The organism is Leisingera sp. XS_AS12 (genome assembly GCF_041224635.1).
Classification (GTDB): Bacteria; Pseudomonadota; Alphaproteobacteria; order Rhodobacterales; family Rhodobacteraceae; genus Leisingera.
In genome coordinates this window covers 450,930-508,055 of record NZ_JBGFGM010000128.1, presented here as the reverse complement: position 1 = coordinate 508,055, position 57,126 = coordinate 450,930, and the positions used below count along the sequence as shown (strand labels likewise).

Here is a 57,126-nt window from a genome sequence, read left to right as displayed (position 1 = left end):
CCCCGGCCCGTGGCGCTGGGGCGCGGTCTTTGCGGGCTTCCTCGGGGTGCTGATCATCATGCGCCCCGGCACCAGCGCCTTTCAGGCGGCGGCCGTGCTGCCCCTGCTGGGGGCCTGCGGCTATGCCGCGCTGCATGTGCTGACCCGCCGCGCAGGCAATGCCGAGGCCGGTGCCACCATGGCGTTCTACCCGATGCTGGGCTTTCTGATCGTCAGCGCCCTCGCCGGGCTGCTGTTCGGCGACGGACGCTATGCCACCGGCAGCAGCCCGGCGCTCGACTTCATCCTGCGGGCCTGGATCTGGCCTGCCCCCGAGGACTGGCCCTATCTGATCGGCGTCGGCCTCGCAGGCTCCGTCGGCGGCTACCTGGTGACCCAGGCCTACCGTCTGAACGAGGCCACCCTGGCCGCCCCCTTCGAATATATCGCCATGCCGATGTCCGTGCTCTGGGGCGTGCTGATCTTCAACGAATGGCCCGACGCCCCGGTCTGGATCGGCAGCAGCCTGATCGTCGCCTCCGGGCTGGTCTCCCTCTGGCGCGAGACCCGCCGCAACCGCCCCGCAACCCGTCCCCGCCCACGTGCAGAAGGATAAGGACTCCATCATGACCCCGGACACCGCAGCCACCGCCGCCCCGATCGACGCCGTCGTCTTTGACATCGGCCGCGTGCTGATCGAATGGGAGCCCGAAGCCTTCTACGACAGCCGCATCGGCGAAGACCGCCGCCAGCAGCTCTTTGCCGACGTCCCGCTGCACGATGTCAACCTCGAGATCGACCGGGGCGCGCCCTTCCGGCAATCGATCGAGGATCTGGCCGCGGAACACCCCGTCTGGAGCGAGGAGATCCGCTGGTGGCACGATTGCTGGCTGGACATGGTCCCGCGCGAAATCGCCCATACGGTGCGGCTGAAACAGGCGCTGCGCGCACGCGGCATCCCGGTCTTTGCACTCAGCAATTTCGGGGCCGACACCTTTGACATCGCCTGCGAACGCTATCCGTTCCTGCAGGAGTTCGACCACGCCTTCGTCTCGGCGCATCTGAAATGCATCAAGCCCGATGCCGAGATCTATGCCATTCTGGAACGCGAAACCGGGGTTGCGCCGCAGCGCTTGCTGTTCACCGACGACCGCCCGGAAAACATCGCCGCCGCCGAAAGCCGCGGCTGGCAGACCCACCTGTTCACCACCCCCGCCCCCTTTGCGCAGCGGCTGGTGCAGCACGGGCTGCTGACAGCCGAACAAGCCGCCTGAGCCGCGGCGTCCGTCCGGTTGGGAATATGTCGGGGGCGGCTAGCAGCCGCCCCGGTTTCGCTGCTTCAGTCGGCCTCAGCCCGCCGCAACAGCCGCGTCGGCGCGCGGCAGCGGGCGTTCCTTCACCGGCAGATGCACGATGGCGCTGAACGCCCCGACGCCGACGCCGATCCACCACACCAGCGTGTAATCGCCATAGGCGTCATACATCCGCCCACCCAGCCAGACGCCCAGGAAGCTGCCCAGCTGGTGGCTGAAGAACACGATGCCATAAAGCGTACCCATGTAGCGCAGGCCGTAGATATGGGCGACCAGACCCGAGGTCAGCGGCACCGTCGCCAGCCACAAAGAGCCCATCGCCACCGAGAAGATGATGACGCTGAGCGGCGTGATCGGGAACAGGATGAAGGCTGCCGCCGCCAGCGTCCGCCCGGTATAGATCGCCGCCAGCAGGTATTTCTTGGAGTAGCGCTTGCCCAGGTAGCCCGCCAGCAGGGTGCCCCCCACATTGGCCGCCCCGATCAGCGAGATCGCAACCGCCCCCAGCGCCGAAGTCGAGGTGATGCCCATCGAATGCAGCATGCCGCCCGGCTGGATCGGCCCGCACATCTCGGTCACGAAGGCGGGGAAATGCGCGGTGACAAAGGCCAGCTGGTAGCCGCAGCTGAAAAAGCCGAGGAAGATCAGCGTGTAGGACGGATCCCTGAAGGCTTTCATCAGGATCGTGCCCATGCTCTCTTCCAGCTCGGCGCGGCTGGCGGGCTCGGGCGCGCGCATCAGCGGCAGCGTCAGGATCAGCGCCAGCACCACCCCGGCAAAGACCACGAAGATCGTCTGCCACGGCAGGAAGGTCAGCATCCACTCCGCCGTCGGCGCGCCGAAGATCTGCCCGGCAGAGCCCGCGGCGGTGACAATCGCCAGCGACATCGAGCGGTTCTCGTCAGAGCTGGCCCGGCCCACCACCGCCAGCACCACGCCAAAGCCGGTGCCGGCGATGCCAAAGCCCACCAGCCATTCATAGGCCTGCATCTCGAACGGTGTGGTCGAGACCGCGCTCAGCACCAGCCCGGCGGCATAGACCAGCGCCCCCAGCACGATCGCCTTGCGGTCGCCGATCTTCTCGGCCAGCGCGCCGAAAATCGGCTGGCCGATGCCCCAGGCAAGGTTCTGAATCGCAATCGCCAGCGAGAACTCGGCCCGCAGCCAGCCGAATTCCTCGGCGATCGGGATCTGGAAGACACCGAAGGAGGCGCGCACCGCAAAGCTCACCATGATGATGATGCAGCCGACGATCAGAACGGGGGTAAACAGCGGCGCCGGACGGTCCATGGGTCTCTCCTGAAGTTTGCGCAGACCTTAGGCAAAACCCCGCCGCCGTCAAATCAGGATTATTGCGCGGCCGGTTAAGGAGAATTGATGCGATGGACGCCACTCAGCCAGCGATTGCAAGCGCTTGCCTGCACGCACCCGCTTCCCATCCCCCGCGCCCCGCGCTATGGCTTGCCCCATGACCCATCTGACCACGCTCTACCGGCAGAAAATCGACGCAGGCGAGCTGCAGCCCGATCCGGCGCAGCAGGCCGTTCTGCCCCATTTCGACCGTATCGCCGAGGGGCTGATGGCCCCGCCGGTGAAACGCGGGCTGTTCCGCAAGGCGCAGTACCAGCCGGTCAAGGGGCTGTACCTCTGGGGCGGCGTCGGGCGCGGCAAGTCGATGCTGATGGACCTTTTCGTCGACAGCCTCGACGGGGTGCCCTCGCGGCGGGTGCATTTCCACGCCTTCATGCAGGAGATCCACGCCAAGATGCACGAAGCCCGCCAGCGCGGTGTCGAGGATGCGCTGGCGCCGGTGGCCGCCGAAGTGGCCGACTCGGTGCGGCTCCTGGCGTTCGACGAGATGCAGATCACCGACATCACCGACGCGATGATCGTGGGCCGCCTGTTCGAAGCGCTGTTTGCTGCCGGGGTCACCGTGGTCACCACCTCCAACCGGGTGCCGGATGATCTGTACAAGGACGGGCTGAACCGGCAGCTGTTCCTGCCCTTCATCGACCTGATCAAGGCGCAGATGGACGTGCATGAAATGGTCAGCCCGACCGACTACCGGCAGAACCGGCTGACTGGGGCGCAGGTCTATTTCACCCCTGCCGGGGCCGAGGCCCGCGCCCGCATCGATGCAATCTGGACCGACCTCACCGGCGGCCCGGCGCAGCCGCTGACGCTGGAGGTGAAGGGCCGCGAGGTGGTCCTGCCCGCCTTCCGCAACGGTGTTGCGCGCGCCAGCTTCTATGACCTCTGCGGCAAGATGCTGGGGCCGGGCGACTACCTTGCCATCGCCGAAGCGGTCAAGGTGCTGGTGCTCGAGGACATTCCCCGGCTCAGCCGCAACAACTTCAACGAGGCCAAGCGCTTCGTCACCCTGATCGACGCGCTTTATGAGGCCGAGGTGCGGCTGATCTGCTCCGCCGCGGCGGAGCCGGAGATGCTCTATGTCGAGGGCGAGGGCACGTTTGAATTCGAACGCACCGCCTCGCGCCTGCGCGAGATGCAGGACAAGGATTGGGGAGCCGCGGCGCGATGATCGTCCGCGACACGCCCAGCCGCTGGCAGCTGTTCCTGATCCTGAAGGGATCGGTGGTACCGCAGATTCTGCCCAACATCATCGGCGCCGCCCTCTGGGCCCTTCTGGTGCTGGTCCTGGACCGCTATGTCATGGCAATGCCGACCATCTCGATCGGCGCCATGGGGGTCTTCGGCCTGTCGCTCTCGCTGTTCCTGGGCTTTCGCAACAACGCCGCCTACGACCGCTGGTGGGAGGCGCGCAAGATCTGGGGCCGCATGGTCTCCGACGTGCGCAGCCTGGCGCAGGAATTGCGGATCTTCGCGGGCAAGGGCGAGGACGAAGAATTCATCCTGACCCGGATCCTCGCCTTTCACCACCTGCACCGTGCCCAGCTGCGCGGGGACGAGGTGGCGCAGATCGTTCGCCACTGGGTCGGCGCGGATGCGGCGGAGCAGCTGATGCGGCAGGAAAACGGCCCCAACGCCGCCCTGCGCGATATCGCCACCCGGCTGCGCGAAATGGCAGAGGACGGGCGCATAGACGGCTTCGGCCAACGCGCCCTGGCCGAGCGCCTGGCCGCCTTCCCGGCAGCCCAGGCCGGCAATGAACGGCTGCTGACCACGCCGCTGCCGTTCGTCTACTCGCTGCTGGTCTGGCGCACGACCTATCTCTATTGCCTGCTGCTTCCCTTTGCCCTGCTGGACAGCGCAGGCTGGTTCGAACCCTTGGTGGCCGCGGTGGTGGCCTACGTCTTTTTCGGCCTGGCGCAGGTCACCCATGAGCTGGAACACCCGTTTCGCAAACAGGCCAACGCAGTGCCGCTGAGTGCGCTGTGCCGGGTGATGGAAATCTCGGTCTGCAACGCCCTCGGGCGCGAGGTGCCGCCGCGGCTGACACCGGTGGACCACGTCCTGGACTAGCGGCCGGGCAGACAAGAGGGGCCAAAAGGGGGCGCTGCCCCCTCGGCCTTGCGGCCTCACCCCCGGAGTATTTCAGGGAAAGACGAAAGGCGGCAGGCCACGCCGCGCCAGCGGCGCCCGGCCCAACGGGTTGAGATCGGCAGATCGAAACCGGGCGGGAGCGCGCCGCCGCCCGCCGCGGACCGGAGCCTCAGCCGTTTTCGCGCAGAATATGGCCTGCGAGGTATAGCGAGCCGCAGATCAGCACCCGCGCCTGCGGGTCCTGCGCGACAATCGCCTGCAGCGCTGCAAGGGTACTGTCCGCCGTGCTGGCCTCGATCCCCACCGACTGCGCCGCGCCTTCAGTTTCCTCGGCGCTCAGCGTGTTCACTTCGTCGGGGATCGAAATTGCCGTCAGGCTTGCCACATGCGGGGCCAGCGGCGTCATGTAGCCGCTGACGTCCTTGGTGTTGAGCATGCCGCAGATCAGGTGGGTGGGGCGCGGCGGCAGCCCCGCCAGTACCTCTGCCAGCGCCACGCCCGCCGCGGCGTTGTGGCCACCGTCCAGCCACAGCTCGGCCTCCGGCGCCGCCTCGATCAGCGGTCCGGTCTTCAGCTTCTGCATCCGGGCGGGCCATTCGGCGTTGACCATCGCCGCCTCGCAGGCGGCCTCGTCGGCGCCGAGGTGGCGCAGCGCCGCCAAGGCGGCACCAGCGTTCTGCACCTGATGCGCGCCCAGCAGGGCCGGCAACGGCAGGTCCAACAGGCCACGTTCATCCTGGAACACCAGCCGACCGCGCTCCTGCGTGACGTGCCACTGCTGGCCGTGGGCGATCAGCGGCGCGCCGAGGCGGGCGGCGGTGGCCTCGATCACCTCCATCGCCTCCTCGGGCTGCGGACCGACCACCACCGGCACCCCGCGCTTGATGATGCCCGCCTTCTCGGCGGCGATCTTGGCCAGCGTGTTGCCGAGGAACTGTTCATGGTCGATCGAGATCGGGGTGATCACCGACAGTTCCGGGGTGATCACGTTGGTGGCATCCAGCCGCCCGCCCAGGCCGACTTCCAGCAGCGTGTAATCCGCGGGCGTGCGCGAGAACGCCAGCAGCCCCGCCACCGTGGTGATCTCGAAATAGGTGATGTTCTCGCCGCCGTTCTTCTCATAGCACTCGTCCAGCACCTCGGTCAGATGCTGCTCGGAGATCAGCTCACCCGCCAGCCGGATGCGCTCATGGAAGCGCGCCAGGTGCGGCGAGGTATAGGCGTGCACCGATTTGCCCCAGCCCTCCAGGCCTGCACGGATCATCGCCTGGGTCGAACCCTTGCCGTTGGTGCCCGCGATATGGATCACCGGCGGCAGCTTGTCCTGCGGGTTGCCCAGCGCCGCCAGCAGCCGCCAGACCCTATCCAGCGTCAGGTCGATGATCTTGGGGTGCAGTGCCATCATGCGGGCAAGGATCGCGTCGGAGGTCTGGGTCATGGCAAGCTCTGGTTACAGGCGGTTGTCGGGGTCTTGATGCAAAAACGTCCCGCCCGGTTGGGGGCGGGACGGGCGCTGCCCGGCAGCGGTGCCGGACATCCTCTTCTACGGGCGGTTACTGCGCCGCTTCTTCGCTGGCAGCGGCATCCGCCGATGTGTTCGCGGCCTCGGCGCTGTCCGCCTCGGCGTCCTGCGGCGAGGGCAGATCGCCCACCACCTGCGGCGGCAGTTTCATCAGCATGCGGATGATGGTGATCAGCTCCTCGCGCATCTCGGTGCGCGGGATCACCCGGTCGAGCATGCCGTGATCCAGCAGGTACTCGGCGCGCTGGAACCCCTCGGGCAGCTTTTCGCGGATCGTCTGTTCGATCACCCGCGGCCCGGCAAAGCAGATCAGCGCGTTGGGCTCGGAGATCTGCACGTCGCCCAGCATCGCGTAGGACGCGGTGACGCCGCCGGTGGTCGGATGGGTCAGCACCACGATATAGGGCAGCCCCGCCTCTTTCAGCATCTGCACGGCAACGGTGGTGCGCGGCATCTGCATCAGCGACAGGATGCCTTCCTGCATGCGCGCACCGCCTGCGGCGGAGAACAGCACCAGCGGGCGGCCCAGCTTCACGGCTTCCTCGGCGGCGGCGATGATAGCGTTGCCGACGTACATCCCCATCGAGCCGCCCATGTAGGAGAAGTCCTGCGCGGCCGCGACGATCGGCGTGCGGCCGATCTCGCCGGCGGCGACCAGCATCGCATCCTTTTCGCCGGTCTTCTTCTGCGCGGCCTTGATCCGGTCGGGGTATTTCTTCTGATCCTTGAACTTCAGCGGATCGGAGAGCGGTTCCGGCACCGCCACCTCAGTGAAGACACCGCCATCAAACAGCGCGGTGAAACGGTCGCGCGGGGTGATATGCATGTGATGACCGCAGCTGGTGCAGACGTTCTGATTGTCGCTCAGCTCGCGGTGAAACAGCATGGTGCCGCATTCATCGCATTTCTGCCAAAGGTTCTCGGGCACTTCACGGCGCGAAAAGATCGAGTTGATCTTGGGCCGGACGTAGTTTGTGATCCAGTTCATGTAGCTTGCCTCTCCGGGGGCGCGGTTTGCCCCCCAGATAAGGCCCATTGACGGCAATTGCAATCAGCGGCGTATGGCAAGCCGCGCCGCCAGCCAGCTGACCACCATCGTGGCGAAGTCAACCGCCATCCAGGGCCGCAGCCCCTGCACATCCGCCAGCTCGTAGGGTAGCAGGTACAGCGCCAGCCCGTTCAGGCTGCTGGGCGAGGCAAACAGCAACAGCGCCGCCACGTTGTTGAAGAAATGCACCGCCATCGCCGGCCCCAAGGTGCCCGCCCGCGCCGTCAGATCCGCCATCAGCACGCCAAAGACCCCGGCCCAGAGCGCGATCAGCAGCGCATTGTCGCCTGCCTCGGCGGGCAGGTAATGGCCCAGCGCGAACAAGCCCGAGGGCAGCAGGATCCACACCGCCGGATGCCGAAACCGCGCCGCCAGCGCCTGCTGGATGTAGCCGCGAAAGACGATCTCCTCCGACCCGGTCTGCACCAGCACGGCCAGCAGCGACAGCGGCAACAGCGCCAGCCAATGCCCGAACCGCAGGTTCGGCTCCATCGGCGCGCCCATGTCGTAGGGCGGCAGCAGCAGCAACAGCAGGCTCAGCCCCAGCAGGTAGAGGCTGACACGGCTGAACTGCCACACCAGCGGCGGCAGCGCGCCGATCACGCTGATGAGGCCCCGCCGGTGCAACAGCCGCGCCGCCAGCGCAACCCCGAGCACCAGAAAGCCAAAGCTGCCGAGCATGACCAGCATCGCGCCGGGGCTGCTGCCCTGCGACAGCTCCGCCAGCCAGGCTCCGGGCGCCACCGCCACCAGCAGCATCTGCAGGCCGACGGTTGCCGTCAGGCTGACCAGCGTCACCAGCGCCATCCCCAGCAGCAGGCGCCACAGTTGCGGCTGCAGTCGCGCCGGGCGCACCAGCGCCTCATGGGCGCGGTAGCTGCCCCCGGGGGGCGGACGGCGGTGCTGCTGCATGTGTCCTCCGTGGCGGATGCCAAAGCTGCCCGCACAGCATTTGCATTGCTGCAACGCCAAGGCAAGCGGCAAGCACCGCGATTTGCTTGGCGCTTGCCGATGGGCGGGTCAACGCCTATGCCAAGGCCCTGAAGGAACCGCGGCAGGACTGAAATTGCGCAAGACAAACAACCACAAACCCGCAAGCCCCCCGGCCGCACGACAGGTGAGGACCCTCATCGCGGCAGCGGCAACCGCCCTGCTGACCGGGTGCGGCCAGATGTCGAGCGAGCTGGGATTTGCCGCCCTGGCCCCCGGCGCGGCCAGCGCCCCCGATGCGCCCGAATCCCGAACCTCGAGGCGCAAGCGCCCGGACGCGGCGCGGGCGGTGATGCCCTTTGCCGGCGGTCGGCTGCACCTCGTCGCCCCGCAGGGATATTGCTTCGACACCGAAAGCAGCCGGATCGAAGGCCAGGGCGGCTTTGCCCTGATCGCCCACTGCAGCCGGGTGCGCGGTGCCGGGTGGTTCGGCGCCCGCCGGGCCGCGGTCATCACCGCCAGCATCGGTCCCGCCATCCCGAATGTCGCCGCTCCGCAGGCCAGCGACATCGCCGCGATGTTCCCCGGCGCCCGTATCCTGGAAACCCGCGAGGACCAGCTGCTGCCGCTGGTGCGCCTGCAGGCGCCGGGCCCGCTGGTCACCGGCTCCAGTGCCCAGCACTGGCGCGGGGCCTTCATCTTGGACGACCATTTGGTGGCGCTGGCGCTCTACGCGCCGGACGGCAGCCAGGCGCTTGGCCATCAGGGGGCGGCGCTGCTGAACGAGTTGACACACCGCAGCCTCGAAAGCTCCGTCCAGTCGCAACCGGTCGAAGCGGCGGCGCCGCGGTCGCGCGACACCGCGGAAGCCCCCCGCCCGCAGTCGCGGCCCGACCGCCCCGCGCGCACGACCGAGACCGCGAGCGCCGACACGGCCCGCGAAAAACGCGGCCTGGGGCAGCGGATTGCAGGTTTATTTCAATAGCCGCCAAAGGTTACACTGACACAGGCACCCCGGCCCGAGAACGCCGGGGGATGAAGACCCGGGTTTCGCAAGAGGGCGCGCAATGAGCAGGATACTGGACCGGCTGCTACACCTGCACAGCCTGCGCCGCTGGCGCAGCGCTGCCGAGGCCGCGCCCCGTGCGCCACTGGCTGACCTGCGCCTGCAACGCAACCAGGCGCGGCAATTGCGCACCCACCTGGACCGCCTGATCCACATCGCCGAGGGGCGCCTGGCGCTGCCGCAGATCGGCTCCAGCTTCTTTCCTCGCCCGCATGGCACCGACTGGTCCTGGCGGCCCGAGCTGTGGCGCGGCCCGCTGGCCGTGCAGGGTCTCTGTTCGGCCCCGGCCGAGGCCCGTCTCAGCGACGAGGTGAAGCTGTTTCACGATTGCGCTGCCGGAGAGGTGAGCCTGCGCCAGATCAGAAACACCCGCGAGGAAGACCTCGCACCGTTCGGCCTGCGGATGGATGTGTACCAGTTCGAAGGCTCTTTCCTGTCGCTGGTCGTGGACCTGCCGCCCGCCGCCCTGCAGGGGCTCACCCGCGAGCATCTCCTGCGCGTCGACAGCATCCTGCAGACCGAAGCGCCCATCGACATCTTTGCCCGGCTCAACATCCGGCACGGCCCCAACACCGAACAGATGGTGCGCCAGCTGCCCGCCGAGCGCGGCAATCTCCTGGTCGAGTTCGACCTGGCCTATTCGGACCTGAACGAAAAGCGGATGGAGAAGGCCTGGCTGGACCTGATCTTTGACGCCCCAGCCATGAATCAGGTCCTCCTGCGCGACCTGACGTTCTCGCGCCATCCACGCGCCGCGATCTGAGGAACCCTGCCGATGAGCGACCTGACACTGACCAAGATCCGCTTTCGCAATGGCATCTGGGAAGGGTTGATCAGCAACGCCCCGGGCACTGGGGGGCGGCCGGACATCTCGGTGATGTTCCGCGATCAGCCGGTGCCGGGGGTGGAGCTGCACGAGGGCGAAGCCGCCGGAGAATGGATCCTGCAGGTGCCGATCCCCGCGGAGGCAATTGCCGACGGGGTGCAATCCTTCGTGGTCTTCGACGCACCGAGTTCTACCCGACTGGGCGATTTCACCCTGATCGCGGGCGACGCGGCGAGCGACGATCTGCGCGCCGAGGTGGAGCTGCTGCGCGCCGAACTCGACATGTTGAAACGCGCCTTCCGCCGCCACTGCCAGGAAACCGGCTGACCCCGCCCACGGCCTGCTTCGGTCTACTCCAGGGCCTGGAAATGTTCCGCCAGCACCTGCATCAGCCGGGTATGCGGGATCGGCCCGTAGCTGGCGCGCGCCACCCCGGCCTGCCGCGCCTGCGCCAGCGTGACACCGCGCATGAAGGCATTGACCGGCAGCGCGCAGCCCTCGCAGACCCGCGCCAGCAGGTCCGGGTCCGACAGTCCCGGCACGAAGAAGCCATCAGCCCCGGCCTCGGCATAAGCGGCGGCGCGCTCCAGCGCTTCGGTCAGCAGGTCTGCATGTTTGCTGCTGTCCTTCTCCTTCAGAAACAGATCCGTGCGCGCGTTGACAAAAATGTCGGCATGGCCCGCGCGCACCGCAGCAACGCGCTCGGCCTGCTCCTCGAGGCAGTAGATCCGGTCGCTGCCGACCACCTGATCCTCGAAATTCAGCCCCACCGCGCCGGTTTCGGCCAATCGTCTCACATTGGCGGTCAGCTGCCGGGGCGCGCGGGCATAGCCGCCCTCGAAATCGATGGTCACCGGCAGGTCGATGCTGGCGATGATGCGGCGCGCATTGTCCAGCACATAGTCCAGCGGCACCTGCTCGCCATCCGCGAACCCCTGCGCCATCGCCACCGGATAGCTGCCGGTCGCCAGCGCACGCGCGCCTGCGCCGGCAATGGCGCGGGCACTGCCGACATCCCAGATATTGTAGAGCACCAGCGGATCGCCCGGCTGATGCAGGGCCGCAAAGGCCCTGGCGCGGTCGGAATATGTCATGCGGACACCCTCTGTCTGTAGCCTGTTTCAATCTCGATCAGCCGCTGCTTGCGCCACAGCCCACCGCCATAGCCGGTCAGCGACCCGTCCGCCGACAGCACCCGGTGGCAGGGCACCACCAGCGCCAGCTGGTTGCTGCCGTTGGCCCGCGCCACCGCCCGCGTCGCCGAGGCCCGCCCCAGATCGGAGGCAATCTGCGAATAGCTGCGCGTCTCGCCCGCCGGGATGGTCAGCAGATAGCGCCAGACCTCGCGCTCAAAGGCGGTGCCGTGCAGCGCCAGCGGGGTCTGGAACTCCGCGCTTTCCCCGGCAAAGAACCGGCGCAGCTCCGCGGCGATCTGCTGTGTCGGCGGCGGCCGACCAAAGCCCAGCCCCCCGGGCTGCGCCTTCTGCAGCCTGGCCACCTCGCGCGGCAGCGCCTTGCGGTCGGCAAATTCCAGCAGATGCAGCTGGTGCTTGCAGCTGATCGCGATCATTGCGCCCAGCGGCGTGTCGATCCAGTCCACCAGCAGCAGCGCATCGCGGCGAAAGGCGCCGGGCGCGATCCCCACCAGTTTCGCGAAGGCCGCGCGAAAGGCGCTGGCGCTTTCAAACCCGGCATCGATCTGCGCCGCGATCACCGGCTCGCCCGCGGTCAGCGCGGTGAAGCCTTCGCGCAGGCGGCGCTGACGCGCCATCTCGAGGAACGTCATCCCGAAATGCCGCTTGAAGGCCCGCCGCACGGTCGAAGGCTCTAGCCCCAGCCGTACCAGATCCCCCTCGCCCCAGCGGTAGGCGGGGCGCGACTCCAGCCGGGCCAGCAGATCCTGCACCATCGGATCATCCCCGGCCGCCGCCGCCAGCGGCTTGCAGCGTTTGCAGGCGCGAAAGCCTGCCTCGATGCAGGCGCGGGGCGTGGCGAAGAACTGGCAGTTCTCGTACTTGGGCTTGCGCGCCGGGCAGGTCAGCCGACAGAAGATGCCGGTGGAGGTCACGCCGACATAGGCGCGCCCCTCGTAGGCGTCGTCGCGGTCCAGCAGGGCGTGGTACAGGGTGTGGGAATCAGGCAGGTCAAACATCATACCCCCAGCATAGCCCCGCCTGCCCCACCTGTGCGCCGAAGATCGGGCGTTGATTGTCAAATTCCCGCCAGCTGCCCCCGCTCACGGGTCGGCGGCTGGGCTCCGCCCCCCCCCGTGTTGCGCCCCCGGCGTACGGCGGCTTCACGCAAACCTCATCCCCATGTGCCAGACTGTCTGCCGATCGATCACCCGCCATGGCCGAACGGCCGTGATACCAGGTGCAGGCATCTGTGGTGCTGCCTGCGCAACACACCCGGAGACCGGCCCCGATAAAAAGGGGGTCGCACAAGCCAGCTTGTCCGAGCAGCCCCCGCGGGGGCCTGTCCAACCTCCCCCGGCGGCGCCGCCACCTTCCTTACCGGCCCACCAGCGGAACGACCCGGACCCTTCGACCGCCCGAGGGCAGCCCCCTCGCCCAACATGAAAAAAGGCCGCCCTTGCGGACGGCCCCTTTGCTGCTGGCTGCATGCCGCCGGATTACTTGGTTTCCAGCGCCACCATCCCTTTCAGGATGTCGATGGCATAGGCCAGCTGGTAATCCTGCTCGCGCAGCTCCGCCGCCTTCTCGGCCTTTTCGCGCTCGGCCTCGATCTGGCGGATCTCGTCTTCGCTCAGCGAATCGTTGTTCAGGCTGCCGCGCAGATCTGCTTCGGACCGGGAGCGGCGGGGATTGTCCTCCTCCTCCTCATTCGCGGGAGAGCGACGTGGCTGCGCCACCACGATGTCCGGGCTCACGCCCAGCGCCTGGATCGACCGTCCCGACGGCGTGTAATACCGCGCCGTGGTCAGCCGCATCGCGCCTTCCCCCTTCAGCGGCATCACCGTCTGCACCGACCCCTTGCCGAAGGAGCGTGTCCCCACCACCACGGCGCGGCGATGGTCCTGCAGGGCGCCCGCCACGATCTCCGAGGCCGAGGCCGAACCGCCGTTGATCAGCACCACGATCGGCTTGCCCTCGACCAGGTCGCCCGGCGTGGCATTGAAACGCTCGCCGTCTTCCGGGTTGCGGCCACGGGTCGAGACGATCTCGCCGGAATCGAGGAAGGCATCCGCCACCTTGATCGCCTGGGTCAGCAGACCGCCGGGGTTGTTGCGCAGGTCCAGCACGATGCCGTTGACATTGTCCATGCCGCCGGCCTCTTCGATCTGCTTCTTCAGCCCGGCTTCCAGGTTCGGCGTGGTCTGATCGTTGAAGGTGGTGATCCGCATCACCACGGTGTCGCCCTCGGTGCGCGCCCGCACCGCGGTCAGCTTGATGGTGTCGCGGATGATCGACACGTCGAAGGGTTCCGGCTCGCCCTCGCGCACCACGGTGATGACGATCTCCGAGCCCACCGGCCCGCGCATCATGGTCACCGCCTCGTCCAGCGACAGGCCCAGCACGCTTTCGCCATCCACATGGGTGATGAAATCGCCGGCTTCCATGCCGGCCTCATCCGCCGGGGTGCCGTCGATGGGGGAGACGACCTTGACGAAGCCCTCTTCCTGGGTGACCTCGATGCCGAGACCGCCGAATTCGCCGCGGGTCTGCACCCGCATGCGGTCGGCGTCATCCGGCGACAGGTAGCTGGAGTGCGGGTCGAGCGAGGTCAGCATGCCGCCGATCGCCGCTTCGATCAGCTCCTTCTCGTCGACCTCTTCCACGTATTGCGCCCGGATGCGTTCAAAGATGTCGCCGAACAGGTCCAGCTGCTCATAGACATTAGCCTCGCGCGCGCCCTCCTGCGCCAGCAAGGGGCCTGCGACATAGGTTGTTGCAACGATCCCTGCCAGCGTGCCGCCAATGGCGGCCATCGCAAATTTTTTCATCAAGCCTTCATCCACCTTTTCCAGTGCGGAACCAAGTTTCCGGGTCCACCGGGCTGTTGTCCATTCTCACCTCTATATAGAGCGTTTCTGTCCGGTCAGTTCCACCCCCTTCACCGCTTAGTGAAAGAATTGCGTCCGGCTTGGGATTTTCTCCGCTCATCAGCCCGACGGGGGTGCCCTCCGGAATCACCTCCCCCGCCTCGCCAAAGACCTCGGCCAGACCGGAAAAGATGAACAGCGTGTCCGGCTGCGGTTCCAGAATCACCACGTTGCCCAGGTCCAGAAGCGGCCCGCGATAGCGGATGGTGGCCGCCGTCGGCGCGGTGACCAGCGCCCGTGGACGCGCCGCCACCAGCAACCCCGGACGGGCAATGCCGGCCGCATCCCGCTCACCATAGCCGCGCAGAACCAGCCCTTCGACCGGCAGCGGCAGGGTGCCGCGCAGGTCGCTGATGTCGGCGTTGCTGGCGGCAATCTCGCCCTCTGCGATATCGGCCAGCCCGTCGGCAAAGCCGGACAGCGTCTCGGTCGAGGAAATCAGGATCGCGGTCCGCACCGGGTCGGCGGTAAAGCGGCGCGGCAGGCTGGTGCGGTCGGCGATCGCCGTCGACAGCTGCACCCGCGCCGCCTGCACACCGCTCAGCCCTTCCTCCAGCGTGCGCGCCGCACTCTGTTGCAGCAGCCGCAGGCTCTGCACCTCTTCCAGATCCGCCTTCAGTTCCTGCGCGCGGGCATGCAGGGCCGGGGTCACCTCGGCCAGCATCATCGCCGAGCGCGCCGCCCCCAGGGGGCCGGACGGATGCACCATCAGCACGGGCGGCGGCGAGGTTTCGATCGTCTGGATGATCCCCAGCAACCCCGAGACCTCGTCCCGCCGCGCCGCCAGCTGCGCCGACAACTGCGCCTCGCGCCGCGCCACCCGGCGCAGCCCGTCACGCATCGCCGCCAGCCCCGCCTCGAAGGCCTGCACGGTGGAGGTCAGCGCCTTCACCCGATCGCGGGAGCTCTCTGCCTGTTGCAACTGCACCGACGCGGCTTCCAGCTGCGCCGCCGCCTCGCGCGCAGCCTCTGCCGGATCCGCCGCCAGGCGCAGCGGCGCGGCCAGCAGAACCAGCGACAGAAAAGCCGCGCGCATGCTCATGACAGCAGGCTCTGCCCGGTCATCTCTTCGGGCTGCTCCAGCCCCATCAGCTCCAGGATGGTCGGTGCCAAATCCGCCAGCCGCCCGTCCCGCAAGCGGGCCCCCTCCGGCCCGCCAACCAGCGCCACCGGCACCGGGTTCAGCGTGTGCGCGGTATGGGCACCGCCGGTTTCCGGGTCGACCATCACCTCGCAGTTGCCGTGGTCGGCGGTGACGATCATCGCGCCGCCCGCCTTCTCCAGCGCGGCGACGACCTGCGCCAGCCCCTGGTCCACCGCCTCGCAGGCCTTGATTGCCGCCGCCAGATCGCCGGTGTGGCCAACCATGTCGGGATTGGCGTAATTGGTCACGATCAGGTCATAGCCCGCCCCGATCGCCTCGACGAATTTCTCGGTCACCTCCGGCGCGCTCATCTCCGGCTGCAGATCATAGGTCGCCACCTTGGGCGATTTCGGCATGTAGCGATCCTCGCCCGCCTCGGGCTCTTCCTTGCCGCCGTTGAGGAAGAAGGTCACATGCGGATATTTCTCGGTCTCGGCCAGACGGAACTGGCGCTTGCCCTGCTTGGCCACCCAGGCCCCCAGCGTGTTGACGATCGCCGCCTTGGGATAGCAGGTGGTCATATAGGCGTTGTGGCCCTCGGAATATTCCACCATGCCCAGCAGCGCCGCCAGCTGCGGGCGCTCGCCCACGTCGAACTCGGCAAAGCCCGGTTCGCCGATGGCGCGCAGGATCTCGCGAGCCCGGTCGGCGCGGAAGTTGAGGCAGAAGAACCCGTCGCCGTCCCGGATGCCCTCATGCCCCGGCAGGACGGTCGCGCCGATGAACTCATCGCTCTCGGACTGGTTATAGGCGTGGTCCACGGCCCCATGTGCGCTGGCCGCCTTGCGCCCCTCGGCGCGCACCATCGCGGCATAGGCCTCCGACACCCGCTCCCAGCGGTTGTCGCGGTCCATGGCGAAATAGCGGCCGGTGACGGTGGCGATGCGCGCCCCCTCGGGCAGGCTGTCCTCCAGCTCGCTGAAATAGCCGTAGGCCGATTTCGGCGCCACGTCGCGCCCGTCGGTGATCGCGTGTAGCCAGACCGGCACCCCGGCATCGGTGATCGCGCGCGCCGCCGCAACGATATGGGTCAGATGCCCGTGCACGCCGCCGTCCGACACCAGCCCCATCAGATGCGCGGCACCGCCGCTGTCCTTCAACCGCGCGATGAAATCCTGCAACGCCTTGTTGTCAAAGAAGGATCCATCCTCGATCGCAAGGTCGATCTGGCCCAGGTCCATCGCCACCACCCGGCCCGCGCCGATGTTGGTATGCCCCACCTCGGAGTTGCCCATCTGGCCACTGGGCAGCCCCACATCGGGGCCATGGGTGATCAGGCTGGCCACCGGGCCTTTGGCCATGATGGCATCGAAGGTCGGGGTATGGGCCAGATGCGGCGCATTGGCCGCGCCCGGCGCGCCGCTGCCCCAGCCATCAAGAATGCACAGGACAACGGGTTTGGGTACGCTCATCAGATCATCTCCGGGACAGGCTGTGTTGCCCACCTTCTAACGCCTCGCCGCGCCGGGGTGAACCGCCATTGCGGCCGCAGGCTGCCTTATCGGCGCGCCCGCCCGCGGGTTTGCCCCTGCCGCCGGGCTTCATCTTTCCCCAAATACTCACTCCCCGGGCTGCCACCGGCACCGCCGCCCGTGTTCTGCGGCGTCAGCAGATGCCGGATCAGCGCCACCGGATGGGCGCGCAAGGACAGCCGTATGGCGACGTAATCCTCCACCACCTCTTCGCCCAGCCCCATCTGCGGCAGATCGGCGGCAGGCTCGTAAATCCCCTCGCCCTCCAGTTCGCGGGCAAACAGCGGCAGCGGCTTGCGGGCAGTGATCGCCTTGGCCGCCCACAAGGCCTCGCGCCGGCTGAGCCCCAGCGCGGCAAAGGCATCCGCCTCGGCCAGCCGCTCGATCACCGGCGGCGCCAGCCCTGCCTTGCGCCAGACGTCCTCGACCTCGTGGTAGCCGTTGCCGCGCGCTGCCGTCAGCCAGGCGGCATCCTCGTCGCGCAGCCCCTTGATCTGGCGGAACCCCAGCCGCAGCGCCAGCCCGCCCTGGCCATCCGGCTCCATCACGTTGTCCCAGTAGGAGTTGTTGATACAGACCGGCCGCACCTCGACCCCATGCGCGCGGGCATCCCGCACGATCTGGGCAGGCGCATAGAACCCCATCGGCTGCGAGTTCAAAAGCGCGCAGGCAAAGATGCCCGGATGGTGGCACTTGATCCAGGCCGAGGCATAGACCAAGAGCGCAAAACTGGCGGCGTGGCTTTCCGGGAAGCCGTAGGAGCCGAAGCCCTCGATCTGGGAAAAACAACGCTCGGAGAACTCCGTGTCATAGCCGTTCTTCGCCATGCCGCGCAAAAACAGGCTGCGGAATTCACTGACGCTGCCGTGTTTCTTGAACGTCGCGAGCGAGCGCCGCAGCCGGTCGGCCTGCTCGGGCGAAAACCCGGCGCCGACGATGGCGATCTGCATCGCCTGCTCCTGGAACAGCGGCACGCCGAGGGTCTTGCCCAGCACCTCGCCCAGCGCATCCGAGGGGAAATGCACCGGCTCCTCCTTGTTGCGGCGGCGGATGTAGGGATGCACCATGTCGCCCTGGATCGGGCCGGGACGGACGATGGCGACCTCGATCACCAGGTCATAGAAACAGCGCGGCCGCATCCTGGGCAGGAAGTTCATCTGCGCCCGGCTTTCGACCTGAAAGACGCCGATGCTGTCGGCGCGGCACAACATGTTGTAGACCTCGGGGTCCTCCGGCGGCAGGGTGGCGAGGCTGTAGTCCAGCTGGTGGTGCTGCCGCATCAGGTCGAACGCCTTGCGGATGCAGGTTAGCATGCCAAGGCTCAGCACATCGACCTTGAGAATGCCGAGCGTGTCGATGTCGTCCTTGTCCCAGCAGATCACCGTACGCCCCTCCATGGTGGCGTTCTCGATCGGCACCAGCTCGTCCAGGCGGCCTTGGGTGATGACAAAACCGCCGACGTGCTGGCTCAGGTGGCGGGGGAAGCCGATGATCTCCTCCACCAGCTGCAGGGTCAGCTGAAGGCGGCGACTGTCCGGATCGAGGCCGATCTCGCGCATGCGCTCGGCCTCCACCCCCTGGGTGCTGAAAAAGCCCCAGAGCTGCGAGGACATCGCCGAGATCGTGTCTTCGGTTAGCCCCATGGCGCGGCCGACCTCGCGGATGGCGCGTTTGCCGCGGTAGTGGATCACCGTCGCGCACAGCCCTGCGCGGTGGCGGCCGTAGCGTTCATAGATCCACTGGATCACCTCCTCGCGCCGCTCGTGCTCGAAATCGACGTCGATGTCGGGCGGCTCGTCGCGGGCCTCGGAGACGAAGCGCTCGAACACCATGGTGCCCAGTTCCGGGCTGACCGAGGTGACGCCGAGGCAATAACAGACCACCGAATTGGCAGCGGACCCCCGCCCCTGGCACAGGATCCCGCGGGAGCGGGCAAAGGCGACGATGTCGCGCACGGTGAGGAAATAGGGATCGTATTTCAGCTTGGCGATCAGGGTGAGCTCATGCTCCAGCAGCGCGCGCACCCGCTGCGGCGCGCCGCCGGGATAGCGCCAGCTCAGCCCCTCCTCGGCCAGTCGGCGCAGACGCTGCGGCGGCGTCTCGCTCTCGCTGCCCTCGTCCGGGTAGTCATAGCGCAGCTCATCCAGCGAAAAGCTGAGCTGTGCTGCCAGCCGGGCGGCATTGTCCACCGCCTGCTCATGATCGCGCAACAGGCGGCGCAGCTCCGCCTCGGAGCGCAGCCGCTGCTCGCCGTTGGCCATCGCGGCGCTGCCCAGGTCCTCCACCTTGCAGCGCAGGCGGATGGCGGTCAGCACATCGCCCAGGCGGCGGCGGCTGCCGTGGTGCATTTTCGGGGCAGCGCTGGCCAGAAGCGGCAGCCCCAGATGGCTGGCCGCCTCTGCCAGCTGCGCAAACCGCGCCCGGTCGCCGCCATCGTAGGCGGGCGCCATCATGAGGTGCATGCGGGCACCAAAGCAGCGCGTCAGCCGCTCCATATGCGGCCCCCACCCGCCCGCGCCGCCGGGCAGATGCTCCGCCTGCGGCACCAGCAGCAGGTGCAGCCCGTCCGCGAATTCCATCAGGTCGGAAAGCTGCAGGGTACAGCTGCCCTTTTCCGCCCTCAGCCGTCCGGTGGAGAGCAGCCGGGTCAGGCTGCCCCAGCCGATGCGATCCACCGGCAGGGCGATCACCGGCGGCGCATCGGTGAAGACCAGCCGCGCCGCGGGGATCAGCCGCACGGTGCCGTAGACCGGAAAGGAGGGCGGCTGCGAAAGGCCCTCCGGGCGCGGCGGCCCGATCGGACTGTTCTGCCGGTCCCAGGCCTGCCGCTCGGCCACCCGGCGGGCAATGTCGCGACATTCCGCATGGGCGCGCACGATCCCCGCCACCGAGTTCTCATCGGCGATGGCAATCGCGCCGATCCCCAGCAGCAACGCACGGCGCACATATTCCTCCGGATGCGAGGCCCCGGTGAGGAAGGTGAAGTTGGACAGGCAGGCGAACTCGGCAAACATGACCCGCATGATATTCCCGTTTTGTTCTCATGTGGAGTCCTGCCGGCACGTGATCCCGCGCCGTGCGTCAGCACGGCGCCCGGCCCAACAGGCCAGGGGGCATTTTCAATGCCCGCAGGACTGGCGGGAGCCCCCCGCCTGTCTGCGGGATGCGCAGGATCCGGGTCGATTGCGGCGATGCGTGTCTGGCAAGGTTCAGCCAGCAAAGGAGACCCACGATGCCCAGAATCACCGCCCTGCCCACAGAGATCGTCCGCGCCCCGCAGGCGGGCGGCCCCGATGCCCACGGCCAGCAGCCGGAGCACACTGTATCAGACGGCGGCGGTAATCCCTGCCGCCACTGCCTGCGGTACATTCCCGAAGGCGCTGAAATGCTGATCCTCGCCCACCGCCCCTTTCCGCAGGCGCAGCCCTATGCCGAAACCGGGCCGATCTTCCTGTGTGCCGAGCCTTGCGCGCGGCATGAGGGGGACGGGATTCCGCAGGCCCTGGAAGGCTCTCCCGATTACCTGATCAAGGGCTACAGCGCCGATCACCGGATCGTCTATGGCACCGGCCTCGTGATCCCGCAGGCAAAGATGATGGCGCAGGCCGAAGCGATCTTTGCGGATCAGCGGGTGGCGTATATTCACATCCGCTCCGCCCGCAACAACTGCTATCAGGCGCGGATTGACCGGGGATAGGCAGAGCTTCACGAGGGGCAGAAGCCCCCCATTGGCCATCAAGACACAAAGGCTGCGCCCGCCGGACGGCAGGCAGCCGCGCGTCGGCCTTCAGGCGGATTTCGTCAGCGACAGGAATACGTCTTCCAGATCCGCTTCCTCGGTCTTCACGTCGCGGATGCTGATCCCGGCGGCATGGACCGCGGCCAGCACCTCTTCGGCGCTGGTCACCTGGCTGCGATAGCGCAGCACCACGGCGCCGTCGTCACGCAGGGCGGCCTCGATGCCTTCGCCCTGCGGCAGCCGGTCCACCGGGGCGGCGGGCTGCACCACCATCGCCTTGGCATCCAGCCGGCCCAGCAGGCTGGCGGTGGTGTCGCGGGCCACCACCTCGCCCTGGTTGATGATGGCGATCTCGTCGCACATCTCCTCCGCCTCCTCGAGATAATGGGTGGTGAGGATGATGGTCATGCCTTGCGCGTTCAGCTTGCGGATGTTGTCCCACAGCATCTGGCGCAGCTCGATGTCGACGCCCGCGGTGGGCTCGTCCAGCACCAGAACCGAGGGGCGGTGCACCAGCGCCTTGCCCAGCAAGAGCCGCCGCCGCATGCCGCCGGAGAGGGTGCGGGCATAGGCCTCTGCCTTGTCGGTGAGACCGATCATCGCCAGGATCTCGTCGCTGTGGCGCTGCGCCTTGGGCACGCCGTAAAGCCCCGCCTGCACCTCCAGCGCGCCGCGCGGGGTGAAGAAGGGGTCGAGGTTCAGCTCCTGCGGCATCACCCCGATGGCGGCGCGGCTCTGGCGCGGGTTTTCATCCTGGTCGAAGCCCCAGATCGACACCTGGCCGGAGGTCTTGCGCACCAGCCCGGCAAGGATGTTGATGAGGGTGGATTTGCCCGCGCCGTTCGGCCCCAGCAGGCCAAAGACGGAGCCGCGCGGGATGTCCAGATCGATACCCTTCAGCGCCTCCTTGGCGGGGCTGCTCTTCTGGGCTGCATAGACCTTGCGAAGACCCCGGATTTCAATCGCCGCCGTGTTCATTCCCGTCGCTCCCGTGACAAACCGCTGCGGCGCGCGGCCGCTGACGCAACACGGGATACCCTGCATCGGCGCTGGCGGAAACCGGGAAATCAGTCGGCGCGACGCGCCCCCCGCTGGCCGCCGCTGCCCGGGCCGTCGCTGCCCTCGCCGTCCTCCTCGGTGCGGCTGCGGCGCAGGGCGGTTTCGATGCGGGCGGCTGCGGGCGGCTCGCCCTCGGGCGCGCGCGGCCAGCCTTCGCGCTGCTTGCCACGGATGCCGTCGGTTTCTTCGGTCTGGTCGTGGAACAGCAGCACCCGCGTTGGATAGGGCATGTCGACGCCGGCCTTGTCGAGCGCGTTGTAGACTTCCTTTATCACCCGGGCATAGGTGTGGCTGACCTCGGTGCGCACCGATTTGGTCCACCAGCGCAGCCGCACGGTGTTGCCGTCGGCATCCATCGACCAGGGCAGCGCCTCGGGGGCGGGATCGTCCAGCACGCCTTCGACGCCGGCGCAGGTCTCCTCCATGATCTTGCAGGCGGTGTCGAAATCATCCGAGCAGCCGATCTGCACCCCGTATTGCGAGCGCCGCTTGTCAAAGGCGGTGTTGACGATCACCGCGTCGGTGTAAATGTCAGCGTTGGGGATCACCACGCGGCGGCCGTCATAGGTCTTGATCATGGTGGCGCGGGTCTCGATCCGCTCCACCGTGCCCTCGTAGCCGCCCGAGACGATCTGATCGCCGACCTCGAACGGCTGGCGCAGCAGGATCAGGATGCCCGCCAGCATGTTCTGCAGGATGTCCTTGAAGGCAAAGCCGATCGCCACCGAGGAAATCCCCAGCCCGGCGAACAGGTCGCCCGGGGTGACCGAGGGGGCCACGATGGTGATCGCCAGCATGACGCCGACGATGATGATGGCCCAACGCACCAGCGCGCCGCCGACCTCGCCCAGGCTGGGGCGGTCGCGGCGGTGGCCCATGCGGCACAGCAGCCGCCCGATGGCGCCCGCCGCGAACCAGAAGACCAGCAGCAGCACGAGGGCGATGCCGATGTTGGGCAGCAGCGAGAAGAAACCGTCGACCCAGGAATCCAGCTTTTCAAAGAAATTACCGGTGTCGGCGTCGATCTCCTCGAGGCCGCTGTCGGTGGGACCGCTGTCATCGGGCTCCATGTGCATCTCCTTGGCCAGCCGCTGCTTTGCGCAACGAAATGGCCCGGTTAGCCGGTCGGTCAAGCGCCGCCGCCCCTCTTGCCCGTCTGCGGCACCGCCGCTATGGTTCGCCAAACCGCGTACCGGCACGGTGCGCAAAGCCAGTGAGACATAGCCAGACATGACCATCGCCCCGCCCGAAACGCGTATCGTCACCACAACCCGCGTCGCCTGTGACGGCGGCGAAGGTGCCCTGGGTCATCCGCGGGTCTACCTGCATATCCCCGAAGACCAGGGCTGGGTTGAATGCCCCTATTGCGACTGCAAGTTCATCCTCGCCGATGCGCAGGAAGAGGTCGCCAAGGCGGCGCAGTGACGCCTGCCATCCGTCGGACCCGTGATACCGGGCCTGATATCCGGCTTGATATCGGGCCTGAGCGCCCCGGCGGCATCTGATGGCGCAACTTTTGATCGTATACCACAGCCGCACCGGTGGCAGCCGCCAGATGGCGGAGGCCGCCTGCGACGCTGCGCGGGATGAGGCAGAGACCCTCCTGAAGCGCGCCGAGGACACCGGGCCGGAGGATCTGCTGGCGGCGGATGGTTATCTCTTCTGTGCGCCGGAAAACCTGGCGGCGCTGTCCGGCCCGATGAAGGATTTCTTTGACCGCTGTTATTACCCGGTGCTGGGGCAGCTGAACGGGCGGCCCTATGCGCAGATGGTCTGCGCCGGCTCGGACGGTGAGAACGCGGCGCGCCAATGCGCCCGCATCGCGCAGGGGTGGCGGCTGAAACCGGTGCAGGCCCCCCTGATCATCTGCACCCACGCACAGACCCCCGAGGCGATCCTGGCCGAGAAGGTGATTCCCGAGGCCGAGCTGCAGACCTGCCGCGAGCTGGGCCAGGCGCTGGCGGCGGGGCTGGCGATGGGGGCATTCTGAGCCGCGCGGCCCGCCCCGGCCGGGCGCTTCGCGCCAAAGGGCGCCGAGCCGCCAGCCACGCCCGAAACTCCAATTGCCCTTCCTGTCCGGATCACCGATAACCGGGAAACAGAACACGAACGGATCTGCAAGCAAACGGGGGCGCGACAGGCCATGAGCGGGACAAAATTCGGCAAGGGCTGCCATCTGCATCTGATTGACGGCTCGGCCTTCATCTTCCGCGCCTATCATGCGCTGCCGCCGCTGACCCGCAAATCCGACGGGTTGCCGATCGGCGCCGTCTCGGGCTTTTGCAACATGCTGTTCAAGCAGGTCGAGGACAACAAGGGACCCGATGCGCCCACCCATGTGGCGGTGATCTTCGACCACTCGGGCAAGTCCTTCCGCAACGAGATGTACGACCTGTACAAGGCCAACCGCCCGCCCGCGCCCGAGGACCTGGTGCCGCAGTTTCCGCTGACCCGCGAGGCCACCCGCGCCTTCAACATCGCCTGCAAGGAGATCGAGGGCTACGAGGCCGATGACATCATCGCCACCCTCGCCTGCCAGGCGCGCGAGGCCGGCGGGCGTGTCACCATCATTTCCTCGGACAAGGACCTGATGCAGCTGGTCGGCGGCGGGGTCGAAATGCTCGACGCGATGAAGAACAAGCGCATCGATGCCGATGGCGTGCGCGAGAAATTCGGCGTTGGCCCGGAACGGGTGGTGGACGTGCAGGCGCTGGCCGGTGACAGCGTCGACAACGTGCCGGGCGCGCCGGGCATCGGCATCAAGACGGCGGCGCTTCTGATCAACGAATTCGGTTCGCTGGAAGACCTGCTGGACCGCGCCGAGGAGATCAAGCAGCCCAAGCGGCGGCAGACGCTGATCGAAAAGCGCGAACAGATCGAACTGTCCAAGAAGCTGGTGCAGCTTGACTGCAACATGGAGCTGGACTTCACCCTCGACGATCTCGAGGTGATGGAGCCTGACCCGGAAACCCTGCTCGGCTTCCTGTCGCAGATGGAGTTCCGCACCCTGACCAAGCGGCTCGCCGATCAGCTGGGCATGGACGCGCCGACGATCCCCGAAGCACCGGCCACCGCCGCCGCGACCGCCGCGGCAGCAGTCCCGGCACCGGAAGAGGTGCCATTCGACCGGGACGGATACGAATGCGTGCGCGATGCCGCTGCCCTGCAGGTCTGGATCGATCGCATCCGGCACCGCGGCTGGGTGGCGGTGGATACCGAAACCACCGGACTGGACGAAATGGTGGCGGATCTGGTCGGCATCTCGCTCTGCGTGGAGCCGGGTCAGGCCTGTTACATCCCGCTGGCGCACAAGGCGGGCGGCGATGACCTGTTCGGCGGCGAAGGGCTGGCCGAGGGGCAGATGCCGCTGGAAGAGGCCGTGGCGATGCTGAAACCGGTTCTGGAAGATCCGGCGATCATGAAGATCGGCCAGAACATGAAATACGACGCCAAGATCCTGTACCGGTACGGGGTGCAGGTGGCGCCGATCGACGACACCATGCTGATGTCCTATGCGCTGCACGCCGGCCTGCACGGCCATGGCATGGATACGCTGTCCGAACGCTACCTCAACCACACGCCGATCCCGATCAAACCGCTGCTCGGCAGCGGCAAATCGGCGATCACCTTTGACAGGGTGACGATCGAGGATGCGGTTCCCTACGCGGCCGAGGACGCGGATATCACCCTGCGCCTGTGGCAGAAATTCAAGCCGCAACTGCATCAGGAACGCGTCACCACCGTCTATGAGACGCTGGAGCGCCCGCTGGTGCCGGTGCTGGCCGAGATGGAGCGCAACGGCATCAAGGTGGACCGCGACACGCTCAGCCGCATGTCCAATGCCTTTGCCCAGAAGATGGCGGCGCTGGAGGCCGAGATACACGAGCTGGCGGGCGAGAGCTTCAACGTCGGCTCACCCGCGCAGCTGGGCGAGATCCTGTTCGAGAAGATGTCGCTGCCCGGCGGCAAGCGCGGCAAGAACGGCAAGTTCTCCACCGGCGCAGACGTCCTCGAGGATCTGGCGACCGAACACGACCTGCCCGCACGGGTGCTGGACTGGCGGCAGTTGTCGAAGCTGAAGTCGACCTACACCGATGCGCTGCAGGACCACATCAACCCGGAAACCGGCCGCGTGCACACATCCTACGCGCAGACCGGGGCCAGCACCGGCCGCATGGCCTCGACCGATCCGAACCTGCAGAACATCCCGATCCGCAGCGAAGAGGGCCGCCGCATCCGCGAGGCCTTCGTGGCGGAAGAGGGCAACGTGCTCCTGGCGCTCGACTACAGCCAGATCGAGCTGCGCATCCTGGCGCATATGGCCGACATCGACGCGCTGAAGCAGGCCTTTGCCGAGGGCCAGGACATTCACGCGATGACCGCGTCGGAGATGTTCAACGTGCCGCTGGAGGAGATGACGCCGGAGATCCGCCGTCAGGCCAAGGCGATCAACTTCGGTGTGATCTACGGCATCTCGGGCTTTGGCCTGGCACGCAACCTGCGCATCCCGCGCAAGGAGGCGCAGGGCTTCATCGACCGCTATTTCGAGCGCTTCCCCGGCATCCGCCGCTACATGGATCAGACGGTGGAATTCGCCAAGGAGCACGGCTATGTGCAGACCCTGTTCGGGCGCAAGATCCACACCGCCGAGATCAACGCCAAGGGGCCGAAGGCGGGCTTTGCCAAACGCGCGGCGATCAACGCGCCGATCCAGGGGACGGCGGCCGATGTGATCCGCCGCGCCATGGTGCGGATGCCCGATGCCATCGCCCATCTGCCCGCCCGGATGCTGCTGCAGGTGCACGATGAACTGCTGTTCGAAGTGCCCGAATCGGCAGTCGAGGAAACCATCGAGATCGCCCGCCAGGTGATGGAAAACGCCGCCGACCCGGCGGTGCATCTGGACGTGAAACTGGTGGTGGAGGCTGGCCGCGGCCAGAACTGGGCCGAGGCCCACTGACCCCGCCCCCAGCCCCGCCCGCGGCAGCCAGCGCTCCCGCCCGGCTTCGATCTTGCGATCTCAGCCCGTTGGGCCGGGCGCCGCTGGCGCGGCGCGGCACCACCACTCAGCGTAAGCACAACGCCGCCTCGCCGGGTCAAGGGAGCCGCCAGGCTCCGCGCGACGCGCGGCTTGCCCTTGACGCGGAGCGCCGCAAAAACACTGGAAAACGCCCCTCAAGGGCAGACCTGCCCTTAGGGGCTTCTCAGCCAATAATCTGCCCCGCGCGGCAGGGCCGATGCGGCAGCCGGGACACGCCACATTGACATCCCGCGGGCGGGCGGGGAAGTCTTTGGCAGGCGTTCCGGCACCGCCCGGCGGGCCGCTCTTTCAACCGTTCATTTTTGGTGCAAGACATTGAAACAGATCCTCTTTGCCTGCCTGCTGGCCGCCGTCGGCGGCTGCGCGCATCACATCAAACCTGCCGTAACGCACTACAACGGCGACAGCGTCACCGTTGCCACCCAGCAGCATCACAAGCGCCGCTGGGCGCTGGCCGCCGCCAGCGGCGAGGCGGACCGGGTCTGCCAGCAGGGCCAGGGCAAACGCGCCGAACATGCCTCCACCCGCAAGGATGGCGCGGCGGGGAGGAATTACGACCTGTTTCTCTGCCTGAACTGACGGCGCAGCAGGCGCCAGCCGCACCGCGCCAGCGGTGCGCGGCCCAACCGCGGTGGCGGCATCTTTGATGCCGCGGGCCGCGGGCGGGAGCGCCCCCCCCCTTCGCTCAGCCCTCAGACGGCTGGCGCACCATCCGCGCCACCATGCGCCGCACCATCGGTGCGACCACCAGCACGGTCGGAAAGGCCACCGGCCAGCTGAAGCTCCAGGCCGCCATCCAAGCAGTCGCGAAACCGTCGAGCCCGGTCACGCGCAGGGTGGCAATGCCCGAGACGATGCAGGACATCATTCCCGACAAGAGCAGGGCAAACAGAATGGGGGCGAAACGGGCAGGCAGCATGGCGATCTCCTTCTGGCAGCGTCGGGCGGCAGCGGCCGTAACCACCTGCCGCGATCTTCCTACGCAGGGCTTCATATGCAGGCATAGCCCGGAAAAGGAAACTGCCGTGGCGCACAGGAGTCTGCGCGGCCGCGCCTGCGCTGTCAGCCGCGGCGGCCTCAGCGCATCCAGCCGAGGCTGTCCTCGGTGCGCCGGGTTGTGGGGGTGTATTCGGCGCTCACCCAGCCGTCATAGCCGCTGGCGTCGATCGCGGCGAACAGCTCCTGGAAGTCCACCGGCCCGGTGCCCGGCTCGCAGCGCGCAGGCGCCGCGCCGATCTGCACATGCACCGCGTGGGCGCCGAACTCCTCCCAGACCCGCGCCGCATCGCCGTGGATCAGCTGGGCGTGGTAGGCGTCGTACTGCAGGCCCACATTGGGCCGGTCCACCGCCGCCAGCACCTCCATCGCGAGGTTGTAATCATCGAGGAAATAACCCGGCTGGTCGCCGCTGTTCAGCGGCTCGATGGTGAACTGCTGCCTGGGCGCGCGGTCGGCGGCCCATTGCAGGTTCTGCACGAAGGTGGCCTGCGCCGCAGCCCCCTTGGCATAGCCGGCCATCACGTGGATCTTGCCCGCCTTCAGCGCCTCGGCATAGCGCAGCACCCGGCGGATGTCGCGCTGGAAGCGATCGACGCCCTCAGGGAGCGCCGCATAGCCGGGCATGCCGCCGGTGTAATTGGGCGGCGGCGCGTTGATCAGCAACAGCTCCAGCCCGTTGGCCAGCAGCGCGCGCTGGGTTTCCTTGGCCGCAAGCTCGTAGGGCGCAAGGATCTCCACGGCCTCGAAGCCGGCGGCGGCGGCGGCGGGAAAACGGTCGAGATAGGGCAGCTCGGCAAACAGCATCGAGATGTTGGCGGCGAATCTGGGCATATCGATCTCCTGGCGTCATGGTGGTTTAGGCCGCGACGGCGGCGAAGGCCAAGGGCCAGAAAACGGCGGATTTTCGCTTTTCTTCCTAAGAATGCGCCGCGGCCGACGGCTAGTCCGCCTCCAGCTCGGCCGAGGGGATCAGGCCGAAGAACGCGCCCTGCGACCAGACGCCGAACCATCCGTCGTGGTGCTCGCCCAGCTCCGCCAGCCGGTAGAAGCTTTTGCGGTCGATCAGCGCCTCCAGCCCGGCGCGCACCATCACATACGGCGAGGGCTCGCCACTGGCGGCATCGCGCGTGACCCGCACAGGGTGCTCCGGCCCGGCCGCGGCGGTGTCGCCGATATTGGTGGTGAAGGTGATGACCTGGTCGCGTCCCTCGCCCGCAACCTCGAAATCCACCGCCACGAAAGGCGCGTCCTCCACGGTGATGCCGACCTTTTCCGCAGGCGTCACAAGGTAGTAGCGCCCGTCCTCCAGCTTCAGGATCGAGGCGAACAGCTTCACCAGTTCGAACCGGGTGAAGGGCGTGCCGAGGTAATGCCAACTGCCGTCGCGGGCGATGCGGATGTCCAGATCGCCGCTGAACGGCGGGTTCCACAGGTGCACCGGCGGCAGGCCCCTGGCCTTGCCCGGCGCCTGACCCGCCGCCTCTTCCGCCGCCCGCGTGGCCGCTTTTGCCGCCGCTGCGAGGCCCTCGGCATCGGGAGTCACAGGATTTTGTCCGCTCATTGCTTTTGCCATTTCCTGTCAGCACGATAGAGTAACACCATACATCCGGGAAACGAGGAATGTCATGTCCGAAACAGACGATCTGCTGGCCGCCATCGAATCGCTGGAAGCCAAGCTGCAGGAGGCGCGTGCCTCGATCACCCGGCGCTTCATCGGCCAGGAGCGGGTGGTGGACCTGACCCTGTCGGTGCTGTTGTGCGGCGGCCACGGGCTGCTGATCGGCCTGCCCGGCCTCGGCAAGACCCGGCTGGTAGAGACGCTGAGCACGGTGATGGGACTGGACGGCAACCGCATCCAGTTCACCCCCGACCTGATGCCCGCCGACATTCTGGGCTCCGAGGTGCTGGACACCGCCGCCGACGGCCACCGCTCGTTCCGCTTTGTGCCCGGGCCGGTGTTCTGCCAGCTTTTGATGGCGGATGAGATCAACCGCGCCAGTCCGCGCACCCAGTCGGCGCTGCTGCAGGCGATGCAGGAGCGGATGGTGACGGTGGCGGGCGAGGACCGCCCGCTGGGGGTGCCGTTCCACGTGCTGGCCACCCAGAACCCGATCGAGCAGGAGGGCACCTATCCGCTGCCCGAGGCGCAGCTGGACCGCTTCCTTTTGCAGATCGACGTCGCCTATCCCGACCGCGCGACCGAGCGCGACATCCTGCTGGCCACCACCGGGGCCGAGGAGGCCGAGGCCTACCCGGTCTTTACCGCGGACGAGCTGATCGCGGCGCAGACCCTGTTGCGGCGGATGCCGGTGGGAGAGTCGGTGGTGGAAATGATCCTCGACCTGGTGCGCGCCTTCCGCCCCGAGGAACCGGGCGTATCGGACCGGGTGGCGCAGACCGTGGCCTGGGGCCCCGGCCCGCGGGCGGCGCAGGCGCTGATGCTGGCGGTGCGCGCGCGGGCGCTGTTGCAGGGTCGGCTGGCTCCCGGTGTCGAGGATGTGCTGGACATGGCGCAGCCGGTGCTGAGCCACCGGATGCAGCTGAATTTCGCCGCCCGCGCGCGCGGCGACAGCCTGGCGACATTGATCGCCGACACCGCCGCCGACCTGGCCCGCAGCGGAGCCGCCGCGTGACCAGACCCGCCGCCCATCCCGCAGCCAGCGCGCTGCGGCACCGCGCCGAGGCCGAGGCCAGCGCCCTGCCGCCGCTGCTGGTGCAGGCGCGGCAGCTGGCGGGCGCGGTGCTGATGGGCGAGCACGGCCGCCGCCGGGCCGGGACCGGCGATGATTTCTGGCAATACCGTCCGGCACAGCCGGGCGACAGCCGCCGGATGATCGACCACCGCCGCTCGGCCCGTGGCGATGTGCAATTCGTCCGCGAGCGCGAATGGCAGATCGCCCAGACGGTGCATATGTGGGTGGATGCCGGCGCCTCGATGCGCTTTGCCTCCGGCGCGAAACTGCCGCAGAAGGCCGAGCGCGCGCGGCTGTTGGGGCTGGCGGCGGCGGTGCTGATGGTGCAGGGCGGCGAGCGGGTCGGGCTGACCGGCGGCAGCCTGCCGCCGCGGCGCGGCAACGTGCAGATCCTGCGGCTGGCCGAAGCGCTGATGGACGACGCGGCAGAGGATTATGCGCCGCCCAACGACCGCGCCCTGATCCCGCATGCGCGCGCCCTGTTCATCTCGGACTTTCTGGGCCCGTTCGACGCCCTGGAACAGGCGCTGTCCAAGGCTGCCGCGCGCGGCGTGCGCGGTGTGCTGTTGCAGGTGCTGGACCCGGCGGAGGAAGCCTTTCCCTTTGCCGGACGCACCCTGTTTGAAAGCATCGGCGGCGCTGTCACACATGAAACACTGAAGGCCTCGGCGCTGCAGACGCGCTACCTGGACCGGCTGGCCGAGCGCCGCGCCGCGCTGGAGCGGCTGTGCCACGAGGCGGGCTGGCGCTTTGGCCGGCACCACACCGGCGATCCGGCGCAGGCGGCGCTGATGTGGCTGTACCACGCATTGGAAAGAACCGCGCCATGACAACGATTGCAGGCATCGGCTTCACCGCGCCCTGGCTCTTGCTGGGTCTGCTGGCGCTGCCGGTGCTGTGGTTCCTCCTGCGCGCGGTGCCGCCGGCGCCGAAGCGCCAGCCGTTCCCGGCGGTGACGCTGCTTCTGGGGCTGAAGGACGACCAGAGCCTCTCTGACCGCACGCCCTGGTGGCTCTTACTACTGCGCATGGCGGCGGTGGCGGCGGCGATCCTTGGCCTTGCCGGGCCGGTGCTGAACCCCAGCACCGAGGACACGGCCGCCCGCGCGCCGCTGCTGGTGGTGCTGGACGCCAGCTGGGCGGGAGCGGCCGACTGGCAGCAAACCAGCGCGCAGCTGGCGCAGCAGCTGGAGGATGCCGGACGCGCCGAACGCCCGGTGGCGCTGCTGCGGCTGACCGCGCCCGAGCCCCTGCAGTTCCGCGCCGCCAGCAGCTGGCAGCGGCAGCTGGCCGGGCTGGAGCCGCTGCCCTGGCAGCCGGGCGAGACACAGCTGCAGGCCGCCACCGAGGTTCTGGCCGCGGCCCAGGGCGCGTTTGACACCGTCTGGTTCAGCGACGGGCTGGACTACCCCGGCCGCGACGGGCTGATTGCCACTCTCAGCGAGCGCGGCGCCATCGAGGTCTATGAACAGCCCGCACCGGTGCTTGGGTTGCGCCCGGCCGGCTACACCACCGACGGCATCGAAATCACCGCCCTGCGCAGCCGCGCCGGACCCGCGCAGCAGGTCACCGTGCTGGCCCAGGGCCGCGACCCCGGCGGCACCGCCCGCACGCTCGCCACCCTGCCGCTGCGCTTTGGCGATGGCGCGGTCGAGGCCAGCGCCGGGCTGTCGCTGCCGGCCGAGCTGCGCGCGCGGCTAACCCGGTTCGAGATCCAGGGGCTGCGCAGCGCCGGGACGGTGGCGCTGACCGACGATTCCCTGCGCCGCCGCGAGGTGGCGCTGGTCGCCGCCCAGAGCGAGGACGAGGGGCTCGCGCTGCTGTCCCCACTGCACTACCTGCGCCAGGCGCTGGAGCCCTCGGCCGAGCTGCTGGAGGGCGCGCTGCCGGATCTTCTGCCCGCAAACCCTGATGTGATCGTGCTGGCGGACGTGGCGCAGCTTGCCCCCGACCAGGAAGCCGGTGTCATCGACTGGGTCGAGAACGGCGGCCTTCTGTTGCGCTTTGCCGGGCCGCGGCTGGCCGCCAGCGACACCGCCCGCGCGGGCGAAGCACCGCTGATGCCGGTGCGGCTGCGCATCGGCGGCCGCAGCATCGGCGGCGCCATGAGCTGGGGCGAACCGAAGACGCTGGCGCCCTTCGCGGAAGGCTCGCCCTTTTACGGCCTGGAGGTGCCGGATGAAGTCGCGGTCACCTCTCAGGTGGTGGCGCAGCCCGATCCGCAGCTGGCCGAGCGGGTGATCGCCGAGCTGGCCGACGGCACCCCGCTGGTCACCCGCAAGTCGCTGGGACAGGGCCAGGTGGTGCTGTTCCACGTGACCGCCAACGCGGAATGGAGCAGCCTGCCGCTGTCGGGCCTGTTCGTGTCGATGCTGGAGCGGCTGGCGGTGTCGTCCTCTGCCGCAGTTCCCAGCGCCGAAGATCTGGAGGGCACCACCTGGACCCCGGTCGAGGTGCTGGACGGCTTTGGCCGCAGCGAAACCGCGGGCACGCTGCCGGGGGTCAAGGGGCCTGACCTGGTGGCCGCCGCCGCCGGGCCCGAGCTGCGCCCCGGCGTCTACTCCGGCGGGCGGCGGGTGCTGGCGCGCAACGTGCTGCGCCCCGACGACGCGCTGCAGGCGGCGCGCTGGCCTGCCACGGTGGACGTCAGCGCCTATGGCGCGCCGCAGGAACAGCCCCTGGGCGGCGCCTTCCTGACCCTGGCGCTGGCGCTGCTGGCGCTGGACGTGCTGGGCACGCTGCTGGTCTCCGGCCTGCTGGCGCCGCGCCGCGCAGCGCTGATGCTGGCGGGTGCGCTGGCGCTGGCTGCCGCGGCGGCGCCGCAGGAGGCGCGCGCACAGCAGGCAGCCGCACCGCCGCCCTCCGCCGCCGAGGATGCGCGGGCCGCGGATCTGGCGGCCGAGCTGGTGCTGGCGCATGTGCTGACCGGCGACGCCGAGGTCGACCGCATCGCCGCTGCCGGCCTGCGCGGCCTGTCCGACACCCTGTTCTTCCGCACCTCGGTCGAGCCGGCCGAACCGGCGGGCGTCGATCTGGAACGCGATGAGCTGGCGTTCTTTCCGCTGCTCTACTGGCCGGTTACCCGCGACCAGCCGCTGCCCTCGGCGGCGGCCTATGCCAAGCTGAACACCTACCTGCGGGCGGGCGGCATGATCCTGTTCGACACCCGCGACGCGGATCTCGCGGGCGCTGGCGCCAGCAGCCCGGCGGCGCGGCGGCTGCAACAGATCGCTTTGCCCCTGGACATCCCGCCGCTGGAGGTGGTGCCGCAAGACCACGTGCTGACCCGCGCCTTCTACCTGCTGCAGGATTTCCCCGGCCGCCACACCCGTGGCCCGGTCTGGGTCGAGGCCGCGCCCCCGGATGCCGAGCAGGCCGAGGGCATCCCTTTCCGCAACCTCAACGACGGGGTGACGCCGGTGGTGATCGGCGGCAATGACTGGGCCGCGGCCTGGGCGGTGGACAGCAACGGGCGGCCCCTGCTGCCTGTCGGGCGCGGCTATGCCGGCGAGCGGCAGCGCGAGCTGGCCTTCCGCTTTGGCGTCAACCTGGTGATGCACGTGCTGACCGGCAACTACAAATCCGACCAGGTGCATGTGCCGGCCCTTTTGGACCGGCTGGGGCAATAGGGGCGCGCGCGATGACACAGACAATCCTGTTCGACCCGCTGGTGCCCTGGCCGGTGCTCTGGGCCGCCGTCGCGGTGACGCTGGCGGCGCTGCTGCTGGCGCTGTGGAAGCGGCTGCCGGGCTGGGGCCTGCGAGCTCTGGCGGCGCTGGTGCTGCTGGCCGCCCTCAGCGGGCCGGTGCATCAGAGCGAGGACCGCGCTGCGCTGGATGACATCGTCATCGTCGCCGAGGACCAGACCGCCAGCCAGCAGCTGGGCGATCGCCCGCAGCAAATGGCCGAGGCGCGGGCGGAGCTGAAGGCGGCGCTGGAGGCCCGTCCCGGCACCGATGTGCGCTGGATCACCGTGCCGGATGGCGCCGGCGACGAAGGCACGCGGCTGATGGGCGCGATTGCCCAGGCGCTGGCGGATGAGCCGCGCGCGCGGGTGGCCGGCATCATCGCGCTGAGCGACGGCCAGGTGCATGACGCCGAGCCGCCGCTGAACCTGCCCGCGCCGATGCACCTGCTGCTGTCGGGCCGCGAGGACGACTGGGACCGCCGCCTGATCGTGAAGAACGCGCCGGGCTTCGGCATCATCGGCGAGCCGGTCACGCTGACGCTGCGGATCGAGGACCAGGGGGCTGCGCCCTCGGAACGCGGCCTGGCGGTACTGGAGGTTTCCGTCGCGGGCGGCGCGCCGCAGCGCTTTACCCTGCCGGTGGGCGTGGATTTCGAGCTGCCGATGGTGCTGCAGCATGGCGGCCGCAACGTGATCCGCTTCAGCGTGCCGGAAGAGCCGGGCGAGCTGACCGCGCGCAACAACTCCGCCCTGGTGCAGATCAACGGCGTGCGCGACCGGCTGCGGGTGCTCCTGGTGTCGGGCGAGCCGCATGCCGGCGGGCGCACCTGGCGCAACCTGCTGAAATCCGACAGCGCCGTGGACCTGGTGCATTTCACCATCCTGCGCCCCCCCGAGAAACAGGACGGGGTGCCGGTTGAGGAACTGTCGCTGATCGCCTTCCCGACCCGCGAGCTGTTCCTGGAAAAGATCGAGGATTTCGACCTCATCATCTTTGACCGCTACAAACGGCGCGGCATCCTGCCTGCGATCTACCTCGACAACGTGGCCAATTACGCGATGGGCGGCGGCGCGGTGCTGGTGGCGGCGGGGCCGGATTTTGCCAGCGCCGACAGCATCTACCGCTCACCGCTGTCGCTGATCCTGCCGGCCGAGCCGTCAGCGCGGGTGCTGGAGCAGGCCTTCCGCCCTGCCGTGACCGATCTGGGGCGGCAGCATCCGGTGACCTCGGGCCTGGAGGGCGACGGGGACTGGGGCCGCTGGCTGCGCCAGATCGACCTGCGCACGCCCGAGGGCCAGGTGCTGATGAGCGGCGCCGATGAGCGCCCCCTCCTGGTGCTGAACCGGGTCGGGGAAGGGCGGGTGGCGCTCTTGGCCTCGGACCACGCCTGGCTGTGGAGCCGCGGTTACGAGGGCGGCGGGCCGCAGCTGGAGCTGCTGCGGCGGCTGGCGCATTGGATGATGAAAGAGCCGGAGCTGGAGGAAGAGGCGCTGTGGGCCGAGACCACGGGCCAGCGCATGCGGATCCTGCGCCGCACGCTGGCGCCGCAGGCCGGGCCGGTGACGGTGACCAATCCTGATGGCAGCACGGTGGAGCTGAGCTTGCGCGAGACCGCGCCGGGCCAGTGGGAGGCGCGCTACGAGGGGCCGGAACAGGGGCTGTACCGGCTGCAGGACGGCGACCAGAGCGCGGTTGTCGGCCTTGGCCCCGCCGCGCCGCGGGAGTTCGAGCAGACGCTGGCCACCGGAGACGTGCTGGCGCCGGTGCTGGCGCCCTGGCGCGGCGGCATTCTGCGGCTGGAGGACGGGCTGCCGTCGCTGCGCAACACCCGCGCGGGGCGTCCCGCAGCCGGGCGCGGCTGGATCGGCCTCACCCCGCGCGAGGCTTACGAGACGCTTTCGGTCAGCCAGGCGCCGCTGCTGCCCGGCTGGCTGGCGCTGCTGCTGGCGGCGTTCTTCATCACCGCAGGCTGGCTGCGCGAAGGGCGACGGTAACCGCCCTCCCCTCCGCTGCATTGTGTCATTTCTGGCGGTGGGGCTCCCGCCCGCAACGGACGCCCCTGCGGGCCGCCCGGTGCTGTTGGGCCGTGCGCCGCGCCAAGGGCGCGGCGCGGATCGCTTCGGGCAAAGCCCGAAGCGAAATACCTCTCCACCGCCGAGCCAGCTCCTGTCAGGCTGTCGTCAATCGATCCGCAGGTCTACCCGGTCAGAGCGGCCAGCCCCATCCACCACCACCAGCGAAGAAAATCCGGCGCCGGGGCTGGGCAGGCTGATCTCCCGGCTGCGCGCGCCGCTGAGCACCGGCGCGCCATTGGCCAGCACCAGAAATGGTGCAGTGCCGCCACGCAGCTTCAGCGTCAGTTCACCGCCCGCCAGCGCCAGCCGGGCGCCCTGCGGCGGGAAGATCAGCTCGGGCGCGGCGGCGTCAGCGGCAAAGGCCGCGTCCCGGGGCCGGAAGCGGCGCAGCGGCGGCGGCAGCTCGGCGGCGCTGACGATCAGCGTTGCGGGGGGCGGCGGCGGCAGCGGCTCCAGCGCCGGTTTCAGGCGGCCAAAGGCCTCGAACAGCACCGGGGCGGCCAGGTCGCCACCGAAGATGCCGGGCACCGGGGTGCCGTCGGCGCGGCCCATCCAGATGCCGATCACGTGGCGGCCGTCCCAGCCGATCGCCCAGGCGTCGCGGTGGCCGTAAGAGGTGCCGGTCTTATAGGCGATGCTGCCCGCGCGCGCGCCCGGCGGCACCGGCAGGCCACGCAGGATGTCGCCCAGGTGCCAGGCCGCCTCGGGTGACATCAGCCGCGCGGGGGCGGCGGACGTTTCGCCCTGCAGCACCTGCAGCCCCGGCCCCTGCCCGCCTGCCGCCAGCCCGGCGTAAAGCTGCACCAGATCCGCCAGGCTGACCCCGACGCCGCCCAGCGCCAGCGCCAGCCCCGGCGCGCCGCCGCCGGGCAGCTGCGCCTCCGCGCCGCCCGCCCGCAGCGCACCCAGCAGGCGGGCCGGGCCAAGCTCCTGCGTCAGTTTCACCACCGGAATGTTGAGCGATTGCTGCAGCGCCTCGCGCAGGCGGATATCGCCGCGGAAGGCGCCGTCGAAGTTCTGCGGCGCGTAACCTGCGAAATTCACCGGCCCGTCATGGATCAGCGTTTCGGGATGCGCCAGCCCCTGGTCGAAGGCCAGCCCGTAGACCAGCGGTTTCAGGGTCGAGCCGGGCGAGCGGATGGCGCGGGTCATGTCGACAAAGCCGCGCCGCGCGGTGGCGCTGTAATCGGGGGAGCCGACCATGGCCAGCACCTCGCCGGTCTGGTGATCGGCCGCAATCAGCGCCGCCGAAAGGTCCGGGCCGCCCTGCCGGGCCGCGTCGGTCAGCAGCTGCTGCATCTGCGCCTGCGTCTGGCGGTCCACCGTCAGCTGCAGCCTGCGCAGGCCGGGGCGGGCGGCGGTCACGTGATCGGCCAGATGTGGTGCCAGCTGCGGCAGCGCCGCCAGGCGGTGCGGCAACGGCGTGCGGCGGGCGGCCTCGGCCTGGTCCGCGCTCAGCAGCCCCTGGCGCTGCATCCGCGCCAGCACCCGGTCGCGGGCCTGCGCGGCGGCTTCGGGAAAGCGGTCCGGGCGGCGGCGTTCGGGCGATTGCGGCAGCGCCACCAGCAGCGCCGCCTCGGCCGGGGTGAGGCGCGCAGGTTCCTTGCCGAACCAGCCCAGAGCGGCGGCGCGGATGCCCTCCACCGCGCCGCCGTAGGGCGCGTGGGTGAGGTAGAGCGTGAGGATCTGCCGTTTGCTGAGGCGGCGCTCCAGCGCCAGCGCCACCCGCATCTGGCGCAGCTTGCCCGCCCAGCGGCCGGTGGTGCCGTCCTCCAGCAGCCGCGCCACCTGCATGGTCAGGGTCGAGCCGCCGGAGACCGCGCGACCGCTGCCCAGCGCCTGGCCCGCGGCGCGGATCAGTGCCAGAGGATCGACGCCGGCGTGGTCGTAGAACCGCTTGTCCTCGTAACGCAGCAGCATGGCGAGGAAATCAGCGTCGACCTGATCGGGCCGCACCGCCAGCCGCCACAGGCCGTCCTCCACCGGGTAGGCGCGCAGCAGCAGGCCATGGCGGTCGAGGACCTCGGAGGAGGTTTCCGTGAGCGTGAGGGGGAGGTCGGTGCGGTCGATCCAGGCGTCGAAGGCGCGCCCCGCGATGAAGACAGACAGGCAGAGCACAGTCAAAAGAACCGCACACCATCGCAGCGGCCCGCCCGGCCGATAGGCCGGGCAGCGCCCGACCCTCCCCACGGGAGGGCGCTTCGCCCCCTCCCAGGGCCGGGCGCTGCCCTTGGCTCTGTTGAACAGGCGTTTCACCTGACTTCCACGCGCCCGGTCCCGGTGCGGGCACGGAAGGCGGGGCGGTACATGTCTTCGACCGAGGCGGCGGGGTGGTGGAAGTCACCCGGCGTCACCGCCCGGGCGATATAGGCCAGCGTCACCGGCTTGGCCTCGCGCAGGTCCAGCGCCGCCAGGAAGCGGTCGCTGCGGAACTCGGCATGGGGGGCGGCGGCGGGCTTCAGCCAGTCCAGATCACGCAGATCGCCGGAGCGCAGCAGGTTGGGATTGTCGATCTCCAGCCCGGCGGGCAGCGGGTCATTGACCATCAGCCGCGCGCCGGTGTCCTCATGCGGGGTGACCTCCAGCACGGTGACGAATCGGGTGCCGACCGCCAGCGTTTGCAGGTCCAGCGGCGCGCCCTCCAGCGTGTAGTGGCGGCGGCTGATCGTATAGCCCATGCCGCCCGCGGGCAGCGGCGCCTCGGGCACGCCGAGGGTGGTCAGGGTGATCTCGGCGCTGCGGCCGCTGGCGGCGGTCAGTGCCAGGTCCTGCACCTGCGCCCCGTCCGAGGCATGCACGAACGGCCCCGACACCGGCTGGCCGTTGACCAAGAGGCCGGAATCCTCGGGCGTGCGGGTCAGGGCGTGGGCGGCAAGCAGCGTCCAGGCGGCCTCCTGGGTGGAGCGGCGGCCCTCGGCGGCGGCCAGACGGGCGGTGAAGGCCGCGCGGTCCACCGCCTCGGATCCGGCCTCGGCCGCCAGCGCCAGAACCCCTGCGGTGTCGCGCAGACCGGTGCCGAAATCAGCGCGCCAGAGGCGGCTGTCGCCCTGCCCTTCGGTTGCGATCATCTGCGCGGCGCGGGCGAACATCCGGTCCGCCCGGCGCTGATCGCCATAGGCCGCCAGCGCCGCGCCCAGCTGGGCCGCGGCCAGCGGGGTGGCGAAGGCATCGCCCTTCACGTCCGCATAATAGCGCAGATCGCCCATCTGCGCAGCGCCTTCACGGGCCAGCACCAGCAGCGCATAGGCGATATCCGCGCCGCCGCGGTCGAAGTCGGGGGCATAGTTGATACGGTTGCGCAGGTTGTCCATCGCCTGGGCAAAGGCCTGCGGCGGCACCTCATGCCCCTGCGCCCGCGCGCGGCTTAGGAAGTCGCTGGCGTAGGCATCAAGCCAGAACTCGCCGCTTTCGGCTTGCCACAGGCCGAAGGCGCCGTTGGGGGCCTGACGGGTCAGCACCTTGCGGATGGCGGCCTCGATGCGCGCCTTCACCGCCGGGCCGTCGCCCAGCCCCGCGGCCTTGGCCACGCTGCTGAGGTACAACAGCGGCATCGCCTGCGAGGCCACCTGTTCGGTGCAGCCATAGGGGTACTGGTCGAGATCGGCGAGCAGCCCCGGCACGTCGAACCGCGCCAGCGGCCCGGCCGAGATCGTGGCGCGGGCGGTGCCGGGGCGCAGGCCGGCAAAGACATCCTTGCTGAACAGGAAGCTGTCGCCGCCTGCCAGCGTGAAGCGGCGGGTCTGGGCCGTCACCGGATCATTGGCGCGCACCGGCAGCCGCAGCTCCTGGCGCAGCTGCTGCCCGTCCGGCGTGGTGAGCGTCAGAGCCAGCGTGTGGTCGCCCACGGTTTGCGCGGTGATCGGCAGCTCCAGCACCGCCTTGCCCTGTTCGGCCAAGGTGACGGAGGCAGGCAGACCGCCCAGCGCCAGCCCGCCCGCAGCATTGGCAGAGAGCGCCATCGCCCCCGCCGGGCCGTCGGCGTGGACGATCTCGATCCGCGCGCGGCTGCTGTCGCCGGGGGCGAGGAAGCGCGGCATCGCGGCGGTGACCACCACCGGGTCGCGCACCAGCATGTCGGCCTCGGCCTGGCCCACGGCCTTGCCCGACCACGCCACCGCCATCAGCCGCAGCGTGCCATTGAAGGCGGGCAGCTGCATGGGGAAGGACGCCTCGCCATTGGCGCCGACCTGCACGGGGCCGGAGAACAGCGCCACCAGATCCTGCGTCGGCGGCGGTGACTGCATCTTCATGCCGCTGTCCGCATCGCCGCCCGAACGGATCCGCCCCATCGCCCCGTTGCCGGGGTCGATCAGGCGGCCGTAGACATCGCGCAGTTCCATCCCAAGCCGGCGCTGGCCATGGTAGTGGGCGCTGGGATCGGGGCTGGCAAAGCCGGTGAGGTTGAGGATACCGACATCCACTGCCGCCACGGTCAGCCAGACCTCCTCTCCCGCCGCGGCACCTTCGACGCGCAGCTGGGCGGTCTGGGTGCTGCGCGGGCGGACCACGTCCGGCACGTCGATCGCGACCGAGAGCTGCTGGCCGGGCTGGGCAACGGCGGCATGGGCCAGCCCCAGCGCGCGCAGCGGACTGCGGCCGGTCTTGCCCGCAACCGGCTGGATCACCGTGGCGCTGACATAGGCACCGCTGCCCCAGTCGGCGGTCACCTCCAGCGGGATCATGGTTTCACCTGCGCCGACCTCCACTGCCATGCGGTGGATCAGCCGGTCCGACATCACCGAGACCAGCGCGGTGCCGGCGGCGGGCGGCACGATGCGCAGCCGGGCGGTCTCACCGGGGGCGTAGGTTTCGCGGTCCAGCGACAGCTCCAGCCGGGCGGGGGTTTCGCTGCTGCCCGCGGGCGCGTACCAGCCCGCGTAGAAATCATAGGCCGCGGCGGCATAGGCACCGTCGAGGCGCTCCACCACCAGTTCGTACCGGCCCCAGTCCACCGGCTGTGCCAGCGGCAGGGGGTCGGTGCCCAGTTGCGCCTCGCCGGTGGCGATGCGGCTGCGGCGGGTGACAGGCTCCCAATTCCAGCTGCCGTAGAGCTGGTACCACTGGTAGCGGGTCTCGACCCGGTTCAGGCTCCATTTCACCCGCATCGGAACCGGCGTGAGGTCCGGCGACAGGGCGATCAGCTCGAACCCGGCCTCGGAGCCTTCGGCGGCGACCTCGTCAAACTGCGGCTTGATGCCGATCACCGGGCCTGCGGGGCGCACCGGCAGCTCGAGGCTGCGCTCCACCGGGCGGGCGGAGCCATCGGCGACGCGGGTGATCAGGGTGGCGGTCAGCGGCTTGCCCTCGGCGGGCAGGCGGGCGGGCAGCGGCACCTGCAGGGCGGCGCTGCCGTCCGGGCCGGTCTGCGCGCCGCCGAAATATTCGGTCTGCACCGCGGCGGGCTCGTCATAGCGGCCAAAGCGGTAGCCGGGCCATTGCGCCAGCGTGTCAGCGGCGCCAAGGCGCAGCTCGCCCTCGATCTTCAGCCCGGCGCCGGGCGCGCCGAACAGGTAATCAGCCTGCAGCGACAGCTGGGCAGCGCCGCCGGGCTGCAGCGCATCGGCATTGGCGACCTGGGGCGTAAAATCAATGCGCTCGGGCAGGAAGTCCTCGACCAGGATCTTGCGGCTGGCGAGCGGCGGCGCGCTGAGGTCGGAGAGGATCTCGACCCGCCAGGTGCCGCGCGGGGCGGCGGCATCGGTGGCCAGCGCAAAGAGATGGCCGCCCTGGTGCCCGCGGGCGGAGGTCTGGCGGCTGTATTCCACCCCGTCGGGGCGTTTCAGGATGGCGGTCAGCGGCAGGCCCTCGATAGCCTGCGCGCGGCTGTCGCGGGCCAGCGCGGTGACATGCACGGTTTCGCCCGCGCGGAAGGCATCGCGGGTGGTCGCAAGGAACACGTCCACCGGCCCCGGCGCGGGCCGTCCGGCCACACCGCGGTCGGACAGGTCAAAGGCGGCATCGGTCAGCGACAGGAAGGTGAAATCCGTCTCCTCCGCCGCATCCCCGGTGCGGGCTGTGACCAGCGCAGGGGCCGCGCCGCCGCTGCCGCGGATCAGACCGGGCGCAAAGCGGACGTAACCGCTGGCGTCGCTGACCTCGGTCGCCAGCACCTCGTTCGCGGCGGAGATCAGGCTGACCTCGGCGCCCGGACGCGGGGCGGCGTCGGCCAGCCCCTGCACCTGCACATGCAGCCCGTCACTGCCCGACAGGGTGCTGAGACCCAGCGCGGTCATCACGAACCACTGGGTGGCCCCTGCGTCCTCCTGCGGGTCGCTCCCCGGCACCCGCGCGCTGAGCGCGTAGAGACCCGGCTTCTGCCCTGCCAGCGCCTGCTCCAGCGGCAGGCGGCTGGTCATCACCTGGTTGAGCGCGCTGTCCACCTCGGCGCTGCCCTGCCAGATGTCCTCGGCGATCTCGGCGGCAAAGTGATCCTCCTGCCATTGCGACAGCGGGCGGGCGAAATAGCCCTCCTGCAGGGTGCGCAGCACGTTGCGGCTGCTGACGCGCCGCAGGCGCAGGTCCAGCCTGGTTAGGTTCACGGTCTCCACCGGCACGGCTGCCTCGCCGCCTGCGGGCAGCACATAGGCACGGCCCGGAAAGCGCACCTGGGGTGCGCGGTCGCGCACGTAGTGGGTCAGCTCGGTATCCTTGTAGAGCTGCTCGCCATTGGCGGCGGGCAGGCCGCGGCGCAGGGTGATGCGGTAGCGCTGGCCATGTTCGGCACCGTCGAGGCACAGCTGCCGCCCCGAGACGGTGACCGCCAGCGCCGCGCCGTCGAGACGCACGTAGTTTTCATACTCGGTGCCCGCCTGTTCCAGATCCTCGCTGAACTCGGCGCAGATCCGCGGCGCGGCGCTGTCGCTTTCGACCGAGGAGCCGGTGACGCGGAAGCCGTATTTGGCAATCGCCGCCTCCAGCCGTTCTGCGGGCAGCAGGCCCGGCGCGGTGTCCTCGGCCAGGCGCAGGAGATGCAGCATGTCCCGCCCGCGACCGCGGGCCTCCTGTGCGTCGGCAGCAAGGGCAAGGGCGTCGGCCTGCCCCGCAGGCGCCGCGGCGCGCAGGTAGCTGTTCAGGGCGGCCAGATAGGCGTCCTCGTTGTGGCGGTTGCGCGCCGAGCGGCTGGAGGCGTCGCGGGCAGCACGCAGGTGGTAGGCGGCAAAGCGGTTCCAGTCATCGGCGCTGTCCGACAGCACCACCGCCTGCCCCATCCAGTACATCGCCCCCAGCGCATCGCCCGCAGCAATCCGAGCGCGGGCGGCCGCGGCGGCCTCGGCCGGGTCGGTGGTGGCCAAGGGATAGCGCAGCCCCAGCATCTGTGCCTGGCGGCCGACCCGCTCGAGATCCGTCGCAGCCGCCGCCCCGAGACGGGCCGCACGCTGGTCGGCAACCGCTTGCTGTGCCTGCTCAACCGGTTGTTTCAGGACCGCCATCGCCCCGTCGAAGGGGCTGGCTTGATGCATTGCGGACTTGGGAAAGCAGGAATTTGCGCGTTGGTTGAAAACAAATCCGACGCACTCTTTCTGGGCCGAACAGGCGCGCGCGCAGGACATGATATCGCTATCAAAGAGCGGTTGCAGGTCCGCACCGTAAAAATCCTTGTTGGCAAAGGACTTGTAACGAAAATCCGGCAGGGCGGGATCACTCGCAACGGCAGGTGATACAAACAGTTTCGCGGCAAGACAGAAGAAAAATAAAGCAAACAAACGCGGCATGGCACCCTCCAAAACTGGCGACAGGCTGGCACGCGCTTAACGTCATGGCAAGATTCCCCGGCGTAACACCAAGAGAGCAGCATTCCTGCTTGCGGACGCGGATTTTTCCCGTGCGACGTTTGATGTTAATAGATTGCCGGAGTTTGCAGGGATGAGCCTTGCTGAAAAATTGGCGGAGGAGCGGCGAGCAAGACTGGCCGCAGAACGGTTGCTTGAACTGAAGCAGGCCGAACTGTCCGCTGCCAATCGCAAGCTGGGCCGCCACGCACTGGCACTGACCAAACAGATCGGCCAGACGCAGGCCGAAGTCGCCACCGTCCGCGACGAAAACGCCAAGGTCAAATCCGACCTCACCACCGCCAACGAGAAGATCGAAACCGCCGAGCGGCGGCTGTGGCATTCGATCCAGGCCTTTCAGGACGGCTTTGCCTTCTTTGATTCCAACAGCAAGCTGATCGGCGCCAATACCGCCTACCTGAACATCTTTGACGGCCTCGAGGAGGTGGCGCCGGGGATCTCCTACATGCGGATCCTGCAATTGATGACCGACGAAGGGCTGGTCAACACGGGCGAACTGGCCGCCGATGCCTGGCGCGACATGATGACGGATCGCTGGCTGTCGGATTCGCCCGCGCCGATCATGGTTCAGCTCTGGGACGAACGCTATCTGCGGCTGATCGACCAGCGCGGCCACGGCGGTGACATGGTGTCTCTGGCGCTGGACATCACCTCGACCGTGCGACACGAGCATGAGCTGCGCGAAGCCCGCGCCCGCGCCGAGGAGGCCAACCGGGCCAAGTCTGCCTTCCTTGCCAACATGAGCCACGAAATCCGCACCCCGATGAACGGCGTCGTGGGCATGGCCGAACTGCTGAGCGATACCGGTCTGGACGAGGAACAGCGGCTTTATGCCGATACAATCAAGAGCTCGGGCGAGGCGCTGCTGGTCATCATCAACGACGTGCTCGACTACTCCAAGATCGAGGCCGACAAGCTGGAGCTGCACCCCGAGCCCTTCGATCTGGAGCGCTGCCTGCATGAGGTGGTGATGCTGCTGCAACCCACTGCGCGCGACAAGGGGCTGGCGCTGGTGGTGGATTACGACCTGTTCCTGCCCACCCGGTTCACCGGCGATCCCGGCCGGATCCGCCAGGTGCTGACCAATCTGGCGGGCAATGCGGTGAAATTCACCAAGGAAGGGCACGTCACGCTGCGGGTGACCGGCATCAGCGCGCCCGACAGCGAGATCTGCTCGGTGCATATCACTATCGAAGACACCGGTATCGGTATCCCCGCCGAAAAGGTCGACCACATCTTTGGCGAATTCAACCAGGTCGAGGACGAGCGCAACCGCAAGTTTGAGGGCACCGGACTGGGTCTGGCGATCTCCAAGCGGCTGATCGAATTGATGGGCGGTGAGATCTGGGTCGACAGCGAAGAGGGCAAGGGCTCGTGCTTTGGGCTGCGGGTGCCGCTGCCGCTGGAGGGCGATGGTGGCAACACGCTGCCGGAACTGCCAGAGACGCTGCGCCATGTGTTGCTGGTCGACGACCGGCCGCTGAACCGCGAAATCCTGCAGAAACACCTGTTGATGCTGGGCATCCAGGTGACGACGGCCGACAATGCTGCCGCTGCGAGGGCGGCGATCGGCAAGGATATCGACCTGGTCATCAGCGGACATAATCCCCCCGCGCTGGACGGGGTGGAGCTGGCCCGTGACCTCAAATCCGGCCCACGGCACGATGTGCCCCTGTTGCTGCTGAACTCCAGCCCGCAGGCCTGCAACGGGCTGCAGGTGGGGGATCTGGTCAGCGGCATTCTGCAATATCCGACGCCGCGCTCGGACCTGTTCGACCATCTCGCCCGGCTGGGCCGGGAGGCCGCGGCCCCGGCCTGCGACAACGCCGACCCGCATGGGGAACAGCAGGCAGCGCCAGCTGCGGCAGGCGCCACGCAGGACCACGCGGACAACACGGGGTCCGGTCAGCGCGACCAATCCGCAGAGGACGTCACCGCGCTGCAGGCCACCCCGCCGCAAGCGGACAACGCACCGGACGCGCCCGCGCCGGTGTTGCGCCGCATGCGGGTGCTGGCCGCCGAGGACAACAAGACCAACCAGTTGGTGTTTCGCAAAATGGTCAAGGACCTCGATATCGAGCTGCGATTTGCCAACAACGGGATCGAGGCGGTGGAGGCGTTCAAGGCGTTCGAGCCCGATCTGGTCTTCATGGACATCTCGATGCCGATGATGGACGGCAAGGAGGCCACGGTCGAAATCCGCAAGATCGAGGCGGACACCGGGGGCCATGTGCCGATCGTGGCGCTGACCGCACATGCGATGACAGGCGATTCAGACGCGATCCTGGCCGCCGGTCTGGACCACTACCTGACCAAACCGCTCCGCAAGGCGCTGATTCACGAGAAGCTGCACGCCTTTGCGCCCGCCGACGCGCTGCCCCTCACGCCCGCCACGCCGCCCGCGGCTGCCGAAGCCTCCTGACCTCCAGCGACGTGAGTTTCGGCGTCTGGCGGCGTCCGGCACGACATTACAACGGCAGGATTGCAGCCCGCCCCGCACGCGGCCCAGCGGCAACGGTGCGCAAACGTCGTCTTGTCACAGCCCAGGTCGCCTCGCTGCAACCGCGCTTGTTCTCTCGGTTTTCCGAAATTCTCCCGCGCCCGCGGGCGAATCGGCTGCGCCGACACGCGCCTTGTGCGGCCTTGGGCCCGGCACGTTGCATTCCCTGAATGCGGCGGACCGGGCGGGAGGCGGCCCGCCCCTGAGGGTCAAGCGCGGCGCAGGAAAACCGGCTTGTCCGGTTCCGACAGATCCGGCTGATAGGCATAGCCGCCAGCGTCGAAATCCTTGAGGCTGGCGGCGTCGTTCAGGCGATGCTGAATGATGTAGCGCGCCATCGCGCCACGGGCGCGCTTGGCGTAGAAGCTGACCACCTTGGGCGTGCCGTTCTTGTCTTCCATGAACACCGGCGTCACCACCCGCAGCTTCAGCGCCGACAGATCCACCGCGCCGAAATACTCCTGACTGGCACAGTTCACCAGCACCTGCGCGCCGGTGGCGGCGGCCTGTTCGTTCAGCGCCTCGGAAATCCGGCTGCCCCAGTATTCGTACAGGTTCTTGCCGCGCGGATTCTTAAGACGCGAGCCCATCTCCAGCCGGTAGGGCTGCATCGCATCCAGCGGCCGCAGCACGCCGTAAAGCCCCGACAGGATGCGCAGGTGGTCCTGCGCCCAGGCCAGTTCCTCCGCATCCAGCGAGGCGGCCTCCAGCCCCTGGTAGGTGTCACCGGCAAAGGCCAGCACCGCCGGTCGGGTGGCCTCTGTCGCGGGGTCTGCGGCAAACTCCTGAAAACGCGTATAATTCAGCTGCGCCAGATCAAGGCTGATGTGCATCAGCTTCATCAGTTCGGCCACCGTCAGCGCGCGCGCCACCTCTGCCAGCGCCACCGCGTCGTCATGCAGCGCGGGCCAGGTCATGTCCTGATCCCGTTCCGCCCAGTCCAGCTTCTTGGCCGGAGAGGTCACTACCAGCATGTCTGCCCCCGAATATCTGCCCTATGATCCTTGGCGCGATCCTATCCCGCGCCGCGCAAGACGTCCAGAAACGCCGATGCGAAACGTTCCGCGCGGCGCTCTCCCAGCAGCCGGGTCAGCCCGGCCTCGTCATCGGGGCGCATCTGCGCCACCTTGGCCAGAAGAGAGGCCGAGCAGGTCAGCGGTTTCAGCGTGCCGCATTCACCACGGGCCAGCTGCGCCTGCACCTCCAGAAGCCGGTCATAGGCGGAGCCCGCACCGCGCCCGGCCAGCTTGCGCCGCGCCGGGTGCAGCTGCTCGACCGCGCCGGTGATGACGCCGAGGAAATCATCGCCGTAGCGTTCCAGCTTCTTGGCGCCGACACCGCTGATCCGCGCCATCTGGTCGAGGGTTTCGGGCCGCCTCTCGGCCATCTCGATCAGGGTGCGGTCGGGGAAGATCACATAGGCCGGCACTTTCTGCGCCTCGGCCAGCGCGCGGCGCTTGGCCTTGAGCGCCGACAAGAGCGGCGCGTCTTCCTCGGACACCAGAGCCTTCACTGCCGGGCGGCGGTCGGCCGATTTAATGGTGTCACGGCGCAGCTCGATCGTCTGCTCGCCGCGCAGGATCGGCAGGGCGGCCTCGGTAAAGCGCAGCGCGCCATGGCGTTCCGGGTCGGGGCGCAACAGGTCGTGGCCCATCATCTGGCGAAACACCGCCTGCCACTGGCGTTTACCGAATTCCTTGCCGCAGCCATAGACCGACAGCTGGTCATGGCGCTTGGCTCGGATGCGGTCGTTGTCGACGCCAAGCAGGATGTCGATCAGATGGCCGGAGCCGAACCACTCCTCGGTCCTGAGCACGGCCGAGAGCGCCTTGCGCACCACCGTGGTGCCGTCGAAGACATCCGCCGGGGTGTCGCAGAGGTCGCAGTTGCCGCAGGGCTCTGCCTCTTCGCCGAAATAGCCCAGCAGCTTCTGGCGGCGGCAGTGCAGCGCCTCGGCCAGCCCAAGGAGGGCGTTCAGCCGGGCGTGATCGGCGGCGCGACGTTCCGGCGGGGCGAGCCCCTCGTCCACCTGGGTGCGGCGCAGGCGGATGTCATCGGGGCCAAACAGCGTCAGGGTTTCGGCGGGCGCGCCGTCGCGGCCAGCGCGGCCGATTTCCTGATAATAGGCCTCGATGGATTTCGGCAGGTCAGCGTGGGCGACCCAGCGGATGTCGGGCTTGTCGATGCCCATGCCAAAGGCGACGGTGGCCACCACGATCAGACCGTCCTCGCGCGCAAAGCGGGTCTCGACGATGCGGCGATCCTCGGCCTCCATGCCGCCGTGGTAGAAACAGGCGGAATGCCCGTCTTCGCGCAGCGCCGCCGCCAGCGCCTCGGTTTTGGCCCGGGTGCCGCAGTAGACGATGCCGGATTGCCCCTTGCGGGCGGCGGCGAACTCGAGGATCTGGCGGCGCGGATTGTCCTTGGCGGCAAAGGCGAGGTGGATGTTGGGCCGGTCAAAGCCCCGCAGGAAGCTGCGCGGGGCTTCGCCATCGAACAGCTTTTCGACGATTTCCGCTCTGGTTTCCTGATCCGCCGTCGCGGTGAAGGCGGCCAGCGGCACGTCCAGCGCGCGGCGCAACTCGCCAATGCGCAGGTAATCGGGGCGGAAGTCATGGCCCCATTGGCTGACGCAATGCGCCTCGTCGACCGCGATCAGGCTGACACCGATGCGGCGCAACATGCCCATGGCCGCCCCCGAGGCGAGCCGCTCGGGCGCCATATAGAGGAGTTTCAGCTGCCCCGCCTCGATCGCCTGCCAGACCGCTTCGGTTTCCTCGTCAGTGTTGCCGGAGGTGAGCGCGCCGGCGGTGACACCCGCCTCCTGCAGCGCGCGGACCTGATCGCGCATCAATGCGATGAGGGGGGAAATCACCACGGTGACGCCCTCGCGCAAAAGGGCAGGCAATTGGTAGCACAGGGATTTGCCGCCGCCGGTGGGCATGATCGCCAGCACGTTTTCGCCCGCGGTGACGGCGTCGACGATCTCCTCCTGACCGGGGCGGAAGGCGTCAAAGCCGAAGATCTCGCGCAGGATCGGGGTCGCGCCTGGCAGGGCTGCGGTGGCTGTCATGGGGGCGGGTGGCCTCGGTGTGGTGTCTGCTCTTGCTTGGCAGGCACAATCCCACAGGAGGCATGGGGCGGCAAGGGGCGTTGAGGGGGCGTCTTCACGCCAAGGGCTGCGCCCGAGCCTGAGAGAGGGCGCGCAAGCACCCTGCCGTGGGGAGGGTCGGGTGCAGCCCGGCCTGTCGACCGGGCGGTACGTCATTTGCGCAGTGTCAGTAGAACGCCGCGACGTTGTTCACCAGGATGATGCGCAGCGCGTAGACCGCGATCAGCACCACCAGCGGCGCCAGGTCGAGACCGCCCATGTTGGGCAGGATCCGGCGCACCGGCGCATAAAGCGGCTCCAGAATGCGGTTCAGCCCGTACCAGATCTGCCCGACCAATTGCTGGTGCAGGTTCAGAACCTGGAAATTGATGAGCCAGCTCATGATCACATGGGCAATGATGAAGAACCAGACGATGTCGAGGATCAGCATCAGGATTTGGAACAGCGAGACCATCTGTGTTTCCTTCTTTAAATCAGCCTCACAGGTAAGCAGACAGCGCAAAATGTGCAAGGGTTCCGCAAGGTTGCGGTTGACGGGCTGTAAACGGGTGGCATCACGGATACATCTCATCAAGGAGCGTGTGCCGATGTACCCGATTTTCCGTCTGATCAAGGACACCATTCTCGCCAGCCGGATGGAGCCGCTGCCGATCACCGGCCTGCATGTCTCGCACCATATCTGCTGGCCCTGGGATCTGGACATGTGGATGGAGCTGAACAACGGCCGCACCATGACGCTCTATGACCTGGGGCGCACCATGCTGGCGCAGCGCGCCGGGCTGATCGGGGCGCTGAAGAAGAACCGCTGGGGGTTGACGGTGGCGGGGTCGTCGGTGCGCTATCGCCGCCGCATCCGCGGGTTCGAAAAATTCGAAATGCGCAGCCGCGCCGCGGGCTGGGACGAGAAGTTCATCTACGTCGAGCAATCCATGTGGAAGAAGAACGGCGACTGCGCCAGCCACGTGATGCTGCGCACCGCGGTCACCGACCGCAATGGCATCGTGCCGCCCGCCCGGGTGCTGGCGGCGCTGGGACAGGCCGAGACGCCATCGCCCGAGTTGCCGAAATGGATCCTTGACTGGTGCGAAGCGGATGCCGGCCGACCCTGGCCGCCGATGCAGGACGGGCTTGCCTGACCCCCTGCCCGGCTGTCATACCTGAAGGCAACTATAACAAGAGGCCGGGTATGCAGCAGGTGTCCACGCGCAAGCGGATCTGGGGGTGGTGGTTCTTTGACTGGGCCAGCCAGCCCTATCACACGCTGCTGGTGACCTTTGTCTTCGGCCCGTTCTTTGCAGCCGTTGCCACCGACCATTTCATCGCGCAGGGGCTTGCCGGAGAGGCCGCCAAGGCCGAGGCGCAGACCATATGGTCCCTGTGCCTGACGGTGACCGGGCTGATGATCGGGTTGGGCGCGCCCTTCATGGGGGCGCTGGCCGATATTTCGGGGCGGCGGCGGCCGTGGATCCTCGCCTTCTCGGCGATGTATGTGCTGGGCGCGGCGGGGCTGTGGTTCACCGATCCCGGCGGCGGCAACCTTTGGTGGATGCTGGTCAGCTTCGGGCTCGGCTTCATTGGAGCCGAATTCGCGCTGATCTTCGTCAACGCGCAGCTGCCCTCGCTGGCCGGGCGCGACGATGTGGGGGACGTGTCGGGATCGGGCTATGCCTTCGGCTATCTCGGCGGCGTGCTGTCGCTGTTCATCATGCTCCTGCTGTTTGTCGAACAGGCCAGCGGCAAGACCCTGATCGGTCTCAGCCCGCTGTTCGGGCTGGACCCGGCGGCGCGCGAGGGCACTCGGGCGGTGGGGCCGTTCACTGCGCTGTGGTTTGCCCTGTTCATGGTGCCATACTTCCTGTGGGTGCGCGAAGGCCGCGCCACCGGGCAGCGCGGCACGCTGGGCCAGGCGGTGGCGCTGGTGGTGCAATCGGTAAAGAACCTGCGCCACCGTGTCAGCCTCGCCAGCTACCTCGGTTCTTCGATGCTGTACCGCGATGCGCTGAACGGGCTCTATGGCTTTGGCGGCGTTTATGCCAAGCTGGTGCTGGGCTGGCAGATCACCCTGATCGGCGTCTTCGGCATCGTCGCGGCGCTGGCGGCCACGGTGTTCTGCTGGCTGGGCGGCAAGGCGGACCGGCGGTTCGGCCCCAAGCCGGTGATCACGGTGTCGATCCTGGTGCTGAGCCTAGTCTGCCTGACCATCGTCAGCATGTCGCGGACGCAGATCTATGGCATCCCGCTGCCGGAAGGGTCCAGGCTGCCGGACGCGGTGTTCTTTGCCTGCGGTGTGCTGATCGGCGGTTTCGGCGGCATCCTGCAATCGGCGAGCCGCAGCCTGATGGTGCGCCATACCGACCCGCTGAAGGCGACCGAGAGCTTTGGCCTCTATGGCCTGTCGGGCCGCGCCACCGCCTTCCTCGCGCCGGCGCTGATTGGCCTCGCCACCACCGTTACCGGCAGCGCCCGGCTGGGGATCACCCCGGTGATCGCGCTGTTTGCTGCCGGGCTGTTCCTGTTGTTCTGGGTAAATGGAGAAGGAGACCAAGGGTGAAACTGTTACTTGCCATCTGTCTGTCGGTGATCGGGTTCGCGGTTCCGGCAAGCGCGCAGACCCCGGCCAAGGCGCTGTTCGGTGCCAAACCGGACGCCTCGCAGCAGCGGCCCGCGCCGTTTGGTTCCTACTCCAAGGGCTGCGTGGCCGGCGCTGTGCAACTGCCCGAAACCGGCCCCACCTGGCAGGCGATGCGCCTCAGCCGCAACCGCAACTGGGGTCACCCCGAGACGATCGACTTCATCAAGGATCTGAGCCGGTTTGCGGCCCGGCAGCGGGGCTGGAACGGGCTCTATATCGGCGACATCAGCCAGCCGCGCGGCGGGCCGATGCTGTCGGGCCACCGCAGCCATCAGATCGGGCTCGATATCGACATCTGGATGCGCCCCGCCGACCGCCTGAACCTGAGCCGCAAGGCGCGCGAGAACATCTCCTCGATCTCGATGCGGCGGGCCAAGGGCGCCTATGTCAACGGCAGCTGGACCCGCGCCCACCACGAAATCCTGAAGGCCGCCGCCAAGGACCGGCGGGTGGCGCGGATCTTTGTCTTTCCCGGCGCCAAGGTGCAGATGTGCAATGACGAGAAGGGCAACCGCAACTGGCTGCGCAAGATCCGGCCCTGGTGGGGACACCACTATCACTTCCATGTGCGGCTGAACTGCCCGCGCGGCGCGCGCGGCTGTGTCGAGCAAGCCCCGCCCCCCAAGGGCGATGGCTGCGCCGAAGCCCGGCAGTGGGTTGCCGACATCCTGAACCCGCCGCCGCCGAAACCGGTTGACCCCAGCGCTCCAAAGCCTAGACCGAGACGTGATTACACCCTTTCGGACCTGCCCCAGCAATGCGCCGCCGTTCTGCAATCAAACTGATCCTGCCACTGCTGGCCGCAGCCGGGCTGGCGGCGGCCGCCTATGCCGCCAAGCGCCCGGCGGACGCCGCGGTGCAACAGGCCCGGTATCTGGGCAGCTACAGCTGGCACCTGAAGCAGCCTTGGTTCGGCGGGTTTTCGGCCCTGAAGCTGAGCGACAACGGTCAGGCGCTGACCGCGCTCAGCGACCGGGCGACGTTGGTCACCAGTCGCATCCGCCGCCGCGACGGCCAGATTGCCGCCATTTCGGTCACCGCCGCCCATCCGCTGCTCGCTTCGAGCGGCAAGGTGCTGAACGGCCCCTCCGGTGACAGTGAAGGGCTCGCGGTGGCCGCCGACGGCGTGCGCTACATCTCCTTTGAAGGCACCGCGCGGGTGGCACGGTATCAGCACCCGCAGGACCGGGCCGAGGTGCTGCCCCGCCCCGGCGCCTTTCGCAAGCTGCCGCGCAACAAGTCGCTGGAAACCCTGGCGATCGATCGGCACGGTCATCTCTACACGCTACCCGAACGGGCATTGGACCAGCAGGGGCAAATCCCGGTCTGGCGCTGGAACGGGCGCAAGTGGTCACGGCCCTTCAGCCTTCCGCCACGCGGAGGATTTCTTCCGGTGGATGCGGATTTCGGCCCCGACGGGCGTTTCTACCTGCTGGAACGCGACCTGACGCTGCTGGGCTTTCGCAGCCGCCTGCGCCGGTGGGACATCACGGCGGAAGGGCCCGCGAACGAGGTCACACTGTTGCAGACTGCGGCCGGCACCCACGACAACCTCGAAGGGCTGTCGATCTGGCGCGCCCCCACGGGCGGGCTGCGCGCCACCATGATCTCGGACGACAATTTCCTGCCCCTGCAACGCACCGAGCTGGTGGAATACGCATTGCCACGCTGACCGCATGCGCCCCCGGCGCCGCGCCAGCGGCGCCCGGCCCAACCGAAAAGGCGCAATCGCAGATGCGCCGTCTTCGGGCGGGAGCGCACGCCCCTCTCGTCTCCGCCAACTGGACGCGCCGTGCAACCGCGATATGTAATCCTTGCAGCAGCTGCCCAGCCGGTGTAGGAGGGCCAGTCTTTCGCTTCGGCGGAACAAGTCTCCGCGACCTTGTATAAAAAACGGATCCAAAATGACCCGCACTTACCTTCCCGGCATTCTTGCCATGGCCGCCGTCGTTGTGGCCTCCAACATCCTGGTGCAATTCCTGTACGGCCAATGGCTGACCTGGGGCGCCTTCACCTATCCCATCGCCTTCCTCGTCACCGACGTGATGAACCGCGTCTATGGCGCGGCCGCGGCGCGGCGGATCGTGGCCGTCGGCTTTGTCGTCGGGGTGATCTGCTCGCTGATTGGCACCCAGATCATGCTTGAAGGCGATGGCTACAGCTATCCGGCCGTCACCCTGCGCATCGCGCTCGGCTCTGGCCTCGCCTTCCTGACCGCGCAGATGCTCGACGTGGCCGTGTTCTCGGCCCTGCGCGAGGGCAAGTGGTGGCGCGCGCCGCTGGCCTCGACGCTGGTCGGCTCCTCCGTCGATACCGCGCTGTTCTTCACCATCGCGTTCTCCGGCGCGCTGAGCTGGCTGGAGCCGGGCAATGACGTCTCCTGGGCCGGCGAGATGCTGCCGCTCCTGGGCAGCGGGCCGATGGCGCCGCTGTGGGTGTCGCTGGCCCTGGCCGACTGGATGGTGAAATTGTCGCTGGCGCTGCTGGCGCTTGTGCCCTTCCGCATCATCGTGCGTAAACTCAGCGCAAGTACCACATGATTTTGTTTTGACATCTGCCGAATCTATGGCAGGCTGAAGTCACACGAAACATTCAGAAAGGAGGTGCCCATTGTCTAGAGAAGCTATGGAGAGCAGTACCGGAACAGTTCAGAAGGAGTGCGGCCGAGGCAGCCCTTGGCGCGTATAGAACTCTGAATTGGTGCTGACCTAACCGGTGCACCTCCTATCATCTCGAAGGGCTGTTCCCGCGTGTGGGAACAGCCCTTTCGATTCTTGGCCCCCCGGGCCATAAAGACCCCATGATCCGCATCAACGACCAGATCACCCTGCAAGACTGGGAAATGACCGAGAGCTTCATGCGCGCCTCGGGGCCCGGCGGGCAGAATGTGAACAAGGTGGCCACCGCCGTCGAGCTGCGGTTCGAGGCCGAGCGCTCGCCCGCGCTGACGCCCGCGGTCAAGAACCGGTTGAAACGGCTGGCCGGGCGGCGCTGGACCAAGGACGGTGCCATCCTCCTGCAATGCGACGAGACCCGCTCGCAGCAGCGCAACCGCGAGATCGTGCGCGAGCGGCTGGCCGAACTGGTGCGCAAGGCGCTGGTCGCGCCCAAGCGGCGCATCGCCACAAAGCCCACCCGCGGCTCTGTCCGCCGCCGGTTGGACGCCAAGAAACAGCGCGGGGCGCTGAAGGCCAACCGCGGCAAGGTTGATCCCGATTGACGGGCACCGCACATCCAGAGATTGCACCCGCCCGCGCTTCGGACCATGCTGCCGCAAACCACTCGGGAGAATGACATGCTGCGGGCAAGTGACACATCCAGGCGAGCAACCGGGCGCACCGCGTGCAGGATCCGGGTCCGCAGGCTGATTTCCCCGTCCGCCGTGGGAGACCGCGCATGACCCCGGGCCCCCGCAACCTGATCACCGATGTTTCGGGCCTGCGCGTTGGCAACGCCGAGGACCGCGCCTTGAAATCCGGCACCACGGTGCTGACCGCGGATACGCCCTTTACGGCCTCGGTACAGGTGATGGGCGGCGCGCCCGGCTCGCGTGAAACCGATCTGCTGGCGCCCGATAAATCCGTCGCCAAGATCGATGCGCTGGTGCTGTCCGGGGGATCTGCCTTTGGGTTGGAGGCCTGTTCCGGCGTCACCGAGGCGCTGCGCGCGCAGGGCCGCGGATTCGCGGTTGGACCGGCCCGGGTCCCGCTGGTGCCGGGCGCAATCCTGTTCGACCTGCTGAACGGCGGCAACAAGGACTGGGAGCAGAACCCTTACGCGGCCCTGGGGCGCCGCGCCTTCGAGGCGGCGGCGGAGACCTTCAGCCTCGGCACTGCCGGTGCGGGCTGCGGTGCGTTGACGGCCATGGTCAAGGGCGGGCTGGGGTCCGCTTCGCTGGTGCTGGACAGCGGCGTCACGGTGGGCGCGCTGGTGGCCGCCAATCCGATTGGTGCCGTGACCACCCCCGGCGAGCGGCACTTCTGGGCCGCCCCTTTCGAGATCGACGGAGAATTCGGCGGGCTGGGCGTGGACACCGCTGCCGGCCTTGGCCGCGACCTTGCCAGCCGCCGCATGGAGGCGATGCAGCGGATGGCGGATGGCGCCAAGCTGCCCGACGAGCGCGCCAATACCACGATTGCCATCGTTGCCACCGATGCGGATCTGTCAAAGGCGCAATGTCAACGCATGGCCAGCGCCGCCCATGACGGCATCGGCCGCGCCATCGTCCCCGCCCATATGCCCGGCGACGGGGATCTCATCTTTGCCGCCAGCACCAATGCGCGCCCCATGGGCGACCCCTCCGAATTGGCCGCGATCACCCATGCCGCCGCGCTGTGTCTCAGCCGGGCCATCGCACGCGCGGTCTGGCTGGCCCGGCCGGAACCGGGCGACCTGCTGCCCTGCGTCAGCGAAATCGCACGCTGACCGCCTCCCCACGCCCGCTGTCAGCATGCCGCGCGTCAAACTGCCGGTTGACTCCGCGGGCAATTAAACGATGAGTCTCCTCTGCCAACTCAGAACTGGAGCAAGCAAAATGAGACCTCTCGTAACCGCCGCCATCCTTGGCCTCCTCGCTGCCCCCGCCCTTGCCGCGGGCGATCCGGACAAGGGAGAGAAGGGGTTCAACAAGTGCAAGGCCTGCCACACCGTCACCTCTGATGCGGGCGAGGTTATCGTCAAGGGCGGCAAGACCGGTCCGAACCTGTGGGGCATCGCAGGCCGAACAGCCGGGTCCGTCGAGGGCTTCAACTACAGCAAGGACCTCGTTGCCGCGGGCGAAGCCGGGCTGGTCTGGGACGAAGAGAAATTCGTCGCCTTCACCGCCGATCCGCGCGCGTTCCTGCGGGAAGAGACCGGCAACTCCAAGGCCAAGTCGAAAATGTCGTTCCGCCTGAAGAAGGGCGGCGAGGACATCTACGCCTTCCTGGCCAGCCACGGCCCTGTCGCCGAGGAGGCTGCCGCCGCCGAAG

At 68.4% G+C, this 57,126-nt stretch carries 46 protein-coding genes (2 of these 46 running past the window's edge); 26 read left to right on the top strand and 20 right to left on the bottom strand.

Annotation, left to right across the window (positions count from 1 at the left end):
- On the top strand, window positions 1-595 hold the 3' portion of the coding sequence (locus AB9K35_RS24400) for a DMT family transporter (RefSeq protein WP_369930161.1). The gene continues 368 nt to the left of window position 1, outside the view; 595 of the gene's 963 nt are visible here — the last part of the coding sequence; the start codon falls outside the window, past its left edge; its stop codon occupies window positions 593-595.
- Between the two features lie 10 nt (window positions 596-605).
- A complete protein-coding gene (locus AB9K35_RS24395) occupies window positions 606-1,253 on the top strand; it encodes an HAD family hydrolase (protein WP_369930159.1) in 648 nt (215 codons plus the stop codon).
- Window positions 1,254-1,328: 75 nt separating this feature from the next.
- Here the strand turns inward: AB9K35_RS24395 and AB9K35_RS24390 are convergent, their stop codons facing one another.
- A complete protein-coding gene (locus tag AB9K35_RS24390; protein ID WP_369930157.1) occupies window positions 1,329-2,582 on the bottom strand; it encodes an MFS transporter in 1,254 nt (417 codons plus the stop codon).
- A 178-nt stretch (window positions 2,583-2,760) separates the two neighbouring features.
- Here AB9K35_RS24390 and zapE point away from each other — a divergent pair, with 178 nt between their 5' ends.
- Window positions 2,761-3,834, top strand: a complete 1,074-nt coding sequence (gene zapE / locus AB9K35_RS24385) for a cell division protein ZapE (protein ID WP_369930154.1) — start codon at window positions 2,761-2,763, stop codon at window positions 3,832-3,834.
- A complete protein-coding gene (locus AB9K35_RS24380) occupies window positions 3,831-4,736 on the top strand; it encodes a bestrophin family protein (RefSeq protein WP_369930152.1) in 906 nt (301 codons plus the stop codon). The genes zapE and AB9K35_RS24380 overlap by 4 nt, the downstream gene beginning before the upstream one ends.
- 190 nt (window positions 4,737-4,926) lie before the next feature.
- Here AB9K35_RS24380 and AB9K35_RS24375 read toward each other — a convergent pair whose 3' ends face one another.
- The 3 genes from AB9K35_RS24375 to AB9K35_RS24365 form a co-directional block, all read right to left on the bottom strand.
- The gene (locus AB9K35_RS24375; protein ID WP_369930150.1) at window positions 4,927-6,195 is read right to left on the bottom strand and encodes a folylpolyglutamate synthase/dihydrofolate synthase family protein; all 1,269 of its coding nucleotides are present in this window, start codon (window positions 6,193-6,195) and stop codon (window positions 4,927-4,929) included.
- A 115-nt stretch (window positions 6,196-6,310) separates the two neighbouring features.
- A complete protein-coding gene (gene accD / locus AB9K35_RS24370; RefSeq protein WP_222454654.1) occupies window positions 6,311-7,267 on the bottom strand; it encodes an acetyl-CoA carboxylase, carboxyltransferase subunit beta in 957 nt (318 codons plus the stop codon).
- A 63-nt stretch (window positions 7,268-7,330) separates the two neighbouring features.
- Window positions 7,331-8,239 (bottom strand): lysostaphin resistance A-like protein, encoded by a 909-nt coding sequence (locus tag AB9K35_RS24365; protein ID WP_369930148.1) that lies wholly within the window; start codon window positions 8,237-8,239, stop codon window positions 7,331-7,333.
- A 154-nt stretch (window positions 8,240-8,393) separates the two neighbouring features.
- On the opposite strand from AB9K35_RS24365, the gene AB9K35_RS24360 reads away from it, so the two are divergent.
- The 3 genes from AB9K35_RS24360 (at window position 8,394) to AB9K35_RS24350 (ending at window position 10,476) form a co-directional block, all read left to right on the top strand.
- Entirely contained in the window at window positions 8,394-9,242 is an 849-nt protein-coding gene (locus tag AB9K35_RS24360; protein WP_369930147.1) for a hypothetical protein, read from the top strand.
- Between the two features lie 82 nt (window positions 9,243-9,324).
- Entirely contained in the window at window positions 9,325-10,086 is a 762-nt protein-coding gene (locus tag AB9K35_RS24355) for a DUF6478 family protein (protein WP_369930145.1), read from the top strand.
- Window positions 10,087-10,098: 12 nt separating this feature from the next.
- Window positions 10,099-10,476 (top strand): hypothetical protein, encoded by a 378-nt coding sequence (locus tag AB9K35_RS24350; RefSeq protein ID WP_369930143.1) that lies wholly within the window; start codon window positions 10,099-10,101, stop codon window positions 10,474-10,476.
- 23 nt (window positions 10,477-10,499) lie between these two features.
- Here the strand turns inward: AB9K35_RS24350 and AB9K35_RS24345 are convergent, their stop codons facing one another.
- The 6 genes from AB9K35_RS24345 to AB9K35_RS24320 all read right to left on the bottom strand — a co-directional run bounded on the left by AB9K35_RS24345 (window position 10,500) and on the right by AB9K35_RS24320 (window position 19,842).
- Complete coding sequence (locus AB9K35_RS24345) at window positions 10,500-11,243, bottom strand: isocitrate lyase/phosphoenolpyruvate mutase family protein (RefSeq protein WP_369930141.1); 744 nt, start codon at window positions 11,241-11,243, stop codon at window positions 10,500-10,502.
- Window positions 11,240-12,304, bottom strand: coding sequence for a bifunctional transcriptional activator/DNA repair enzyme AdaA (locus AB9K35_RS24340; protein ID WP_369930139.1), 1,065 nt, complete (start codon window positions 12,302-12,304; stop codon window positions 11,240-11,242). Before AB9K35_RS24340 ends, AB9K35_RS24345 begins: the two co-directional genes overlap by 4 nt.
- A 477-nt stretch (window positions 12,305-12,781) precedes the next feature.
- Window positions 12,782-14,113, bottom strand: coding sequence for a S41 family peptidase (locus AB9K35_RS24335; protein ID WP_222454647.1), 1,332 nt, complete (start codon window positions 14,111-14,113; stop codon window positions 12,782-12,784).
- Between the two features lie 7 nt (window positions 14,114-14,120).
- Window positions 14,121-15,254, bottom strand: a complete 1,134-nt coding sequence (locus AB9K35_RS24330; RefSeq protein ID WP_369930137.1) for a murein hydrolase activator EnvC — start codon at window positions 15,252-15,254, stop codon at window positions 14,121-14,123.
- Window positions 15,251-16,768 carry a 2,3-bisphosphoglycerate-independent phosphoglycerate mutase gene (gene gpmI, locus AB9K35_RS24325; protein WP_369930135.1) on the bottom strand — a complete coding sequence of 506 codons (1,518 nt, stop codon included), beginning with the start codon at window positions 16,766-16,768 and terminating at the stop codon, window positions 15,251-15,253. Before gpmI ends, AB9K35_RS24330 begins: the two co-directional genes overlap by 4 nt.
- A gap of 86 nt (window positions 16,769-16,854) precedes the next feature.
- Window positions 16,855-19,842, bottom strand: coding sequence for an error-prone DNA polymerase (locus AB9K35_RS24320; protein WP_369930228.1), 2,988 nt, complete (start codon window positions 19,840-19,842; stop codon window positions 16,855-16,857).
- Between the two features lie 218 nt (window positions 19,843-20,060).
- Between AB9K35_RS24320 and AB9K35_RS24315 the strand changes: the two genes are divergently transcribed.
- A complete protein-coding gene (locus AB9K35_RS24315; protein ID WP_369930133.1) occupies window positions 20,061-20,525 on the top strand; it encodes a DUF1203 domain-containing protein in 465 nt (154 codons plus the stop codon).
- A gap of 90 nt (window positions 20,526-20,615) precedes the next feature.
- Here the strand turns inward: AB9K35_RS24315 and AB9K35_RS24310 are convergent, their stop codons facing one another.
- Both AB9K35_RS24310 and AB9K35_RS24305 read right to left on the bottom strand, forming a co-directional pair.
- Complete coding sequence (locus tag AB9K35_RS24310; protein WP_222454642.1) at window positions 20,616-21,545, bottom strand: ABC transporter ATP-binding protein; 930 nt, start codon at window positions 21,543-21,545, stop codon at window positions 20,616-20,618.
- Between the two features lie 89 nt (window positions 21,546-21,634).
- Window positions 21,635-22,696 carry a mechanosensitive ion channel family protein gene (locus AB9K35_RS24305; RefSeq protein WP_369930131.1) on the bottom strand — a complete coding sequence of 354 codons (1,062 nt, stop codon included), beginning with the start codon at window positions 22,694-22,696 and terminating at the stop codon, window positions 21,635-21,637.
- A gap of 160 nt (window positions 22,697-22,856) precedes the next feature.
- Here AB9K35_RS24305 and AB9K35_RS24300 point away from each other — a divergent pair, with 160 nt between their 5' ends.
- From AB9K35_RS24300 to AB9K35_RS24285, 4 genes are all read left to right on the top strand, one after another.
- Window positions 22,857-23,051, top strand: coding sequence for a zinc-finger domain-containing protein (locus AB9K35_RS24300; protein ID WP_222454640.1), 195 nt, complete (start codon window positions 22,857-22,859; stop codon window positions 23,049-23,051).
- A 79-nt stretch (window positions 23,052-23,130) separates the two neighbouring features.
- Entirely contained in the window at window positions 23,131-23,616 is a 486-nt protein-coding gene (locus AB9K35_RS24295; RefSeq protein WP_369930129.1) for a flavodoxin family protein, read from the top strand.
- A 153-nt stretch (window positions 23,617-23,769) separates the two neighbouring features.
- Window positions 23,770-26,586 carry a DNA polymerase I gene (polA, locus tag AB9K35_RS24290; RefSeq protein ID WP_369930127.1) on the top strand — a complete coding sequence of 939 codons (2,817 nt, stop codon included), beginning with the start codon at window positions 23,770-23,772 and terminating at the stop codon, window positions 26,584-26,586.
- A 396-nt stretch (window positions 26,587-26,982) separates the two neighbouring features.
- Entirely contained in the window at window positions 26,983-27,246 is a 264-nt protein-coding gene (locus tag AB9K35_RS24285; protein ID WP_369930126.1) for a hypothetical protein, read from the top strand.
- A gap of 106 nt (window positions 27,247-27,352) precedes the next feature.
- Here AB9K35_RS24285 and AB9K35_RS24280 read toward each other — a convergent pair whose 3' ends face one another.
- The 3 genes from AB9K35_RS24280 to AB9K35_RS24270 form a co-directional block, all read right to left on the bottom strand.
- Window positions 27,353-27,586, bottom strand: a complete 234-nt coding sequence (locus AB9K35_RS24280; RefSeq protein WP_369930124.1) for a DUF2798 domain-containing protein — start codon at window positions 27,584-27,586, stop codon at window positions 27,353-27,355.
- 158 nt (window positions 27,587-27,744) lie between these two features.
- Window positions 27,745-28,497 (bottom strand): TIM barrel protein, encoded by a 753-nt coding sequence (locus AB9K35_RS24275; RefSeq protein ID WP_222454635.1) that lies wholly within the window; start codon window positions 28,495-28,497, stop codon window positions 27,745-27,747.
- Between the two features lie 109 nt (window positions 28,498-28,606).
- Window positions 28,607-29,227, bottom strand: a complete 621-nt coding sequence (locus tag AB9K35_RS24270) for a DUF1285 domain-containing protein (RefSeq protein ID WP_369930122.1) — start codon at window positions 29,225-29,227, stop codon at window positions 28,607-28,609.
- 64 nt (window positions 29,228-29,291) lie between these two features.
- Between AB9K35_RS24270 and AB9K35_RS24265 the strand changes: the two genes are divergently transcribed.
- Genes AB9K35_RS24265 through AB9K35_RS24250 form a run of 4 tightly spaced genes read left to right on the top strand, consistent with a single transcriptional unit; the run spans window position 29,292 to window position 36,041 of the window.
- Window positions 29,292-30,299 (top strand): AAA family ATPase, encoded by a 1,008-nt coding sequence (locus AB9K35_RS24265; RefSeq protein ID WP_369930120.1) that lies wholly within the window; start codon window positions 29,292-29,294, stop codon window positions 30,297-30,299.
- Window positions 30,296-31,189, top strand: a complete 894-nt coding sequence (locus AB9K35_RS24260; protein ID WP_369930119.1) for a DUF58 domain-containing protein — start codon at window positions 30,296-30,298, stop codon at window positions 31,187-31,189. Before AB9K35_RS24265 ends, AB9K35_RS24260 begins: the two co-directional genes overlap by 4 nt.
- Window positions 31,186-33,987 (top strand): DUF4159 domain-containing protein, encoded by a 2,802-nt coding sequence (locus tag AB9K35_RS24255; RefSeq protein ID WP_369930118.1) that lies wholly within the window; start codon window positions 31,186-31,188, stop codon window positions 33,985-33,987. Before AB9K35_RS24260 ends, AB9K35_RS24255 begins: the two co-directional genes overlap by 4 nt.
- An 11-nt stretch (window positions 33,988-33,998) precedes the next feature.
- Window positions 33,999-36,041 (top strand): hypothetical protein, encoded by a 2,043-nt coding sequence (locus AB9K35_RS24250; protein WP_369930116.1) that lies wholly within the window; start codon window positions 33,999-34,001, stop codon window positions 36,039-36,041.
- A 186-nt stretch (window positions 36,042-36,227) separates the two neighbouring features.
- On the opposite strand, the gene pbpC is transcribed toward AB9K35_RS24250, so the two are convergent.
- Both pbpC and AB9K35_RS24240 read right to left on the bottom strand, forming a co-directional pair.
- Entirely contained in the window at window positions 36,228-38,246 is a 2,019-nt protein-coding gene (pbpC, locus tag AB9K35_RS24245; protein WP_369930114.1) for a penicillin-binding protein 1C, read from the bottom strand.
- A gap of 128 nt (window positions 38,247-38,374) precedes the next feature.
- On the bottom strand, window positions 38,375-43,582 hold the full coding sequence (locus AB9K35_RS24240) for an alpha-2-macroglobulin (RefSeq protein WP_369930113.1): 5,208 nt from the start codon (window positions 43,580-43,582) through the stop codon (window positions 38,375-38,377).
- Here AB9K35_RS24240 and AB9K35_RS24235 point away from each other — a divergent pair.
- Both AB9K35_RS24235 and AB9K35_RS24230 read left to right on the top strand, forming a co-directional pair.
- A complete protein-coding gene (locus tag AB9K35_RS24235; protein ID WP_369930111.1) occupies window positions 43,577-43,780 on the top strand; it encodes a hypothetical protein in 204 nt (67 codons plus the stop codon). The two genes, AB9K35_RS24240 and AB9K35_RS24235, sit on opposite strands and share 6 nt — an antisense overlap.
- 205 nt (window positions 43,781-43,985) lie before the next feature.
- Window positions 43,986-46,334, top strand: a complete 2,349-nt coding sequence (locus AB9K35_RS24230; RefSeq protein WP_369930109.1) for an ATP-binding protein — start codon at window positions 43,986-43,988, stop codon at window positions 46,332-46,334.
- Window positions 46,335-46,621: 287 nt separating this feature from the next.
- Here the strand turns inward: AB9K35_RS24230 and yaaA are convergent, their stop codons facing one another.
- The 3 genes from yaaA to AB9K35_RS24215 form a co-directional block, all read right to left on the bottom strand.
- Window positions 46,622-47,386 carry a peroxide stress protein YaaA gene (gene yaaA, locus AB9K35_RS24225; protein WP_369930108.1) on the bottom strand — a complete coding sequence of 255 codons (765 nt, stop codon included), beginning with the start codon at window positions 47,384-47,386 and terminating at the stop codon, window positions 46,622-46,624.
- Window positions 47,387-47,427: 41 nt separating this feature from the next.
- A complete protein-coding gene (gene recQ / locus AB9K35_RS24220) occupies window positions 47,428-49,485 on the bottom strand; it encodes a DNA helicase RecQ (RefSeq protein WP_369930106.1) in 2,058 nt (685 codons plus the stop codon).
- 205 nt (window positions 49,486-49,690) lie between these two features.
- Window positions 49,691-49,978 (bottom strand): YggT family protein, encoded by a 288-nt coding sequence (locus AB9K35_RS24215; RefSeq protein ID WP_222454624.1) that lies wholly within the window; start codon window positions 49,976-49,978, stop codon window positions 49,691-49,693.
- Between the two features lie 133 nt (window positions 49,979-50,111).
- Here AB9K35_RS24215 and AB9K35_RS24210 point away from each other — a divergent pair, with 133 nt between their 5' ends.
- The 8 genes from AB9K35_RS24210 to AB9K35_RS24175 form a co-directional block, all read left to right on the top strand.
- On the top strand, window positions 50,112-50,660 hold the full coding sequence (locus tag AB9K35_RS24210; RefSeq protein WP_369930104.1) for an acyl-CoA thioesterase: 549 nt from the start codon (window positions 50,112-50,114) through the stop codon (window positions 50,658-50,660).
- 50 nt (window positions 50,661-50,710) lie between these two features.
- On the top strand, window positions 50,711-52,075 hold the full coding sequence (locus AB9K35_RS24205; protein WP_369930102.1) for an MFS transporter: 1,365 nt from the start codon (window positions 50,711-50,713) through the stop codon (window positions 52,073-52,075).
- Window positions 52,072-52,941, top strand: a complete 870-nt coding sequence (gene mepA, locus AB9K35_RS24200) for a penicillin-insensitive murein endopeptidase (RefSeq protein ID WP_369930100.1) — start codon at window positions 52,072-52,074, stop codon at window positions 52,939-52,941. The genes AB9K35_RS24205 and mepA overlap by 4 nt, the downstream gene beginning before the upstream one ends.
- Entirely contained in the window at window positions 52,914-53,828 is a 915-nt protein-coding gene (locus AB9K35_RS24195; protein WP_369930098.1) for an esterase-like activity of phytase family protein, read from the top strand. Before mepA ends, AB9K35_RS24195 begins: the two co-directional genes overlap by 28 nt.
- Before the next feature lie 232 nt (window positions 53,829-54,060).
- Window positions 54,061-54,696, top strand: a complete 636-nt coding sequence (locus AB9K35_RS24190; RefSeq protein ID WP_369930096.1) for a queuosine precursor transporter — start codon at window positions 54,061-54,063, stop codon at window positions 54,694-54,696.
- A 260-nt stretch (window positions 54,697-54,956) separates the two neighbouring features.
- Complete coding sequence (gene arfB / locus AB9K35_RS24185; protein WP_222454618.1) at window positions 54,957-55,376, top strand: alternative ribosome rescue aminoacyl-tRNA hydrolase ArfB; 420 nt, start codon at window positions 54,957-54,959, stop codon at window positions 55,374-55,376.
- Between the two features lie 176 nt (window positions 55,377-55,552).
- The gene (locus AB9K35_RS24180; protein WP_369930094.1) at window positions 55,553-56,581 is read left to right on the top strand and encodes a P1 family peptidase; all 1,029 of its coding nucleotides are present in this window, start codon (window positions 55,553-55,555) and stop codon (window positions 56,579-56,581) included.
- 109 nt (window positions 56,582-56,690) lie between these two features.
- On the top strand, window positions 56,691-57,126 hold the 5' portion of the coding sequence (locus AB9K35_RS24175; protein ID WP_369930092.1) for a cytochrome c family protein. 26 nt of this gene lie beyond the right edge of the window; the window shows 436 of its 462 coding nt (coding positions 1-436); its start codon is at window positions 56,691-56,693; its stop codon lies beyond the right edge, outside the window.

What these genes read in the sequence shown, in the direction of transcription:
- AB9K35_RS24395 (WP_369930159.1), top strand. Translation starts at nt 606, where the DNA reads ATGACCCCGGACACCGCAGCCACCGCCGCCCCGATCGACGCCGTCGTC.
- AB9K35_RS24390 (WP_369930157.1), bottom strand. Translation starts at nt 2,582, where the DNA reads ATGGACCGTCCGGCGCCGCTGTTTACCCCCGTTCTGATCGTCGGCTGC.
- zapE (WP_369930154.1), top strand. Translation starts at nt 2,761, where the DNA reads ATGACCCATCTGACCACGCTCTACCGGCAGAAAATCGACGCAGGCGAG.
- AB9K35_RS24380 (WP_369930152.1), top strand. Translation starts at nt 3,831, where the DNA reads ATGATCGTCCGCGACACGCCCAGCCGCTGGCAGCTGTTCCTGATCCTG.
- AB9K35_RS24375 (WP_369930150.1), bottom strand. Translation starts at nt 6,195, where the DNA reads ATGACCCAGACCTCCGACGCGATCCTTGCCCGCATGATGGCACTGCAC.
- accD (WP_222454654.1), bottom strand. Translation starts at nt 7,267, where the DNA reads ATGAACTGGATCACAAACTACGTCCGGCCCAAGATCAACTCGATCTTT.
- AB9K35_RS24365 (WP_369930148.1), bottom strand. Translation starts at nt 8,239, where the DNA reads ATGCAGCAGCACCGCCGTCCGCCCCCCGGGGGCAGCTACCGCGCCCAT.
- AB9K35_RS24355 (WP_369930145.1), top strand. Translation starts at nt 9,325, where the DNA reads ATGAGCAGGATACTGGACCGGCTGCTACACCTGCACAGCCTGCGCCGC.
- AB9K35_RS24350 (WP_369930143.1), top strand. Translation starts at nt 10,099, where the DNA reads ATGAGCGACCTGACACTGACCAAGATCCGCTTTCGCAATGGCATCTGG.
- AB9K35_RS24345 (WP_369930141.1), bottom strand. Translation starts at nt 11,243, where the DNA reads ATGACATATTCCGACCGCGCCAGGGCCTTTGCGGCCCTGCATCAGCCG.
- AB9K35_RS24340 (WP_369930139.1), bottom strand. Translation starts at nt 12,304, where the DNA reads ATGATGTTTGACCTGCCTGATTCCCACACCCTGTACCACGCCCTGCTG.
- AB9K35_RS24335 (WP_222454647.1), bottom strand. Translation starts at nt 14,113, where the DNA reads ATGAAAAAATTTGCGATGGCCGCCATTGGCGGCACGCTGGCAGGGATC.
- AB9K35_RS24330 (WP_369930137.1), bottom strand. Translation starts at nt 15,254, where the DNA reads ATGAGCATGCGCGCGGCTTTTCTGTCGCTGGTTCTGCTGGCCGCGCCG.
- gpmI (WP_369930135.1), bottom strand. Translation starts at nt 16,768, where the DNA reads ATGAGCGTACCCAAACCCGTTGTCCTGTGCATTCTTGATGGCTGGGGC.
- AB9K35_RS24320 (WP_369930228.1), bottom strand. Translation starts at nt 19,842, where the DNA reads ATGTTTGCCGAGTTCGCCTGCCTGTCCAACTTCACCTTCCTCACCGGG.
- AB9K35_RS24315 (WP_369930133.1), top strand. Translation starts at nt 20,061, where the DNA reads ATGCCCAGAATCACCGCCCTGCCCACAGAGATCGTCCGCGCCCCGCAG.
- AB9K35_RS24310 (WP_222454642.1), bottom strand. Translation starts at nt 21,545, where the DNA reads ATGAACACGGCGGCGATTGAAATCCGGGGTCTTCGCAAGGTCTATGCA.
- AB9K35_RS24305 (WP_369930131.1), bottom strand. Translation starts at nt 22,696, where the DNA reads ATGGAGCCCGATGACAGCGGTCCCACCGACAGCGGCCTCGAGGAGATC.
- AB9K35_RS24300 (WP_222454640.1), top strand. Translation starts at nt 22,857, where the DNA reads ATGACCATCGCCCCGCCCGAAACGCGTATCGTCACCACAACCCGCGTC.
- AB9K35_RS24295 (WP_369930129.1), top strand. Translation starts at nt 23,131, where the DNA reads ATGGCGCAACTTTTGATCGTATACCACAGCCGCACCGGTGGCAGCCGC.
- polA (WP_369930127.1), top strand. Translation starts at nt 23,770, where the DNA reads ATGAGCGGGACAAAATTCGGCAAGGGCTGCCATCTGCATCTGATTGAC.
- AB9K35_RS24280 (WP_369930124.1), bottom strand. Translation starts at nt 27,586, where the DNA reads ATGCTGCCTGCCCGTTTCGCCCCCATTCTGTTTGCCCTGCTCTTGTCG.
- AB9K35_RS24275 (WP_222454635.1), bottom strand. Translation starts at nt 28,497, where the DNA reads ATGCCCAGATTCGCCGCCAACATCTCGATGCTGTTTGCCGAGCTGCCC.
- AB9K35_RS24270 (WP_369930122.1), bottom strand. Translation starts at nt 29,227, where the DNA reads ATGAGCGGACAAAATCCTGTGACTCCCGATGCCGAGGGCCTCGCAGCG.
- AB9K35_RS24265 (WP_369930120.1), top strand. Translation starts at nt 29,292, where the DNA reads ATGTCCGAAACAGACGATCTGCTGGCCGCCATCGAATCGCTGGAAGCC.
- AB9K35_RS24255 (WP_369930118.1), top strand. Translation starts at nt 31,186, where the DNA reads ATGACAACGATTGCAGGCATCGGCTTCACCGCGCCCTGGCTCTTGCTG.
- AB9K35_RS24250 (WP_369930116.1), top strand. Translation starts at nt 33,999, where the DNA reads ATGACACAGACAATCCTGTTCGACCCGCTGGTGCCCTGGCCGGTGCTC.
- AB9K35_RS24235 (WP_369930111.1), top strand. Translation starts at nt 43,577, where the DNA reads ATGCATTGCGGACTTGGGAAAGCAGGAATTTGCGCGTTGGTTGAAAAC.
- AB9K35_RS24240 (WP_369930113.1), bottom strand. Translation starts at nt 43,582, where the DNA reads ATGCATCAAGCCAGCCCCTTCGACGGGGCGATGGCGGTCCTGAAACAA.
- AB9K35_RS24230 (WP_369930109.1), top strand. Translation starts at nt 43,986, where the DNA reads ATGAGCCTTGCTGAAAAATTGGCGGAGGAGCGGCGAGCAAGACTGGCC.
- yaaA (WP_369930108.1), bottom strand. Translation starts at nt 47,386, where the DNA reads ATGCTGGTAGTGACCTCTCCGGCCAAGAAGCTGGACTGGGCGGAACGG.
- recQ (WP_369930106.1), bottom strand. Translation starts at nt 49,485, where the DNA reads ATGACAGCCACCGCAGCCCTGCCAGGCGCGACCCCGATCCTGCGCGAG.
- AB9K35_RS24215 (WP_222454624.1), bottom strand. Translation starts at nt 49,978, where the DNA reads ATGGTCTCGCTGTTCCAAATCCTGATGCTGATCCTCGACATCGTCTGG.
- AB9K35_RS24210 (WP_369930104.1), top strand. Translation starts at nt 50,112, where the DNA reads ATGTACCCGATTTTCCGTCTGATCAAGGACACCATTCTCGCCAGCCGG.
- AB9K35_RS24205 (WP_369930102.1), top strand. Translation starts at nt 50,711, where the DNA reads ATGCAGCAGGTGTCCACGCGCAAGCGGATCTGGGGGTGGTGGTTCTTT.
- AB9K35_RS24195 (WP_369930098.1), top strand. Translation starts at nt 52,914, where the DNA reads ATGCGCCGCCGTTCTGCAATCAAACTGATCCTGCCACTGCTGGCCGCA.
- AB9K35_RS24190 (WP_369930096.1), top strand. Translation starts at nt 54,061, where the DNA reads ATGACCCGCACTTACCTTCCCGGCATTCTTGCCATGGCCGCCGTCGTT.
- arfB (WP_222454618.1), top strand. Translation starts at nt 54,957, where the DNA reads ATGATCCGCATCAACGACCAGATCACCCTGCAAGACTGGGAAATGACC.
- AB9K35_RS24180 (WP_369930094.1), top strand. Translation starts at nt 55,553, where the DNA reads ATGACCCCGGGCCCCCGCAACCTGATCACCGATGTTTCGGGCCTGCGC.